Below are 57,671 nucleotides of genomic sequence, written 5' to 3' on the forward strand. Positions count from 1 at the left end.
GACCTGCTCGGCGAGGAGGTCGTGCCGGTGCTGCGCAAGGAGTTCGCCAAGAACCGGCCCGCGAACGTGCCGGACGCCCCGACCCACGCGTCCCTGCTGGCCGCCAAGGACACCGGCAACACCGCCACCACCGAGGACACCGCCGAGGAAGGAGTCCGCGCATGAAGCTCGTCGTCGTCTCCGCGGGGCTGAGCGTCCCGTCCTCCACCCGGCTGCTCGGCGACCGGCTGGCCGCTGTCGCCGCCCCCGCCGCCACCGCGCCCGAACCGCAGCGGGCCGACGTCCAGGTGATCGAGCTGCGCGACATCGCCGTGGAGATCGCGCACAACTTCACCAACGGATTCCCCGAGAAGGATCTGGCCGACGCCTTCGACGCGGTGGCGGCGGCCGACGGGCTGATCGTCGTCACGCCGGTGTTCTCCGCCTCGTACAGCGGACTGTTCAAGTCGTTCTTCGACGCGCTGAGCGTGCACGACGAGGGCGCGCTGGCCGGGAAGCCGGTGCTGATCGCCGCGACCGGCGGCACCGCCCGGCACTCCCTCGTCCTGGACCACGCCCTGCGCCCGCTCTTCGCCTACCTCAAGGCCGTCGTCGTCCCGACCGGCGTCTACGCCGCCTCCGAGGACTGGGGCGCCGGCGGCCTCGACCGCCGGATCGAACGGGCCGCGGGCGAACTGGCGGCCCTGATGTCAGGGCTGACCACCGCCGGCCCCCAGCCCCGGCGCGACTCCTTCGAGGAAGTCACCCCCTTCGAGGAGCGCCTCGCCGCGCTGCACCACCTTCCCGAGCCGGCCGAGGCGCACCGCGCCTCGGGGACGTGACTCGAGAGGCTTCTTCGTCATGGACCCGCACTCGCTCCCGCACGACGGGGTACGGCAACCGGACGGCGTCATCGCCCTCACCCTGACCACCACGCTGGTGCTGGGACGGGACAGGACGGCGCCGCTGCCCGTGTGTTTCCGCTACGACCGGCAGCAGCCCTTCGCGGTGCTCCTGGAACTGCCCGAGCCGGGCGGCCTGGGCAGCGCCCGATGGGTCTTCTCACGGGACCTTCTCCAGTCGGGTCTGCACAGGCCCTCTGGGGAAGGTGACGTGCGTGTCTGGCCACCGTGCTGCTGCAACGACAGGCCGGACGTACGCATGATGTTGCGCGACGGCTCGGCCTCCGCCCTGCTGGACGTCCCTGTCCAGCCACTGCGTGAGTGGCTGGTCTCCACCTGGGAGGCGGTTCCGCCCGGGGACGAGAACGCGCTGATCGACTGGGACTCCGTCACGGAGGCACTGCTCGGGGAAGGCTGATCGCTCATCGGCCATAGTGATGACTGACATCCTGAGCCATCGTCATCAGTGAGGAAGGGCGGCGGGAGCCCGACCGTTGTGTCCAGCGACGAAAGAAGGTGTCCATGTCCACAACACGCGCGTCCGGTACGTCGTCCCCCGCCACGACGGCGAAGTCCTCCCACGGCGTGCCGGGCGGCCTGGTCGCGCTCCTGGCCGTCGCTTCCGGCATGACGGTGGCCAACCTCTACTACGCCCAGCCGTTGCTGTCCTCGCTCAGCAGCGTCTTCGGCATCAGCACCGCGACCGCGGGCACGCTCATCACCCTCACCCAGGTCGGCTATGTCCTCGGCATGCTCTTCCTGGTCCCGCTCGGCGACCGGTTGGAGAAGCGCAACCTCGTGACCGTCCTGCTGACGGTCACGACGGCCGCCTCTCTCGTGGCAGGTCTCGCGACCAGCTTCCCCATGCTGCTCATCGCCTCGCTGATCAGTGGCGCCACGTCCGTCGTCGCCCAGATCCTGGTCCCCTTCGCGGCCAATCTGGCCGCCGATCACGCCCGCGGGCGGGTCGTCGGCCGGGTGATGAGCGGGCTGCTCACCGGCATCCTGCTCTCCCGCACCATGAGCAGCCTGGTCTCCGAGGCCGCCGGCTGGCGTGCCGTCTTCGTCGGATCCGCCGTCCTGACCGCCGTCCTCGCCGTGGCCCTGCGCGTGGCTCTGCCGCAGCACGCCCCCACCACGTCGCTGCCGTACCACCAGGTCCTGCGCTCCACCGCCCGCCTGGTACGAACGCACCCGGCACTGGTGCGACGCGGTCTCTACCAGGCGGCGATGTTCGGCTCCTTCAGCGCCTTCTGGACCACTGTCTCGTTCGTGCTGACCGGCCCGGGCTTCCACTACTCGCAGGTCGGGGTGGGCATCTTCGCTCTCGTCGGAGCAGCCGGAGCCGCCGTCGCACCGCTCGCCGGCCGGTGGGCCGACCGAGGACTCGTCCGCACGATGACCGGTGCCGCCTTCCTGGTCACCGCCCTGGCCTTCGCCCTCGCGGGGCTGGGCGCGCACCACATCGTCCTGATCGCTCTGGCCGCCGTCGTGATCGACATGGCCGTCCAGACGTCGCTCGTTCTCGGACAGCACACGGTGTACCAGCTCGACCCGGCCGCCCGCGCCCGGCTCAACAGCGTCTTCATCGCGACCTTCTTCATCGGCGGCGCGGCCGGTTCCCAGCTCGGGTCCGTCGTGTACCACGCGGGCGGCTGGACAGGCCTCACCGTCCTGGGAGCCGCTCTTCCTCTGACGGCGCTCATCTACTGGGCCTTCGAGCGGCGCGGCGGTGCAGGCGACGCGAGGTGACGTGCCTCACCTGACCGCAGTCTCCGGCCGTGCCATGCCGGGTGGGCTCGATCGTGCACAACCGAGCCCTGCCCTGCTTGTCACAGGACTACGGATTGCGCTGTCCAAAGCCGTTGAACCTCGGGTGCGTCACAGGCGTCGAGCCACCGGTGCGCGGCCGAGACCGGGAACTGCCGTGTCCTCGGGGAGCGCCTCGGCGCGCTTTCCCGAGGACACGGCAGCGTCCTGCTCCTGCAGGGACGGCACAGATCCGTCGCCTGGAGCGGCGCGGGTGGGACCGTCGCGCTGAAGCCGCTGGACCCAGGTGCGGCCCGGATCGAGCAGGACGGAAGGCAGACCCCAGCTCCGGCCGGGCGACATGTTCGTCCACTACCTCGACGGGCCGGTGCGGATCGACCTGTGTTTCCCGAGCCGGCGTTGCGGCTGCGTGACTCGTGGCCCGCGTCAGGGCGTCCCGCTTCGGGAGCGGCACGTCGCCGGCGAGTTCCAGTCGTCCGTGCGCATCGGACTCCGGACGCCGCGGAGGACATTCCCGGCCACTCGGGAACCGATGGCCGCAACCTCGTCGATCCGCTCGAATCCCCGGCCGACGGGCGGCTCCGGCGACCGGACGCTCCGGCGCAGGTGGATGAGCGGGCACCGCTGCTGCGCATCCATGCCTTCCTCGAAAGTGCGTCACGGTCGTTTTATCCATCGTTGCACCTATTTCTGCCCAGCAGCGCACCGATATCGTGCGCGGTCGAGCCGACCCCGGTGCACAGGGGTGCAACGCTCGTGAGCTCCCCGGTCCTACCGTGACAGAGGGCGGCGCCCGGCCGGACTCCGTGTCCCGCCGGTCCGCTCCGCTGGAGAAACCGCCATGAGACGCAGCCCTGGAACCGTTCTGCCCCCACCATCAAGCCGATTCGACCGGTTCTGGAACCGGCCGCGGTCGCATCGACCGAAGCCGCCGCCAAGCGCCGTGTTTCTGCCAGGACCCGCCGACCGGACGCAGGACGGTGGACCAGGTGCGCTCCGCGGACACTCTCTTACGGCAGCCTCCCTCGAATCCCCCCATCAAGGAGCACACCCCATGGTCACCCACCCGACCGCACTGCTCGTCCACGGCGCCTTCGCCGACGCCACCAGTTGGTCCGCTGTCATCGGTGAACTGCAGAGCCACGGCATTCCCGTGCTGGCTCCGCCCAATCCACTGCGCGGCCTGGCGTCCGACGCCGCTTACATCGCCTCGGTGGCGGCCCAGGTCGACGGCCCCGTCGTCCTGGTCGGCCACTCCTACGGCGGCGCGGTCATCTCCGTGGCCGGGACCGAGGACAACGTGGTGGGCCTCGTCTACATCGCGGCCTACGTGCCCGCGGAGGGTGAGAGCCTCGATGAACTGCAGGGACGGTTTCCCCAGTCGTCGTTGGTGAGCAACCTCGAAGAAAGGACGTACCCGCGGGAGGACGGAGAGTCCGTCGTCGAACTCACCATCGCCGAGGAAGCGTTCCCGGCCGTCTTCGCGGCCGACGTGCCGCCTGCCGTCGCCAAGGTCCTCGCGGCAGCCCAGCGTCCGTTGGCAGCTGTGGCGTTCGGGGAAAAGGCTTCCGCTGCGGCGTGGAGGGTCAAGCCGTCCTGGATTCTGGTGGCCGGCGCCGACGAGGCCATCAACCCGGAGGTGGAACGCTTCGGCGCCAGGCGCGCCGGGTCGACGGTCATCGAGGTCGACGGCGCCTCGCACGCCGTGGCCGTCTCCCAGCCCTGCGAAGTGGCCGAACTCATCCGCGACGCCGTGCGCGCGACGACCTGACCGCCCACTGCTCGGCGGCCGGATCCGTGGCAGACGCAAGACGTCGGACGGACCACGCACCAGGCCCTACCGACCCGGGCGGTGAGGCGTTCGCATCCGCAGCCCGAGCCACCCCTGGGCTGCCGAGCTCGCACGGAAGACCGTCGACGACGTGAGAGGGGCCGCGAGGGCGCATCACCGCGGGCGCGAACAAGGGGGGTGAGCCGGCCCGCACCATGCTCCGGCCGTGCTGCGGGCCGAGCACTCGGTCGCGGTGGAGCACCCTCGGCAGGTCGCCGTCGCCGACATACGCGGAGCCGTCGTGAAAGGCGACACCGACAGGACAGGACGGCGCTCGTGGACGTCACCGCGTTGCCTTTGGTGGACTTCTCACCGGGCTGGGCCGTCCGCCACCCGGTCGGCCGGCCTTCCGCGTCGCGGCCGTCGCTCGCACCACGACGTTCGAGATATACAACGTCGGCGCGGCGGCCGCACTGGTCCGGAACGACCTGGGCGTCTGCCTCATGCCCCAGTCGATCGCCGATCGGTTTCCCGATCTCGTCAGTTCCCGTTACGACGGCACGCGCCGAGCCGGAACGTCAGGTCGTACGTCCGTCCGGTGAGCCGACCCCGGCGGTAGCCTCGCTGTGGCATCACGTCGTCCGAGCCCGTCAGGAGGCGGCCGGACTGTCCTGCAGAATCGCCAGGAGTGGTTCGGTGCGGACCGTCATGGGGGCCGCACCTCCGGGATTCAGATAGAGCATGTGGCCGACGGGGAGCCGGTCCACGAGGTCCGCGCACGGGACCACCTCGTAGGCCAGCATGCCGGCCGTCTCCAGGTGCGGCTGTGCGGTGAAGACGGGGACGACCGCGGTGCCGTCCGGCGTCGCGGCCGTCACCAGACCGCCGTCGGATCGGGCGAGTACGGCCAGTTCGGCTTCGGCGAGAGCGCGCGTCACCTCTTCCGCCCGGGCGTATCCGGTGGCGGCTCGCTGGACGGCGTCGTCCACGGGATCCGTGGGCGGGTCCCAGCCGAGCGCCGCCGGGGAAGGGCGGTAGTCGTCGTTGGGTTGCCACGCCACGATCTCCCCCGACGTATCGGAGCGCCACTGACCGAGCACGGCCCACGCCGGGGGAGATCCCTCTCTCCAGGCGGGGTCGACGAGTCCGAACCAGTGGTCGGGAGCGTGGCGTGCGGCCTCGCGGACGTCTTCTGGAGGTTCGGGCATCACGTGCTCGTCCTGCGCGGTCGTCGAGGCCCGTGTGTCGTCACTCATGGCATCACCTTGATCTGCGGACGATCCGGCGGCGGTCAGCCGAGGGAGTCCGGTGTCGCGCCGGGGCGCGGCCCCCAGGCCGAGACGTCCTGCCGCAACAGGTCGAGGGCCTTGGCCTCGGTGTCCTCGTCTTCGTCCTCGCCGGACGCCTCCTCCGGGTCGTCGTGCCGGGAGGCTGCCGGATCGGAGTCGTCGGGGTTGTCGTCCCCGGCGCCGCACCGAATCTCCTCGGCGACTCCGGGGAAGATCTCGGGCGTCCGGGGCGGGCGCTGAGCGGGACGCCATGTGGTGAAGCCGGTGTCGCCGGTGCCGAGGGCGTCGGCCGTCGGCGAGCCGGTGGCCTGTTCGGCCCGCTGTGCGGCGTCGCCTTCTCCTCCGTCCCATACGCTCGGGTCGGAGACCGTGTAGCGCGTGGTGGCCGTTCCCTCCGCGGTGTCGGCTGCGGTGCCCCGGCCCCCCAGGGACAGCAGCAGGGGTGCGAACCCGGCGCCGGCTGCGTTCCAGGCGGACACGTCCTCCGGTTCCTCGTCCTGGTTGACCATGGCGACGCGGTCGTCGGGCAGATGAGCGACGACCGGCGCGGCCCCGGCCGTCGACATGCCATGCGCTTCACCCCCGGTGTCGCCGGTGGCCTCCGCCTCGGGTCCCTGGGACGCGGGCTCCCGGCGGAGCGTTGCCGCCTCCGGCTCGGCCCCGCGGGCAGCCGGTGTGGCCCAGGCGCTCCCGGAGGCGCCGAGCAGTGCTGAGGCACCGGTCGCGTCGGGCCGCTCACCACTCCGCCGGCCGGGAGCGGCAGGTGTCCCCGTCATGGGGGCCAGAAGGACAGGGGGTGCCACGAGGGGGGTGCTCGGCTGTCCGGCCGTGTGGGCGCCTTCGGCCGGCAAGGCCGCGTCAGGCTCCGTCAGGCCCGATCCACCCGATGGGGCTCCCGCCACCGGGACGCCTTCCTCGGCGTCCGGCGTCCACTCCTGTGTCCACGGCACCGCACCCTCGCCGCCCAACAGACCGGCGGAGTCCGGACGTTCAGCACCCCCGCTGCCCGCCCCGGTCCCGGCGCCCATCCCCGGAGACATCGGCATCATCGGCATACCCGGCACACCCACACCAGCGGCATCACCGGACGCAGCGGTCGAAGGCAGCGTGGCGCCGGACGGTGCGGACGCCGCGGACCCGCCGGGGGACACACTCTCCCCGGGCGCGAATGCCTCCGGACCGCTCAGGCCCGCCCCGCCCGCCTGCGCACCGGCCACCGGCTCGAAGTCGTCCACCGAACCCGCAGAGCCACCGCCAGCCCACGGCACCACACCGTCACCGCCGAGCAGCCCCGCAGCATCCGGACGCTCAGCACCCCCCGCACCCACGCCGGCACCAGCACCCGCACCCGGAGCCATCGGCATCATCGGCATACCCGGCACACCCACACCGGCAGCCTCCCCAGACACCACACCCGACGGAACCGTAGAACCACCAGGCACCGACACCCCAGAGCCACCAGCAGACACGCCCTCACCAGGGGCGAAAGCCTCCGGCCCCGTCAACCCCACCCCACCAGCAGCCACACCGGCCACCGGCTCGAAGTCGTCCACCGAACCCGCAGAGCCACCGCCAGCCCACGGCACCACACCGTCACCGCCGAGCAGCCCCGCAGCATCCGGACGCTCAGCACCCCCCGCACCCACGCCGGCACCAGCACCCGCACCCGGAGCCATCGGCATCATCGGCATACCCGGCACACCCGCACCGGTGGTCGAGCCGGTGGGGGTCGCCCCGAGGACTGGGCTGGAGATCAGATCGGACGCGGGCATGGCGGAGACACCTGCGGTTCCCGGAGCACTGCTCAGTTCGGTGGGCAGACCCGTCCCCCCGGTGCCGGGAAGCCCCACGGCGCCGGCCTCCGGCAGAGCGCTCGACGTGCTGCCGGGGAACTCCGGTGACGCGGCCCCGCCGGTCCACGCCTCGGGCGACTGCGCCAGGACCTGGCTCGTGTTCGAGGAGCCGTTCGTGCCGCTGCCCGTCGAAGGCATCGCTGCCAGCGAGGTCACAGGCATCGCACTCGGCGTGTACCCCGTCCCGCTCCCACTGGTGGCCGTGGACGGATTGATGATGCTGTCCAGGGTCGGGTTCAGCGTTCCCGCGTAAGGGTTGATGCCGGCGCTCGTGCCCGTCGGGTCCAGCTCCGGTGCGGACGCGCCGCCGCTGAACGGATTCACCGTCCCGGCAGTACCGGTCCCGGTCCCGGTCGGATCCAGCTCCGGGAACGAGATGCCGCTCCCACTGCCCGTACCGCTACCGGTCGGATCCAGCTCCGGTGCGGACGCGCCGCCGCTGAACGGATTCACCGTCCCGGCAGTACCGGTCCCGGTCCCGGTCGGATCCGGCTCCGGGAACGAGATGCCGCTCCCACTGCCCGTACCGCTACCGGTCGGATCCAGCTCCGGCGCCGACGCACCGCCACCGAACGGATTCACCGTCCCGGCAGTACCGGTGCCGTCTCCGCTGCCGGTGTTGGTGTCCAGGCTCTCCAGCTTCGGGGGGTTGGCGCCGCCGCCTCCGCCGCCGCCGGTGTTCAGCTTCGGGGGGTTCGCGCCACCACCGGTGCCGCCGAACTTGTTGGGGTCCAGTGAGCTCTTGGTGTTCCCGTCGTTGCCGTTGCCCGTGCTGGGGTCCCTGGTCGGGGGGGTGACCGGCTTCGGCTGGACCCGGCTGAGGTTCTGGCTCACCTGCGCGTAGTTGGTCGCGAGCTTCTTCAGCTCCGCCCGCATGTCGTCCGTCATCATCTGGACGAGTTCGGGCTTCTGACTGATCGGCATCAGCCCGTTCGCCATGGGTTTCACTCCCAGGCGGGCGGCCTCGTTCGCGTACCACGCGTCGATGGCGTGGATGTTCGCCTGGGCGACCAGCAGTGCGTTGGCGCTCCAGACCAGGTTCTGCCCGACGGACGAGCCGGTGCTTCCCCCGTTGAGGGCGTCGGCGTTGTTGGCGACCTGCTTGGAAAAGGTGGACATCGTGTCCATGAAGGCGTCCGCGGCGGCGCCCTGCCACGGCGCCCCGTCACCGCCCGCGAGAGCCTTGGACTGGTCCGCGAGGCTCTTGGCGACCATCGCCATGACCTCCTGCACGTACTGGAAGTCGTTCGCCGCCTTGACCAGGGTTTTGGGGTCCGACACGGCCGACGCCCGCGTGTCGCCGCCGGCACCCGGGGTCAGGTTCGACCCGCCGGTGATGGCGGCCATGATCTGCTTCCAGTCCCACGAGTCGTAGTCGGCCGTGGACCCCTGAACGCTCGGGTCGGCGTAAATGCCGGTGTCGTCCTGGTGGAACCCACCCTGGTTGTAGTCGGGCATCAGTCCGCGCTCTCGTCTGAGGCTTCGGTCTCCGGGCCGCCTCGGGACCGCGGGAGGACCGCGTGTCGTTGTCCTGCGACGGTCACACCCCTGCCGGTGCACTGGGGAGGGGATGCCCCGGCAGGGATGGCCGCGTCCGGCTCGGCTCTACGTCTTGGACGAGTTGGACGAGCCGCTGGAACTGTTGTTGCTTCCGCTCCCGGTGCTGCCGGTGCTGCCGGTGCTGCCGGTGCTGCCGGTGCTGCCGGTGCTGCCGGTGCCGCCGGTACCACCGGTACCGGTCTGGACCGTGCCGCCGCTGTCCTCGGCGAGTCGTGCGAAGTCCGCCGTGGCGTCGCTCAGCAGGGTCTGCAGCTCACTCGACTTGATCTTCGAGAGATCTTCCGTGTTGGCGTAGTTCTTGCTGAGCAGCTTGGCGCCCTTGGCGATGTCCGCCAGCCCCTCCGCCAGGTCGGAGAGCACCTTGTAGTAGCGCTCCTGGAGACCGCCGCCCCCGTTGGGGCCCGAGGTCTGGGAGCGCAGTTGGTAGGCGTCGTAGAAGGCACCCGGCTGCACCGTGGTGCCGGAGCCGGCGGCCATACGGGCACGTGCCGCGGTCACCGTCGGGACGAGGGCCTCGATGTTCCTCGCGAAGACATCGAGGGACGCGGTGTCAACGGTCTCGGACCCATCCTTGCTCCCGGAGCCCTTCGGGACCGGAGGCGGGTCCGGGAGTCCGGCCTTCTCGGGCTCGGACACGACGGCCGGACGGTGCACGCTCGTCGGGTCCCAGGCCTTCGGCGGGTCGGGGTCCGGCGCGGGAGCGGCCTTGGGGGTCACCGGCATGGCGCCCATGTCAGGACCACATCTTCTGCCCGTACTGGCGGGCGCCCTCGTAAAGGGCAAAGCACTCGCTGAGCACGCGCCTCGCCTCCGTGGCCTCCGCCTCCATGTTGGCCGTGGCGGTGTTCCACTGGGCCAGGTGCTTGTCGAACTCCTCCTTGACGGAGCTCTCCCACGCGTCCAGGGCGGTGTTGTTGCCGTCACGGAAGGCGGCGTTCAGCGTGTTGATCTCGAGCTGCACGTAGTCGAGCTGCTCAACCACGGCCCTCATGGCCTGGAAGTTGATGCCGTAGGTCGCCATTTGTCTTCTTCTCCTTTACCAGCGGCGCACTGTGTGGGCTCAGAAGCCCTGCAGCGGGACAGGGGCGGCCATCACGCCCTGGACCTGCGCGGTCTTGTTCGTCGTCTCCTCGTGCGTCGCCCCCTGGAAGTTGCCGGTGGCGACGATGCGCTGGTGCATCTGGTCCAGGACGGCGCCGACGACCTTGTAGTTCGCCAACCAGGAATCGAGGGCGCTCTTGAAGTGCATGGCGGCCTCTCCGCTCCAGCCCGCCTCCGCCTCGTCCGCGAGCCGCGTCATCTGGGTGTAGGACAAACGGTGGCTCTCCGCGGTCTGCAGATGCGTCTTCGCGGACTGATTCATGCCCTCCAGTGTGATCTGCTCGTAATCGAGAATGGCCATGTCGCCCTCCTAGGGGGTCGGTCGTCGTACCACGGGTCTTCTCCGCTCCGTGTGGTCATCCTGCCGTCTCGCTCCGCCCGCCCGACAGCGCCGGCCGGCCGCCCTGCCCGCTGAGACACGGCTCCTGCCCCTGTGTCCCCGCAGGCTCGTCATGCCACCGCCACGACATCGGCGCGCTCCAGGTCGATGCCGTCCAGCAGGACGGTGAGTGCGGCCGGATCGATCACCGGACCGTCCGCCGCATCGGCGATCCGGTCGGCGACCCAGTGGGCGCCGAAGGCCCCGTTGGACGGCGCCACGCGGGCGAAGTGATCGGTCAGGACCGCGTCGACGCCCTCGCCGACCTCAAAGCCGTTGACGGCGAGCCGGCGAAGGGCCAGACGAGCGAGCTCCTTTGCCGTGTAGGCGGGGAAGTCCAGCCGGTCGGCGAAGTGCTCCGACAGCCGCGGTCCCGCCGGCAGCCCGAGGAAGTCGCCCAACGTGTCCGCGGCCGTGGAGAGCACCAGGACCACGCCGGGATGGCGGGGCAGCGTCTCGCAGAGGGCGTTGACCACCTCGGTCCGCTCCTCCGCGGGGCGCCGCACGAAGAAGGAGTCGAGTTCCAGCAGGAGCAGCCCGCCGGCCGCCTCGTCGAGCAGGTGGGAGACGTACGCTTCGGCCTGGCCGGGCCAGCGGGCCGGCATGACCGACATCTGCGCCCGGTGGAGCGTGCCGGTGGGCAGGAGGTTCAGCTCGGCGAGGGCACGGGCGTACAGGACCGCCACCGCGTCGCGGCCGCTGCCCTCGGTCCCCGCGAACACCAGGTTGGCCGCTGCGGCCGGTACCGTGCCCGCCCGGCGAGCGGCGGTGAGCGCGTCCAGCCGGGCGGTCAGGGCCTTGCGCACATCGCCCAGTCCGACCAGTGCCGCCAGGCGCGCGGCGCTGACGCTCTTCGGTGCCGGATCCGCCGCGGCGGGGTCGGTGCCCGGGTCCGGCGTGTCCTCGGGTGCCGTCGGATCCGGTGCCGGCAGCGACTCGACGTCCTCCTCGGTCAGCCGGCTCAGCTCCGAGTCCCTGCCCGGCGGGGCCGCCGCCAGCCGCGACGCCTGCTTGCTGATCATGGTTTCGAACAGCTGGCGTGCCACGCGGCCGTTGCCGAACGTGGGCCCCTTGGGGATCCGGTCGAAGTACCGGCTGACCGCCTCCGAGGCCTCGTCGGTCAGCTCGTAGTAGTGCTTGCCGCACAATCCCCGCACGATGGTGACGAGTTCGTCCACCGTGTAGTTCGGGAACTCCACCGTGCGGGAGAAACGGGAGGCCATTCCCGGGTTGGAGGACAGGAACTGGTCCATCTGCGCGGAGTATCCGGCGACGATGACCACGATCTCGTCGCGGTGGTCCTCCATCAGTTTCATCAGGGTCTCGACGGCTTCCTGGCCGAAGTCCGGTCCGGTTCCCTTCGACTGGTTGGTCAGCGTGTACGCCTCGTCGATGAACAGCACACCGCCGAGGGCCCGGTTGAAGACTTCCGTGGTCTTGATGGCGGTGCCGCCGATGATCTGCGCGACGAGATCCGCACGCGACACCTCCACGATGTGGCCCTTGCTCAGGATGCCCAGCTCCGCGAGGACCGCTCCGTAGAGCCGGGCGACGGTGGTCTTGCCGGTGCCCGGGGGGCCGGCGAACACCAGGTGCCGGCTCATGGGGGGCATGGGCAGGCCCATCTCCTCGCGGCGCCGGGTCATCTTGTTCAGGTTGATGAGGCCGGTGACCTCCTGCTTGACGCTCTCCAGGCCCACCAGTGCGTCCAGTTCGGCCAGGGGTCCGGTACCGGTGTGACGGGCGGTGGGCGGGGCGGAACCGGCCGGGCCGCCCTCGGCGACCGGTCCGCCGTCTGCGCGCACGGGCGCCGGGAGGTCCTGTTCCGCGGGGACGTGCACCGGCCCGTCCGGACCGACGACGTCGATGACGTCGAGGTGGGGATTGGGACGCATGCGGTGGAGGGGCTGTCCGCCGTTGTCCCGGATCTCGCACGCCTGGATGCGTACCAGCTCCTCGGTGTTGACGCGGATGCCGTCCCCCGCGTTGTCGAACACCAGGCAGTGGCCGAGGTCGGCCCGGGAGGTCGCCTGGAGGTGCAGGCCGTGCCCGCGGGCGCCGTGCACCCTGCTGCCGACGGCGGTGATCCGGCCTCCGCCGGCCACCCGCACGCCGTCGGTGTCGGACCCGGCGACCTCACTGTCCTTCAGTTCGAGGACCGCGTCGGCGCCCACCGTGATCCCGCAGTCGCGCGTCACGCAGGCGTCCGCCACCGCCGTGGCTCCGGCCAGCAGCAGGCCCGGTCCGCCCGAGGCGCTCAGGCCGGTTTCCCGCAGCCGGGCGGTGGCGCCGTCGCCGAGTTCCACCGCGGCGCCCTGCCCCGTGGAGGTGATGTCCGAGGCCCGGAGGACCACTTCGGCACGGGAGGTCGCCAGCACACCGGTGGCCGCGGACACCGACAGGCGTTCACCGTCCATGGCGGACCCGCCGGTCACCATCAGACCCCGCTCGCCGCCGTGCACCGACAGTGAGCGGGCCATGAGCCGGCTGCCGTCGTCCACCAGGACACCGATGGAGACGTCCTTCAGCTCGGTGTCCTCGACGCTGGGCGACGACGCCTCGATGACTCTCAGGCCGCTGCGCGCCGCACCGGACAGCACGCACCCGCGCAGAACGGGGGCGGCCCCGCCCGCCACCAGCACCGAGTCACCGCCGGAGCCGGTGAACGAGCAGTCGGACAGCGTCGTCTCACCTCCGCTGGTCAGATAGGCGTCGAGGCCCGAGCTGCCGGACACGGTGACTCTCAGGCCCGACAGCCGGCCGTTCTGCTCGGCCACCAGGGCCGGCTGGACGCTGCCGGTGATGCGGGAGTCCTCCACGACGGCCTGCGCCTGTCCGTTCACGCAGACGCCGTTGCCGCCCGTCTCGTCGATGTGGCAGCCGCGTACGGTGAGCCGTCCGCGCTCGGTCACGACGACGGCCGAAGAGGCCGTGCCCCGCACGGTCGTGCCCTCGAGCACGTTGGCCGTGGCGGACGTGACCACGATGCCTGCGCCGCCGGGATTGTGGACCCGGCAGGAACGGGCGATCAGCGTGCCTTGGTGCCACGCCAGGACGCCTGCCCAGGCCTCTCCTTCGATCGCGCACTCCTCCAGGGCGGCCTCGCCGCGGCGCACCTCGACGACGGGGGTCTGGTCGTTGCCGCCGAGCAGGACGAGGCCCGTGAGGCGGGCCGCCTCCGCGTCGACAACGACCGCGCCGGCGTCACCGCCGTCGATCCGGACGCCGGGGGACGCGGCCGCGAGCGTGACCGCACGGTCGACCACCAGGGACTCCCGGTACGTGCCCGGGGAGATGGTGATCAGCGTGCCGTCGGACGCGGCGGACAAGGCCGCGGCGATCGTACGGAAGCGGGCGGAACCGTCCTGGGAGACCAGCAAGAGCTGCCGGCTCATGGCGTTGTCCTCTTTCCGGGAGTGTGGCCTGGGCCGCCGGTCGGGTCCGGAACGGCGGGGGGAGTCGCGAGGATCAGCCCGGGTGGCTCGCCGAACCGGTCGGCGGCGGAGGCCGGCAGGTCGGGGGCCGTCTCGGCGCCGGATGCCTGCCAGGTCTCCTCGGCCCGGCGCAGCCCGGCCAGGGCGATGTCGTCCAGCGGGGTGCGCTCGGTGTCGACCCGGCCGTCGGCTGCGATCTCCGAGGCGGGCAGTTCACGCAGCAGCACGGCCGGACGCTCACCGTCGCGGACATCCAGCACCTTGAAGCTCGTGCCGGGCAGGAAGATGACTCGGTGGGGCGATTCCGGTTCCAGCAGAGCGGTGCGGCGGGCCGTCATCGACCAGATCAGGAAGGTGGTGTCGCCCGGCAGATCGGGTGCCGCGGTGCTCAGGGCCCAGCAGAACGCCCACTCGGTGTGCAGTCTGCGGCTCGCGTAAGTGGCTCGCCCGGCATCGCCGAGGCTCGCGCGCATCATGGTCGCGCCCCGGTAGGAAGGCAGTCGGCGCAGACCGGCGGTGACACAGCGGGCGAGCGGGACGTGCGGACCGACAGTGGCCTCACGTACGGCGTGGTGCAGCGGCCTGCCGTCACCGCGCAGGTAGAGCCGCACCGCCACGAGGTCGGTGATGACGTCGTCGGTGGACGTCTGCCCGGTGCCGCGCAGCCCCGGCGCCTGGGACAGCACCCGCGCCACCGCGCCGACCCCGTCGCCGTGTTCGTGGCGGAAGGCGGTGCGCAGCCACTCACGCTCCCTGGCGAGGCCCTTGGGCGGCGGCAGTGCGCAGGCGGCCTGGGCCGGGGTCGGCTGTGGACGGGGCCCGGTCGCGGCAGCTTCCTCGGCCACGGCCGGCCCACGGTCCGCCCGCGGTGCCGGACCCTGGGGCGGGGTCGGTGCCGCACCGGCCGTCGCGGGGGCGGCGCCGGGGTCCGTCACCGTCACGGTCCCCGGGGGCGCGGCGGCTGCGGCGACGGGGACGGCGGGCCGGTTGCGGACCGGTGCCCGGTCCGCCGAGCCGGGGGCGGAGACCAGCCGGAGCGAGGGCAGCACGGGCGGACCCGGCGGGGTGGCTCCCCGGGCCGGCGCGGCGTCGCCGTCGTGTCCGGTGCCGGGTCGCGCCGGCTCGGGCGCCGTGGCGGGGGCCGACGGCGGCGGGAAGGGGGCGGCGGCCGGTACAGCCGGTTCCGGTGTCTCCGCGACGTCCGCCGGGACCGTCGCGGAGAGCGTCGGAGAGGTGGCGTCCCGGTCGGACGGCCGGCCCTCCTCCGCCGGGGCGGGCAGGGGCGCCTCGACCGAGGGAGCGCTGACCACGGAGGCCGGCGCGGGCGGGAGCCCGCGGACCGCGTTCGCCTCCGACGGCACGACCGGTGCGGTCACTCCCGGGGCGGGCCGTCCCGGCGGCACCGCCGCGGGGAGGGCGGGGCGCGACGCGACCACCTGGGCGGCGGGAAGGAGCCGGGCGAGTCCCCGGCTCTCCGGATCGAGACGGTTCAGCAGGTTCTCGGCGAGTTCCCGCATGCGTCCGGCGGCCTTGGCGACAGTGCCGAAGACGACGCCGAGCCGGCGGGGATCGACCGCCGCGGAGCGGATCGCGTCGGCCTCGCCCGGTTCGGCGGGCTCGCCCGGCGGACGCATCCACAGGCCGCTGGGCACCACCTCTACGACCGCGTCGTCGGCGTAGCGGTACACGCCCGGCGAGATCTCCGTGAGCCCTTCGGCCACCGCGCGATGGCTGAGGATCCGGGGTGCCTCCGGTCGCCCGCCGGTCATCCGGGCCGGCAGGTAGCGCAGTTCGCGCGCGTACGGGGTCCAGCCGAGTTGTCCGTCGGTATCGAGCGCGTGGACCTGCGGGTCTTCCCACGCGGACTGGCCCGTCGGCATGCCGTTGTAGAGGACCACAGGGCAGTCCAGGCGCTCCGCGAGCAACTGCCCGGGCGTTCCGTCCGGGGGCACATCGACAGGGCCGTACGGCACGAAGCGCACTTGGGAACGCGCGCCGGGGAGCACCGACTGCCAGAAGCGCGCCACGTCGTCGAGCGACAAGGGCGGCGCCCCGGGACAGCCGAGGACGACCGTGAGCAGTTCCCTCCTGTACGCCAGCCGGGTCTCCAGCCGCGCCTGGTGCGTGGCCGGCGGGGCCGTCCCGTCGTCGGGACGCAGCCAGACGCCGCTCGGCAGCGGATCGACGACGGCGTCGGGGCTGGTGCGCCACGGCCGGTCGGCGACGGAGAACTCCCAGACGGCCGCCGGGAAGCGACGGGACAGCGGAGCGGCAGGGAGGTTCGGCCCCAGGCGCACCCAGCCCGATCCCGTGTCGCCCGGTACGTAGAGCAGGCCGCCGGCCACCGGCACGACCGCGCCGTCGGCGACCACCACGGTCCGCTCCAGCCGGTCGGCGAGCCACTGCCCTGCCGACCGGATGCCGCGTGGCGTGCCACGGCCGGCGATCAGGCGGAAGCCGCCCGCCCTGCGCCGCAGCATCCTGGCGAGCCGGTGCCACGTGCCTTCGGTGGCCTCCGCCGGCAGGTCGAGCACCACCACATGGTGGTCGGGGTCCCGCGGCAGGCGCCGGGCGAAGGCCAGGGCCTTCCCGTCCAGGGCTCCCTTGTGGTGGACCAGCAGAGCGTGGCCCGCCTGATGGCTCTCCAGGTCCGGGCTCTCGGCGGTGTGGCGGAAGTTGAGTCCCAGCGCCAATTCACCCACCTCCCGACGGCGTGCCGGACGGAGCCGGCGGTGTGGGCCGCGGCATGGGGACGGGTGTGAGGGCACCCTGCCCGGAGAGGACCGGTCCGGTGGCGAGCAGATCGAGCACCTCCGGCGGCGCGACCCGGACCTGGGAGTCCGCGTAGCCGAGTGCGGACAGAGCGGAATCGTCCCCCAGGGGGTACTTCACACCCAGCTCGGTCACGAGGAAGAGCCGGCGGCTCTCACCTTGACGGGGCAGTGGCAGGGGCTGCAGGAGCAGCCCGGCGCCCACCGGGAGCGAGACCCGCCCGACGGCCGCCGTGGGCTTCGCCTGCAGGGAGACGGTGGTGTGCGTCTTGGTCCCGGTCACCGACTGGCGCAGACACACCGTCCGGCGGTCGAGCTGCGCCACGGGGCCGGAGAGGAAGTCGGGCAGACGATGCAGCAGCGAGCGGTCCTCGGAACCCGGGGCCGCGGCGATGTCGGCCTGACTGACGTGCCGTGGCGCGAGACCCTTGGCATCGGTCGCCATCAGGGCGTACTCCGTGTGGTTCAGCGGCGCCAGTCCGTCCGTCCGCAGGACGTAGTACTGGGCCGTCGCGGCACCGTCGGCGGCGGTGGTGAACACCTGGCCGACCTTGCTCTCGCGGCCCGCGATACGAGGCCCGGGCTCACCGCGGTCGGGCACCGACGCGGCGGCGACGGTCGGGCCGTCGGGCAGCGCGGTCAGCCAGGACTGCGGGGCCTGGACCGGTTCCTGGCCGTCCAGCTCCAGGGTGACCAGGGCGGAGCGACCGCCGAGTCGGTACCGGGTGCCGTTCCACAGCACGTAGTCCGTCCCGGCCTCGTCACGCAGCAGGATGCGCCGGTCGGTGGCAGCGGCCCCGCTCGGCTGCTTGCCGTCAGGGGCGAAGTCGATCGTCTCCCCGGTGCCCCGTCCGGGAGCCAGGCACCGGGCCCAGGGACCGGTCAAGAGCGCCGAAGCCCTGGGCACCGAGTCGGGGCCGCCCGCTATGCCGATCTCGGCACCGCGCCGCACTCCGGAGAGGGAGTTGCGCGACACGCTGCGTACGCCGGTGTCGCCGCCCGCCGCGGAAGCGCCGAGCAGCGCCGAGGCGTAGTTGGCGACCGGGTGCAGCACGCCGTTCAGGTAGAGGAAGCGGCTGCCGGTGTCCTTCTCGACCACGATGGTGCCCTGTTTGGCCCAGGAGGTGTTCCCACCGGGCTTGATCAGGCCGTACACGGCGAAGCCGGCACAGACCAGCAGGGCGAGCACGACTCCGATGACCGCGCCCACGACACTGCGCCGGGCCGGTGGGTCGCCCGGGGCCGGCTCACCGGTCACCAGGGCGGCGGCCAGGCGTCCGGTGGCGAACTGGTACGCGTGTACGTGATCACGACGGCTTTGCACGAGTCGCCCCTCAGCCGGCCAGGGACCGGAAGAACCAGTAGACGTCCATGAACTGCAGCAGCAGTGGCACGAGGGCTATCGCCGTGGTCATCTCCATGATGTCGGCCACGTGTCCCCAGATGGGGAGCAGCCGCAGCGTGGGCAGCCGACGGGCGCCGAGCAGGAGCAGTCCGGCCGCGGCCAGGAGGATGACGAGGAGGAAGGTGCGCGCGACCGCTCCGCCGTGGACCAGGAGCCAGACCACCGCGAGGGTCAGTCCCAGCGTGCCGGCCAGCGCGAGCGACACGCGTTGCCATGTCTCGGTCATGCCGCGGGAGCGCAGGGTCACGGCGGAGGCCAGGGCGAGGGCCAGGAACCAGTCGAACCATCCGGAGCGGCGCGTCAGCAGCACCAGGTCCAGGGCGTAGTACAGGGCAGCGGCCACCGTGAACACGGTGAGGTAGGTGTCGGCCGCGGCCACACGGCGTTCCACGTCCGGCTGGGCGCCGGGTTCGAGATCCTCCTGGAGTTCGTCCGCGTTGCGCGGCAGCTGGGGCACGCGCAGGCCGGCCATCCGCAGCGCCAGGCGAGGCGCGATGGCGCTGAGGACGAACATCGTCACCGCGAGCACCGTCAGGGTGACGGTCGCGTCCCAGTCGAAGCTCAGCGCCAGGAAGGACCCGAGTTCCGCCGCGAGTGCGAGGACGAGCAGCACACCGAACACCCGAGGGGGCATGTTGCCGGCGATCAGCAACAGGGCGGCGGCGCCGACCGCACAGGCGGCTGCGAGGAGCACGTCGTGCCGGTCGGGACCGGACAGTGCGGTGACGCCCCGGTAGGCGGTCAGTCCGGCCAGCGCCGCGTACGTCCACCCGGCGACGCCGCACACGAGAACGGCGGCGCGGTCGCCGGCGCCGGAGCGCGCCACGGCGACGGACCCGGCCAGCATGGCCAGTGCGGCCGTGCCGAGCTGGACCGTGAGCAGTGTGCCCTCGACGAAGACGAGGACGACGACGGCCGCCGTCAGGAGCGGCAAGCAGCTCAGCCCGACGAAGAGCCGCCGCGTGAGCTCGGTCCGCCATCGGTCGGTGCGCGAGCCGATGACGGTGGAGACGCCGTCGGCGAGGTCGTCGAAGACCATGGGCGGGAGGATGTCGTCGGCCGGACGCAGGTACAGCACGTCACCGTCCCGGAGTCCGAGGGTCTCCGGCGTGCCCTCGGGATCGAGCGGCTCCTCCCCGAGGCGTTGCAGCACGTAGCCGCCGGCGTCCGCTTCCCCGGCCCGGCCGACGCGTTCGGCCAGTACCGGCAGCAGGGAGCCCATCGTCACGGCGGGGGGCAGTCCCAGGTCGGCGCTCGTGTCGTCGCCGATCACGGTGACCCGGCAGATCGCCGAGCCGTCGAGTTCCGACCTGATGCTGGAGGTGGTCATGGCGCTCCTGTGCGAGCCGGCCGACAGGAAGGGGACGACTGGCGCTGTCGGCCGGGCGTCAGAGTGGTCATTCCGCACCCACCAGTCCGGTCTGGATCAGGCTGATGCCGCGTCTGGTCACCAACTGCGCGCGGCCCGGGACCAGGGTGCGGGGCCGCGCCTCGCCGATGAACTTGCCCTCCTCCTTGGGATAGGAGAGCAGCAGCGCGGGGTTGCCCAGTTCCCAGAGCCTGCGCAGCAGCGGGTCCATCATGGCGCGCATCGCTCCCGAACTGGTACGGGAGACCACCATGTGCATGCCGATGGCGCCGCCCTGCGCGAGCAGTGGCAGCAGGGGGGCGGTCGGGCTGTCCATCAGGCTGCCGACGAAGTAGTCGTAGTCGTCGATGAGGATGAACAGCCGGGGGCCTTCCCACCAGTCGCGGTTGGCGAGCTGCTCGGGAGACACGTCGACGCCGGGCACGCGCTTTCCCACGGAGACCACGGTGCTGCCGGCCAGCTCCTTGAGTCCCTGCGCGTCGACGGCGTACCCCACGCGGTACTCCTCGGGCACGGCGTTGAGCAGTTCCCGGTTCGGGTCGCCGAGGAGGATGCGTGCCTCTTCGGGCCGGAACCGGGTGGTGATCGCCCGGGCCATCAGACGCAGCAGGTTGGACTTCCCGGTCTCGCCGTCCCCGAACACGATCAGGTTGGGTGTGGCCTGGAAGTCGTGCCAGACGGGCTGCAGGCGCTGTTCGTCCCAGCCGAGACAGACGCGGAGATCGCCCTCGGGGTCCGGCAGCCGCTCCACGGGCAGGCGGCTGGGCAGCAGCCGGACGCCCGGAGCGGTGCGGCCGGTCCAGAAGGTGCCGATCTCCGCCGCGGCGAGCTTGGTGGCGGCGGTGAGGTCGGTGGTGCTGGACGAGCTGTCCAGTCGGGGCAGGGCCGAGAGGAAGTGGTAGCCGGAGCTGGTCAGTCCGCGTCCGGGTTGCTGGGGCACGCCGGCGGCACGCCGGGTGTCCACCTCCGACTCCATGGGGTCACCGAGCTTCAGTTCGAGTTTGGTGCCCAGCAGGTCGCGCAGCTTGGGACGGATCTCCGACCAGCGCACCGCGGAGACGATGACGTGGATGCCGAAGGACAGGCCGCGAGCGGCGAGTCCGGTGATGCGGTCCTCCAGTTCGTCGTAGTCCTGGCGCATCGTGCCCCAGTTGTCGACGACCAGGAAGACGTCGCCGTAGGGATCGTCGTGCGCGCCGGTGCGGCGCATCTGGCGGTAGGCCGCCATGGACTCCACGCCCAGTTCGGTGAAGGCCTGCTCCCGGCGTTCGAGGATCTGGGTCAGCTCCTCGACGGTGCGCGTCACCTTGTCGCGCTCCAGCCGGGTGGCCACCGACCCCACGTGCGGCAGTCCGGCGATGGAAACCAGGCCGCCGCCGCCGAGATCCAGGCAGTAGAACTGCAGTTCCTGCGGGGTGTGGGTCAGCGCGAGCGACATCATCAGCGTGCGCAGGAGCGCCGACTTGCCGGTCTGCGGTCCGCCGGTGACGCCGACATGTCCGCCGGCGCCCGACAGGTCCGCGATCAGCAGCTCACGGACCTGCTCGTGGGGCCGGTCCACCATGCCGATCGGCACCCGCAGGCTGCCGAGCAGCGAGGTTTCGGCGGCGGTCATGCCGCGCACCGGATCGGGCACGATGCCGGGCAGGAGCTGGTCGAGGCTGGAGGATTCCTCCAGCGGTGGCAGCCAGACCTGCCGGGCCGGTGGCCCCGCGTCGGTCAGCCGGTCGACGAGGACCTCCAGCAGGGTCTCGTCGCTCTCGGCAGACCGGACCGGCGCCGGATCGGGCTCCTCCACTGCCGGGGCGGCGGCGCCCTCGGCGGGCTCGGTCACCGCGGGGCGCTGGTCCAGGCCGAACGGGACGACCTCCAGGCTGGCCGTTTCCTCCGGCTGCGGGCCCTGGTCGAGCGCGGGACTCTCCGGGCAGGGGCCGGAGACGTAGGCCGCCTTGAAGCGGACCAGGTTGGTCGTGTCGATGCGGAGGTAGCCGTTGCCGGGCACGGGCGGCAGTTCGTAGGCCCCTGCGGCGCCGATCACACTGCGCGACTCCATCGAGGAGAAGGTGCGCAGGGCGATGCGGTACGACAGGTGTCCCTCCACGCTGTGGATGCGCCCCTCGTCCAGCCGCTGCGAGGCGAGCAGCAGGTGCACGCCGAGGCTCCGTCCCACGCGTCCGATTGTGACGAAGAGGTCCACGAACTCCGGCTTGCCGGCGAGGAGTTCGGAGAACTCGTCGACGATGACGAGCAGGGAGGGCAGCGGCGCCAGCTGTGCGCCGGCGAGCCTCGCCTTCTCGTACTCGTAGAGCGACGAGTAACCACTCTCCCTCAGCAGTTCCTGGCGCCGGATGAGCTCGCCGTCGATGGAGTCCTGCATGCGGTCGACCAGCGGCAGCTCGTCCGCCAGGTTGGTGATGACCGCGGAGGTGTGCGGCAGTCGGTCCATGTGGAGGAAGGTCGCGCCGCCCTTGAAGTCGACCAGGACGAAGTTGAGCACCTCGGAGGAGTGGGTGGCGGCGAGTCCGATCACCAGGGTGCGCAGCAGTTCGCTCTTGCCGGAACCGGTGGCTCCGATCATCATGCCGTGCGGCCCCATACCGGCCTGCGCGGACTCCTTGAGGTCCAGTTCGACGACCTCGCCGTCCTCGGTGACGCCGATCGGCACGCGCAGCCTGGCGCTCTGGTCGATCCGCCGGCGCCACTGCGCCGCCACGTCGTACGAGCGCGGGTCCCGGATGCCCAGGAGGGTGGTCAGCTCGAAATCGGACTCGAAGGGAGAGTCGGTGAGGTCGATGGTGCCGCTGGTGCGCAGGGGGGCCAGCCGGCGGGCCAGGTCCTCGGCCGCCACGCGGCTCAGGGTGTCCGCCTCGGCGTCGGCCGAGCCGTCGCCGACCGGGAACGACACGCGGCCGTCCTCGGTCGTCAGGCGAAGCACGCCGGGACCGCCGTGCATGGCCCCGGTGACGTCGAGCAGCACGACGTTGCGCAGACCGGACCCCAGCAACCGGGAGCCCGAGGGGATCGTGGTGCGGTGGGCGACGACCACGACCATCGGCTCGGCGGCGCTGGACGTCGCCTGCGCGTCGTGATCGGGCCGGTCGAGGACATCGGGACCGAGCAGGTCGGTGAGCTCGTCGTGGTCGGTCGCTATCAGGCGCAGCGGCCCTGCCTGGTCCCGCTCACGTGGGTGGGCGTTGTGCGGCAGCCACTTCACCCACTCCCACTCGGCCCTGCCGGTCTCGTCGGTGAACACCGCTATCCGCAGCTCGTCGGGCGAGTGCAGGGTGGCCATCTGGCCCAGCATCGCGCGCACCAGCCCCAGTGCCTGCCGGGCGTCTCCGGCGAACTCCACGCTGGTGAAGCTGCGCAGGGCCACCGGGATCGGCATGCCTGGCACCGTCTGGAAGGCCGCGGTGAACCGGCGCAGCGAGATGGCGGCGAGCGGGTCGAGGTCCTCGACGGGTTTGGTCTCCGGTGGGACCAGTTCCAGTGCGGCCCGGCGGGAGCCGAGCCCGATGCGCACCTTGGCGAAGTCATCGTGCGCCGAGCGCCGCTCCCAGACCCGGGGTGAACGCACGATCGACCAGAGCCGCTCCGGGGGCGGGTTGTCCCACAGTGCCGCCGCCATCTGGGCGGAAGCCGCCTGGCGGGCCTGGGTGCGGAGCTGGGCCAGGTAGCGCAGGTAGTCGCGGCGCTCGGCGCGCATGCGGCGCTTGCGGTCGAGTCCGGCCCGTCCGATCTGGCCGAGGCTCATGGACATCATGCCGATGCCCATCATTCCCGACATCAGGTACATCGAGGTCGAGCTGCCGATGGTGAACATCAGCGCCATCGCTCCGAACCCGATGCCCATCGGCAGCACGACCATGACGGATCCGAGGTCGGCAGCGGCCGGTTCACCGAGGATGGGCGGTTCGGCCAGCTCGATCCGCCCCTCGGGCACCTCGGGTCCTGACACACGCGGCGGGCGTTTCACAACCACGGTGTTCATCGAGTGCATCTCCAGCCGGCAACGAGCCCTTTGACAAGGGTGAACATAGGAAGGCGACCGTGGTCGTGGCCAGGCGAGGGGAGCGGGGCTGCCTGGACGCACACCGCGACTGCCCGAAGTCCCGATTCCGTGGTCAGAGGGACCACAGCACCTCGTCGCCGTAACGGATCGCCGCCTTCCCGTCGGAGCGCAGGACCAGGTGCGCCCCGTCGTGTCCGTCGGTGCGCGAGGACCACAGGGGACGCATGTCCCGCGTGTAGACGACCAGATTGCCGTCGGCCTGGAAGACGGCTCTGGCGCCCTCACCGGCCGTGCCTGTCCACCACAGGGGACGGTGGCTGCCGTCGTAGAGCACCAGGTTGCCGTCGGGCAGGAGGGCCAGTTCGGCGCGGCCGGTGGACCAGCTCTGGCCCCGTTCCAGCACACTCGTGCCGTTGACGACCGTCTCGGTGGGGCGCGGTGCCGCGGCCGGCCGGGGTGCGGGGGAAGCGGGTTCGGGGGTCGTCCGGCGGGTGGGTGTCGCGGAAGGCGTGGTGACGGTGTCGGCGGCGTGGTGTGACGGGGCGGGGCTCGGGGAGCCGGTCCGCCGGGGAGGCGCGGCGGGCGAGGACTGCACCGTGGTGCTCGGCGAGGGCTGAGCGTACGGCGTCTCCTTGCTGTCCGCGGAGTGCGCGGCCCGTGGCTCGCGTCCGGGCCCGGAGTCGTGCAGCAGGACGACCGGCACCACCAGCAGCAGGCAGCTGAGGCCGACGGCTGCGGCCAGGACGGGTCTCACTGGTCCGGTACGGCCGGAGGGCTCTTTCTGGAGGGACTCCTCGTCCTCGCCGTCCGTGGCCGGTGCGGAATCACGGGCCGGTGCCGCGCCCGGCTCACCGGCGGTGTCGAGCGGTGCCGACTGCCAGGGGACGTCGCCCTCCCACACGGTTCCGGTCCCCGGTTCCCGGGTGTCGCCGGGACGCACGGCGTCAGGGTCCTGTCGCGTCACGTGCACCCCTCTCCCGGTCTCGGCACACGGACCCGGTTCGCCTGCCTCGCCGAACCGGCACTCGGACGTGCGGAAGCGTAGGAGCGTCCGCGCCCGTGCAACCACCGCGGGCGCGGACGGTGCCCGGATGGGCGACCGCGCTGCACGTTCCGCCGCTTCGGGTCACAGGATGCCCATGCGGATGGCGTAGGCGACGGCGTGCGTGCGGTTGCGCACCCCGAAGCGCTTGACCACCGTGTGGATGACGCTCTTGATCAGACGTTCCGAGTAGCACAGCTCGCCGGCGATCTCGATGACGTCCTTGCCCTCGGCCAGCAGCCGCAGTACCTCCGCCTCCCGGAGCGCCAGCGGGACGGGGTCCGGGGACTCGCCCGGGCCGGGCGGGCCGGTCGTCAGCGGCGCCGGCTCACCGCGTGCGCTGTCCACCGCGGCGTTCACGATGTGGGAGAAGCTGCTGCGCGGACGGACGAGGAAGCCGGTCATGCCGTACGTGACCGCCTGCCGGACCTGTGCTTCGGTGATGCAGTCGGCCACCAGGACGATCCGCGCCCGCCCGCCGGTCTCCTTGCTGACGCGGTGCAGCACCGCGAGCGTCCGCGGCGTCGTGTCGCCGGTGATCACCACGGCCACGTCGGCCTCCGCGGTCCGCTCACGCGGCAGCACCCGCACCCGTCCACCGGACCTCATGAAGGCCGTGGTGCCGTCCAGGACGAGCGGATCGTCGGCCTCGACCACGACGGCCGGTGCCGGGTCGGCCACGCGAGCGGGACCGGCGGTGTGGTCGGGCACGAGGGCCCCTCCCACCGCCCGGTGGGGTGCGGGGCGGCGTGCGGGGCAGGTACGCGCGAGGGACGGAACGGGACTCCTCATGGCCCTCACCTGCCGTGGACGGTCGGGGCGCCGGTGCCGGGTTTCAGCTCCAGCACATGGCGCTCGGGAAGCACGTCCCACTGGGGCGCCGGATGCGGCCAGCCGGTCGACGCCACCACGGTCCTGCCGTCCTCGGTCGTCCGGTAGTGGAGGCCGAAGTACCCGGGGCCGCGGCGGCCGATGACCTCCGAGGCCGGGTCGTGCTCGGTGTACGCGTACAGGCCGTGCGGGGTGAGCAGCAGGCAGTTGAGGCTGGCGAGCCGGTCGGCCAGGGACCGTATGTCGTCAGCCGCCTGCATGAGCGCCTTGACCGGGCCCAGGCCGTCGTCCATGCGGCGGCGCACGGCCAGGTAGTAGCGCTCACTGTCGGTCTGTCCCTCGGCCGCGGCGAGCAGGTCCGCTCCGATCACCTCGTCGAGGGCTCCGGCCGGCGAGAAGTCGCCGTTGTGGGCGAAGGCCGAGGACTTGTCGCCGAAGGGGTGGGTGTTCGCCATGGTGACCGGGAATCCGGGGCTGGCCATGCGGACGTGCAGCAGGGCGGCGTCCGTGGTGGAGGTGTCGAGCAGCGAGCGCAACCGCAGCCCGTCGTGGGCGCGTTCGGGTTCCTTGACGACCTCGACCGTGTGGTTGGGCACCCGGACGGCCATGCCCCATCCGTCATCATGCTCGTCGGCCAGGGCCAGGAACGGCTGAAGGTCCTCGGCGAACAGGTCCCGGGTGGTGGTGGGTTGCGGTGACACGGCACCAATGAGTCGACACATATGGCTTCACCTTCATGAGGAACGTACGTAACCGCTCATACATGCACAATGCGGCCAGGAGACGGCATGCCTCTCCCCCGCGGCAACCGGTGCGGGACGGGTGCCGGACAGGTGGGCTGTCAGGGAGTGGCGACGGTTCCGGGGCCGGGCTCACGGCGGCGATTGCCGAGCCGCCGCTCCAGTCTGGTGGCGGTGTGGGCCAGCGCCAGGTTGACCACGACGTACACGAGAGCCACCACCAGGTAGCTCTGGATGACCGAGTGGTTGAACTCACCCAGCACCTTCGCCGCGTTCAGCAGTTCGAGGAAGCTGACCACGTACCCGAGCGTGCTGTCCTTGAGCAGCCTTACCAACTGGCCGACGAGGGCGGGCGCGGTCTGCCGCACGGCCTGCGGCAGCAGCACCAGGCGCAGGCACTGCCAGTGCCCGAACCCCAGGGCGTGCGCCGCCTCCGTCTGACCGGCGGGGAGGGCCCGGACACCGGACCGGAAGATCTCCGCGAACACCGCGGCGTTGGTCAGCACGATCGGCCAGACCAACTGCCAGAACAGGGGCAGCCGCAGACCCACCGCCGGCAGTCCGAGCAGGAAGGCGTAGATCAGCAGGAGGAGCGGAACAGCCCTCAGCACCTCGACGTACAGTGCCGCGAAGCGGCTGAGCAGGGAGTTGCCGGAAAGCCGGGCCAGCGCCAGGAGGGCCCCGAGCGGCAGCGCGATCAGGCCGCTGACCACGGTGACCTGGACCGTCGCCCACAGGCTGACGAGCAGGTAACGGATCACGGGCCACTGGGCGAAGAGCTGCCACTTGGCCGGGTCGAGCTGCCCGTGCGCCGCGAACTGGCGCACCGCGGCGGCAGCCAGGAGGGCGAACACCACCAGCGATGCCACGGTGGCCACGGCGATGCGGCGCCGTCCTCGCGGTCCGGGCGCGTCGAAGAGCCGGGTGTCGTCACCGTCCAGCCGGTCGAGGACCCGGGTGACGCGGGCCAGGACAGCGCGCGCCGGGCCGGGGCCGGGCGGAGTCGTGAAGCGCGCGTAGCGGATCCGGCCGTCGTCGGAGGCCGCCGGGCGGGCGGCCTTCTCTTCCCGCAGGGACGAGGTCATCGCAGTACCGCCAGCCGCCGGTCGAGGACGGCGGCCGTACGGCCGATCGCCAGGGTGATCAGGACATAGCAGACGGCCGCGGCGCCGAAGGTGACCAGGGGCTGGGCGTACTGCTGGTCGAGCAGCACGGTCTGGCCGGTCAGCTCCTGGGTCACTCCGACGGCCGCCGCCAGCGACGAGTTCAGCACGACGGCGATCAGCAGCGACGCCATGGGCTGCACGGTGCACCGGAGGGCCTGGGGGACGATGACACTGCCCAGCACCTGCCCGAACGTCATGCCGAGGGCGCGGGCCGCCTCGGTCTGGCCGACCGGTACGGCCCGGACGCCGGCGCGCACCGTCTCGCAGAGGAACGCCGCCCAGTACAGGGCCATCGCCGTCACCACGGTCCAGAAGAGCGAGTAGACCAGGCCGATCTCCGGCAGCCCGAACACGAACAGGGCAAGCAGGACCAGCAGGGGGACGCTGCGCACGGTGGACACGTACACCGCGGCGAACAGGCGCAGCGGTCGGACAGGGCTGATCCGGCACACCGCGAGCAGGAGTCCGATGGCTGCGGCGAGCACGAACGTGCAGGCACTGATCTGCAGGGACATCAACAGGCCGTGGCCGAAGACGTCCGGGTGGCTGGTGATGGCGTCCATGGCGTCAGCCGACCGGCGGCGGGGAGGGGACCGGTCCCGGCACCTGGGTGCCGACGGTGTTCTTCCACACCGCCGCCCAGGTGCCGTCCTGTTCGATCTTCTTCAGCCAGTCGTTGACGAACTCCTTGAAGTCCGGCCGGTCCAGCGGCAGTCCGATGCCGTAGGGCTGCTCACCGAACGTCTCGGAGAGGACCTTCACGTCCTGGTGGGTGCTGGCGTTGCCGGCCAGCACACCCTGGTCCAGGACGTACGCGTCGGCCCGGCCCTGCCGCAGCGCCTGCAGGCACTCGGTGTTGGTGTCGAAGAGCTGGATCTTGGCGGAGGGCACGCGCTCCTTGATGAACTGCGCCGCCGTGGACCCGGACTGCGTGGTGACGGTACGGCCCTTCAGGTCGTCCAGCGCCTTGATGTCCTTCTCGTCGTCGCGCACCTGGATGCCGAGGCCGTCGACGTAGTAGGGACCCGCGAAGTTCACGACCTCGGAGCGCTCGGGCGTGATGGTGTAGGTGGCGAAGACGGCGTCGACGGAGTGGTTCTTGAGCAGCGCCTCACGGGTGGCGGCGGTCACGTTGACCAGCTTGGTCCTGGGCTCACCGATGATGTACTTGGCCAGCAGGCGCGACATGGCCGCGTCGAACCCCTCAACCTTGCCGGTGGTGGGGTCGAGCTGCGAGAAGAGCGCCGCGGTCTGGGTGCCGCCGACCACCAGCGTGCCGTTCTTCCGGATCTCGGCGGCGGTGGAGCCCGGCGGCATCAGTGACGCATCCGCCGGCTGCTCCTTGTCGATCAACTGGTCGACGACGCCGGTCTTCGCCTTCTTGCCGGCGGCGACCGGTGCGCCCGGCACGCTCGTCGAGGAACCGGAGCAGGCGCTGGTGAGCAGGAGCGTGGCGAGTGCCGTGACGGCACCTGTCAGGGGGGCGGTGCGTCGACGTGTCCGTACGGTGCTGTTCACGAGGCTATCTCCGCAGGGGGATGGGGGACGGGGACCGGAGCATGGGGAGAGCTGGGGCGGGCGCGGGCGGTGCGGTGTCAGACACCGGGCAGCGTCGCCAGGAACGCTTCGGCGCGGGGATGCCCGGGGGCGGTGAAGAACTCCTCGGGAGGAGCCGTTCGCAGGATCCTGCCGCCGTCCATGAAGACCACACGGTCGGCGACCTGCCGTGCAAAGCCCATCTCGTGCGTGACGACGATCATCGTCATGCCGTCCAGGGCGAGCTGCGTCATGACGCCGAGGACCTCCCGGACCATCTCGGGGTCCAGGGCCGACGTGGGCTCGTCGAACAGGAGCAGCTTGGGTTCCATGGCCAGGGCCCTGGCGATGGCCACCCGCTGCTGCTGGCCGCCCGACAGGTGCCGGGGGTAGGCGTAGGCCTTGTCCGCGAGTCCGACCCGTTCCAGGAGGCCGTAAGCGCGCTCCCTGGCCTCCTCCAGGCGGATGCCGCGGACCTTGACCGGTGCGAGCATGAGGTTCTGCACCACCGTCAGGTGGGCGAACAGGTTGAACGACTGGAAGACCATGCCGACCTCGGCGCGGAGCCTGCGCAGTTCACTGCCCTCCTCGGGCAGTGGCGCTCCATCGACGACGATGCTCCCGGCCGTCGTGGAGTCAAGCCGGTTGATGCACCGGCACAGCGTCGACTTGCCGGATCCGGACGGCCCCACGATCGCCACCACCTCGCCGGCGAAGACGTCGAGATCGACGCTGTGGAGCACCTGGGTGGGTCCGTAGTGTTTGTCGAGGCCCCGGATTCGCACCAGGGGTGGGCGGTGATCGGGGGCGCCCACCTCGTGGGCGGCGTCGACGGGCACCGTACTGGTCACGAGAACTCCTGCGAGAAGGCGGGGAGCGGGAGACGAACGGCTGACGTGCTGCCGCTATTTGACCGAACGTCTGCTTCCGGTGTCCAACGAGGATTATTTCGCGTACGCATCAAAGTCCTTTATCGTTCGTACATGTTGGACGTTCACCAACTGAAGGTGCTGACGGAAGTCGCGCGCACCGGCTCCTACACCGCGGCGGCAAGCTCCCTGGGGTACACACAGCCCGCGGTCAGTTACCAGATGCGCCGACTCCAGCAGGCCGTGGGGACGCCCTTGGTGACACGGGTCGGCCGGGGACTCCAGCTCACCGAGACCGGCCGGGCCCTGGTGCAGCACGCGGACGCGATCTTCTCCATGCTGCGCGCCGTGGACCAGGAGATCTCCTCCCTGGTGGCGCGCGGTGGCGGCCTGGTGCGCATAGTGGCGTTCCAGAGCAGTTGCGTGACCATCGTGCCGGAGCTGATCGCCCGGCTGCGCCAGGGACATCCCGGGGTACGCGTGACGGTCGTGCAGGCCGAACCCGTCGAGGCACGCCACCTGATCAGGACGGGCGAGGCCGACCTCGGCCTGCTGTGCAACTGGGAGAACGAGGACCTGCCCGACGGCGAGGCCACCATGCGTCGGGTGGAACTGATGACGGACCGCCGTTGCGTGCTGATGACCGAGGACGATCCGCTCGCGGCCCAGGACACCGTCGACCTGGCGGAACTGGCCGGCCGGGACTGGGTCATGGAGAGCTTCCGCGACCGGTTCCTTGCCGCCTGCACCAATCTGGGGTTCGAGCCGCGCATCGCGGCGACCGTGGACGACGTGAGCGCCATCCAGGCCCTGGTGGCGTCCGGGCTGGGCATCAGCCTGATCAGCGAGATGGCGCTGTCCGCCCATCTCGCCCCGGGTTTGGTCCACCGCCCTCTGCGGCGCTGGCCACGGCGTCGCACCTACGCCCTGCTGTGGCCGGACATGGCGGCCGTACCGGCAGTGGCAACGGTGCTGCAGGAGATACGGACGATAGCGTGCGCGTTGCACGACCGGGTCGGCGGACCGCCGCACTGACGTGGCCGTACACGGATGGGACCGGCGGTGCGCAGGCGTGGCGAACACCGTGATCCCCGAGCGAGCCCCGCTACCGGCAGCCCGCACTGTCCGTGGCGACTTCCCTCAGAGCTCGTTCAGGATCTTGCAGGTGCCCCGGTCGGGCTGACCGTTGCGACGATCTGGCACCATCGTCGGTCCGTCGAAGTACGTGGTGGCCACGGCGCCGGACCGCTACCTGGGTCTTGTCCGGGTGGTGACGGTGAACCGGCCGCGCTGATTCTGGTGCCCGGTCACGGCGTTTACGTGACCGGGCCCCGACGACGGCTCGCACGGCCGCGGCGGCCACCGCTCCAGCCGCCGCCGGCAGGTCTGGCCCGACCTCCTTCTCGTGCCAGGGCGGCAGCAGCGGCGCGATCAGCACGCACAGGGCACCGTCCACCGTCCACGGCCGGGTGGTCACACCCCGTCCGAACGGACGAGTCGTCACACCGGACACGGCCGGACAGGCCCGTTCAGCAAGATCGTGTCACGGGCTCGTACCAGATGCGCCGAGTAACCCAAGTACCCGCCACCGGGGCACGCTTCTGCCAGGCGGACGACTCCTTCGGCGAACCAGCCGACCGCTACCGGGCCTGCGAGGCTCAGCGCACGTCTTCCGGCTGTCCGGTGTCCCGCGGCGTCGACGGGTCGACCGGCGTCGGAACGGACAGGCTGCGGTTCCGGGGCAGCGGGCGGCTCGTGCCCGGGCTCAGGCTGCGGCTGCGCGTCCCGATCCGGGGCACGGTGGAGTGCCGGCGCGTCGTCTGCGCCCGGAAGGCCTCTTCGCCCCGGTCGCCGTCGGCGGGCAGGGGCGTGAGCCGGGCCACGATCGTGGCGGCCGTGTCCGCCGCCGGGGTGGCGGGACCGCCCGGCGGGGCCTCCGTGGTCCGCAGCACGATGTCGCCCACCACCCACCTGGTGCCCGCCGGACCACTGACCCGCAGAACGCCGACCGCCCTGATCCGGTGTCCCGGCGCCCCGCGCGACGCACCCGCCATCGGCGTGCCGAAGCGGAGCATCTCGCGGCGCGGGGCGCTCTGGGTGTGGGTGAGACCGGCGGACGTACGCTGCCCGGCCACCGGGACGGTCGGACCCAGGCGGTCCGTGGCGGCGCCGTCCAGCGGAGCGCTGAACCCGAAGCCCAAGCCCTCGGTGGCCGACAGGTCACCCTGGGAGACGGCACCGTCGGTGGCGATCTCCACCCGGTCGATGGCGGTGTCGAGGCTCTCCGCCTCCACGCGCGGCGCGTGGAGCGACAGGCGGACCGTGGTACCTTCCGCGCCCGGTCCGCCCAGGAACGCGGCGGACGCGGCAGGGCGCAGCAGCGTGACACGCCCGGTGCGGGCCAGTTGGGTCAGGCGGACGAGTATGCCTTCCGCCGAGGTGGAGGTCGGCAGCCGGCCGGGCTCGTCCAGCGACGGGTCGACCGCGCGCAGTGCCTGCGCCAACTGCGGCAGGGCGGCCATGTCGTAGACCGTGAACGGTCGCCGCGGCAGCCACGCCGGGCCGGCCAGCGCGTCGCGCAGTGCGGCGGGCACCTCCATGTCGATGACGGTCTCGCCGGGCCGTTCCTCCGGGGGCTGGGAGGGGTCCGCGGTGAGGAGGGCCGGCTCGACCAGGGGCCGCGGCGTCTCCGGTCCGGCGGGGGTCTCGGAGCCGTTGAACCGCAGCACGGCACGGACGTTGATCGCGTCGGAGACCTGCTGCACCGCCCGGGGCAGCAGACCGGTGAGCCCCTCCAGCGGGACACGCGCTGCCTCGGGCAGACGCCGTACCAGGCCGTCGGTCAGGCCGGTCAGGCCGTCGAGCACCGCTCGCAGCGAGGCCCCGCCGGGCAGCGCGCTGACCGGGACGGCCGAGACGGTCGCCTCGATGCGGTAGTCGACATGGAACTCCGTGACGTCCAGCATGCTGCGCTGCCAGGCCCTGCGCTCCCTCGTCGACAGCGCCGCGTCGGCGGTGCCCGACTGCCTCGACGCCGTCACGGTGGGACGGAAGCGGTGGCCGTTGCGCTGGACCAGCGGCGAGAAGTCGAGCGTGTCGGTGATCGTGGTGGCACGGGTCTGCCGCGTGCTGCCCGGCACAGGCAGCGAGGTGCCGTCGCCGCTGGTGTGTCCGAGCACGTTGTCCAGCCCGGGGTTGCCGGCGGCGCGCCGGCCGCGGACGGCGTCCAGCGGCCCGGCCGGCCGCGCCCGCAGAGCGACCTCCACCAACATCGGCCCGAGCCACGAGTTGTGGACGAAGTGGAAGGCGGTGTGCCCGTCCGGCCCGGCGTTGACGAGGGTGCGCAGGCCCAGGGAGGTCGTGTGCTCGTTGACGCGTGACATGACGTGCCGGTACGTGGCGGTGCCAGGGACGGTCGAGCCGGGAGCGATCTGTTCCACCAGTCGGTGGACGGTGCGCTGGAAGGCCGACCGGCCGTCCTCGGGGCGGGCCGGGAGCATTTCGACCACGGAACCGAAGCCGATCCGGCCGCCGCTGCCCGTGAACCAGGCGGGCAGCGCGCGGTCCGCGGGCGCCGCCGCAGGCGGCTCGGCCGTCCCGTCGAGCAGGAACTCGGGGTGGTTGACGAGGTCGTTGTCGGACAGCAGGAACTCGACGCCGTCCGGCACCTCCACCACGCGGGTGTCCTCGAACCGCGGGCCGCCGGCCACCGTCCCGGCCACGACGTTGCGCCATCCGCCGCGCACGGTGACCTTGTAGACGGCGGTGGCCGCGAAACGGTGCGCCGGTACGTCGTTCTCGCTGGTGACCCGGAAGACGGCGGACGTGTCGTGCGTCGTGGTGCTGTCGGTGACACCGCGGCGGCGCGCGTAGTGGCCCGCCGGGGCGAACGGCCGTGCGGGGCTGCCGTAGTCGGCGGCCACCGTGACACCGGCCGCGTGCGCACGGGTGGTGCCGCGGGTGTCGGCCGCGGCGTCCACGGACTGGATCCACCGCTCGTAGTCCAGCACCCCGGGCCGGGGCAGGGCCCGTACGCCGGTCAGGTGCCCCTCGACCTCGACGGTGATGTCGGTGCCCAGCAGGACGCCGGAGGTGCCCGCGCCCTCGATGACATAGCTGTCGTTGAACAGCCGGTAGGCGTTGGCGACCAGGTGGTGCGGAGACAGTCCGGCCTCCACGACCTCCTGCGCCACCCCCTCGGGCGCTTCCACGCGTCCGCCGACGGCCAGTTCGCCCACCCGGCTCACCGCGGCGCCGGCTCGGTCCACGGCCGCCCTGACGGCCCGCCGGAGACTCGCCAGGGTGTCCGCCGCCCAGCGCGGGTACGGCACCGGACCGGCGCCCTCCTCCGCGGTCGCCTCCGGTACCGGTGCGGGCCACGCTCCGGGCATGGTGCGCAGTTCCACGCCGTCCTCCGCGTCCCCGGCACGGGCCGCCGGAGCGGCCTCGTCCGCCTCGGCGTGGTCCGGGCGGTGGGCCGCGAGCATCTCGTTCACCGCGTCGCGCAGAGCCCGGCTGCCGCCGGCCCGGTCCACCCAGGCGGTCTCCGGCAGCCGTACCGCCTCGGCGAAACGGGCCGCGTCGTCCTCGGCCTCCGGCCGCGGCCGGGCCGCGGCGGCGGGAACCCGCTCCGCGGGGGTGTCCAGGGTGCGGTAGGTGGGCACGGCCAGGGCGACCCGGCCCTGAGCCTCGACCGGCTCCATGGCCGTGTCGTGACTGGCGGACATGGTGGCGCGGTAGGTGACGGGGAGGGTGAACACCTGCACGCCGTCGGCGGTGGGGCTGAGCGCGTAGAACTCATGCCCGCTGCCCGCGCTGGAACCGGTGACGCGCGAGGACTGCCGACTGTAGGTGTACTCGGGGGTGAGGCCCTGCAGCCACAGGTTGCCGTGGCCGTCGAACGGGTTGGTGAGCGACGCCTGCACGGTGCCGCTCAGCGCGAGCGGCACCCGCGTCACCTGCTCGTCGCCGACCAGCGTGGAGCCGGAGTAGTTGAGCGTCTGCACGTCGGACAGGTGCAGGTCGTGGGTGACGCCGCCCTGCTCCTGGTCCTGCGGGTAGCGGCGCTCGGCGGCGATCCGGAAGGAGACGCGCCGGACTCCGGTGACGGTCGGCAGCTCGAACCAGACGGGGTGGCCGCCGTTCGTCATCTCGTCGAGACCGGCGCGCAGTCCCATGGCCGAGCGGAGCTGGTCCAGCTTGCGCTGGTTGTTCAGCCGTTGCAGGTGGGTGGCCCCGCTGACCGGCCCGTGGTACCAGGTGTCGGCGCGTCCCCGGCGTGGTGGCAGGAATCCGTGGTCGGCGAGCCACGTCTCGAGCGCGTCGAAGAGCGGGCCGGTGCCGTCGACGGCGAGCGGGGTGGTGGAGACGCCGAGGTCTCGCAGGTGCAGGACCTCCGGGGGCAGGTGCCGTGTGGTGCTCGGGGTCCCGGACACGGTCGCCGCGGACGGTACTCGCAGGATCAGTGGATAGCGGGTGCCGCGGGCCAGCGGGGAGCCCTCGGCCGGGGTCTGCTCCTGCCCGTCGGGGCGGACCAGGGTGACCTCGTAGACCGCGTCGGCGTGCACCCGCAGCAGCGGTTTGGCGGTGCGCAGCGAGCGGGAGGTGCGGGCACTTCCGCCGCCGGTCAGGGCGTGGGTGACCTGCTGCTGGACGGCGGCCTGGCCGGTCAGTGTGAGGCCGGCAGGTTCGGTCCCGCCGGCCTGCTCCCGGCTCCCCAGCGCGAAGCCGCCGCTGACGGAGAGGCCGACGCCGACCGCGTTGGTGACCGCGGCCGTGCTGGTCAGGCGCACCGAACGCAGGACGTGTGACTCCAGCACCGAGTTGATGGTCGTCGGCCCGGCGAGCGCCTCGTCGCCGGTGCGCTGGGCCACCTCCGCGTGCAGCCGCAGCATGCCGATGACCCTGCCGTCCTCGGCATACAGGGTCGGTGAGCTGTGGTGACCGCCGTACATCAAGGGGAGGTTGCCGCGTACGGCGCCCTCGTCGAGGAAGCCGCGCAACTGGTCGAGGGAGGACTCGGACAGGCCGGCGAGGTCGTGCTCGAAGGACCGCAGCACGTCGGCGAGGAGGCGGTCGGCGTGCGGCACGGTCTCCGTGGCGAACAGCGGCACCTGGTCGAGCAGGGTGCGCATGGGCGCCGGGGTGTGCTGCGGGCCGGTGGCGTCCTGGGTCTCCGGGGCGGGCTCCTCGTCGATCAGGTGCTTGGGGAACCACACCGTCAGGGGGGCCGGTGCGGGTTCGGCGGGCGTGTGCCACTGGTTCGGGGCCGGGCCCTCGGTGAGCGCCCGGGTGAGCGAGACGGTGGTCCGCACCTGGGCGTGCAGGGTGTACTCGACAGGCCACGAGCGTTCCCGGCTGCGCAGCAGGACCATCGGCTGCACCGTCGCGCCGACGCTGACCGAGGTGGTGCTCTGGTTGTGGGTGTACGTGAGCTGCGGGGTGACCGTCAGCCGGCGGAACCACCCGGTGTGCGCGAACGGCACGGTGTGGGCGTGGCCGAGGGTGGCCGAGCGGAGGTCGCCGGCCGAGTCGGTGTTGCCCGCCTCGCTGATGCCGAACATCCAGCGCTGGATGTTGACCGGCGGGCCGTCCGGCATCTCCTCGATGCCCGCCGGAGCGCGGCGTGGCTCGGACAGCCCGAACCGCAGGCTGACCTGGTAGGTGTCGCCCCGGTAAGGGGCCCGCAGGGGCAGGCCGGCCTCGCTGAACAGCCGCGCCCACTCACTGCTGAGGTAGGCCGAGGTCAGCGTGGTGCGGACCGCCTGCCGGAAGTCCGGGTCGGCTCCCCTGCCGTCCTCGACGTGCTGGAAGACCTGCTCACGGAGCCAGTCGACGGTCTCCTCGGGAACGGCGGCGACGTGGACCAGGCCCTGGGCGCCGTCGCGTTCGGTGCCGAAGGAGGTGACGGACCTGCCGAGTGCCGGGCGGACGGCTTCGTCCGCCTGCGGGTTGAGCCGGTCCAGGTCACGGGCCGCGGCGAGTGCGTCGTCCCCGGTCCGCGTCGCGACCACGGGGTTGCCCGGCGCGGCCGCGTCGGGCTCGGGCCCGTACAGGCGGTCCAGCAGCGGGGCGAGCGCGGCGTCGTTCTCCCGGACCCAGCTCGCGCCGTTGTTGCGGGGCCTGCCGGTGTACGGGTCGTGGCCGTGGTTGGCCCCCAGGTGGGCGTTGCTGGTCTGCGCGAAGTACTCCTCGGCGCCGGTGGACGCGTAGTTGTCGACCGCACGACCCGCGGTGTCCCGGCGGGGCCCGTCGGCCCATTCGGCGTCCGGTCCGAGGGCGAGACGGGCCTCGTAGGCGGCCTGCACGCTCGCGCGGTCGGCGTCGCCCAGTCCGAAGAAGTAGACCATGTGGGCGAGTTCGTGCAGGACGCTGGAGTAGCCGTCCGGGTGGGCCGCCGCTCCGGTGACACCGGGGTCCTCGCCCAGCAGGTTCTCCTCCGCGACGACCACGATGCCCGCGGCGACGTCGGTCAGGCCACGGGCCGCGGCGACCGGACGCGGGCGCGCGTCGGTGTCGTGGGTGCGCAGGTCCCGCAGGTTCTCGAAGCCGGGCACCTCGGTCACGGGCGTGCCGCGCGGTACGAGCAGGACACGGACGCCGGAGGACCGGACGTTCTCGGCTACGACGGGGTCGTGGAGCACCCGGGTGAGCTGCCGCAGGAGTTCGTTGCGGGCCGCGACGGGCCGGTCCGGCACGGCACCGGGCGCGGTGACGACTATCGCGGCGGCGACCTCGGCGGCCGGCCCGGCGGGCGGCGGGGTGTAGAGGTCGGCGGCGGGACCGGCCGACGCGTCCGGCGAGACATCCACCACGGGCGGAGCTCCGTAGGAGGCTCCAGGGGCGTCCGCGGCCGTGATGGCGGGGGCCTGGGCGGGAGCGGTGGCCTCGGCGGCCACCGCGTGCGCGGTGGGCGCCGGGGCGTCGGTGACGGCGTCGTTCACCGCATGGACGTCGGCGCGGGCGGGCGCGTCGGTGTCGGCGGGCGTAACGGCGCGGGAAGACGCGACCACGTCGGCGGGGGCGGCCGTGTCGGCCGGCGTACCGACGCGAGCGGGGGCGTCCGTACCGACACGAGCGGGGGCGTCCGTACCGGTGCGAGCGGGAGCGGCCGTGTCGGTGCGGGCGGGTGAGCCGGGCCGGGTGGTATCCGTGTCCGTGGGGACGGCGGCGCCGTCCCCGGCCTCTCTGAGCAGCGAGATCAGCGCGGCCTCGGCCTCCCGCACCATCCGGCCCGGCGTCTGCCCCGCCGGGGCGGGGTCGCCGCCGTCGGCCGGATGCTGCAGCGTGGTCAGGGCCAGCCGGGCGTCGCGCACGCTGTCGTCGGTGGTCCGTTCCCCGAGCCGTTCCGCCGCGTCCCACGCCTGGCGCAGCGCCACTCTCCGCCCGATGTCGAAGCCGAGATCCGCCAGGCGGTCCGAGACCGCGGCGTCGACTGCGACGTCCAGGGAACGTCCCCGGTGCCAGGAGGTCCGGTACAGGGCCCCCAGCTCGGCGGCGTCGAGGCCCGACTTGTCGGCGGCGGTGCGTGCGGTGTCGGTGAGCAGCCCCGCGGACCATGCCTGTTCCGAGGTCAGGTCGCCCACGCCCGGGGCGTCGGGGTCGCGCGGGTCGAAGGCGTGGACCCGGCCGGAGGGTTCCGCCCAGCGGGTGACGGTGCGGCCGTCCTCGTCGACCGTGTCGAGGCGCACCGGGATGTCCAGGTCGTGCGCGACGGCGCGGATCATATGGTCCATGGACTGCTCGGCGAGGGCGGCGAGCCGCGGCACGCCCGCGGGGGGCACCGGCTCGGTACCGGGGGTGGCCTGCCGGCGGAACCGGTCGACGTCGGCGACGATGCTCCAGACCGTGTCCTCGGCTCCTTCCGCACGCGGCGGCTCCTGACGCCCGTCGAGCAGGCCCTCGTACCGGCCCAGGCTCTCGGGCGTCACGACGTGCACGCCCGCCGCCCACGCCTTCTGGAGGTCGGCGCGCAGGGTCTCGACCGCCCAGCGCAGGGTCGCCCGGCGCGCGCGGGCGGCCAGGTCCGTCCGGTCGATGCGGAGCACCAGCGCCTGCGGGTGGGCCGCGTGCTGGGCCCGTGCCTGACGGACCACCCACTGGTACAGGCGGGAGGGGGTGACGTCCGGCACCTCGGCCGCCGTCTCCAGGAGGGCGACGAGGTCGAGCGTCCGCGCCTGGTCCAGTTTCGCCCAGGCGGTCGCCTCCAGGGCCGGCGGGACCGTCTGCTCCAGCCGCGCGCGCAGCTCCTCGACCTCCGCCTCGAACATCTCGACGTACACGTCACCGGTGAAGGGGTCGCTGCGCACGACGGAGCCCTCGCGGGTGGCGGAGCGCAGCAGATGGTGGTTGTGCCGCTCGGCCTCCAGCCGGTAGCGGGCGCGCAGCCGCACCAGGTGCACCGGCCCGAGCTGCTTGATGTGCTGCTCACGCCGGTAGTTCTCGGCGGCCGCGCCGGCCACGTTGCTGCTGGTGTTCCACGACGCCGAGGCGCTGCCCGACGCGGTGTTCGGCGGATGGCTCCGGCCGTCGGGGGTCTGCGCCGGGTTGTGCTGGTTCATCACTCCGGAGCCGGACAGCCCCGCGTTGGCGTTCGGGCGCCAGCGGTCGTTGGAGGCGTTGACGGTGGTGCCGCTCTGGTGCTTGATGTAGCGGCCGGTGCCGGTGCCGTGGACCGGGCCGATGACCTCCAGGTCGTAGAGGTCACCGGTCAGGAAGAGACGGGCCCGCCTGGAGGAGCGGCCCGGCACGAACACGGTCTCGGCGAGCAGCAGCCGTCGGCCCGCCGCGGCGGGAAGCAGCTGGTTGGCCATGTGGCCGCGGCTCATCAACTGGGGGACGGTGGGGCTGGTACGGGTCCGGGTGCCGTCCGCCGTGGGACGGAAGAGGGCCCTCATCAGCCTGAGCGCGACGGGCAGGGCGTCGTCCAGCAGCGTGCCGGCGACATAGGCGTCACCGGGCAGCTCGGGCAGCGGCCGCAGGTCGCGGGGGCCCTGCGGTCCGTACTGCGGGCTCAGTTCGGCGAGGCCGCGCGGCACCTGGAGGGTGAGCGTATGGGCGACGGTGGCGCTGCTGGAGGTCGCGGGGACACCGGCCCAGCGGCGGTACAGCCCGCCCAGCCAGTTGTTCAGCGCCTGACCGTCGGTGTGGTACGCCTGGGCCGACACGCTCAGCCGTCCCTGCGTCCTGAACAGGTAGGTGCCGTTGTAGGCGTACGTCGTCTGCTCCGCGGTCGCCGTCTCGGCCCGGGTGACGCCCCGGTGGGCACCCTGCCCGACGCCGACGCCCGCGTTGCCGGAGGCGTTCGCCCCACCGGCGCCCAGCTTGCCCGCGGTGAAGCTCTGGCCGACGTCCCGAGAGGTGCTGGTGCTGGTGCTCGCGTAGCCGTGTCCGTACTTCTCCAGGCCGGTGTAGGGCTTGAAGTCGTGAGCCTCGGGAGTGGTGTCCAGGGTGGCGCGCAGCGTGATCTCCACGACATCGCTCAGCAACCAGCCCATCGGGTTGACCAGGTAGAACCTGTGTCCGTTCGGGGAGAGCAGGTCCTCCCACATGGCGGTGTCGCGGCCCTCGGCCAGCAGCGACTGCAGGATGTTGACGCCGCTCTGCAGGCGGCCGATCCTGCGTCCGCCACCGGTCCACAGCTCGGGCTGGGCCGCCAGCAGACCGGGGGCGACCGCATCCACCTGCTCGCGCACGATGTCGTACGTCGAGCGTCCGCCGTCGTAGGACACCGCGTGCACCGCGCTGTGGCCAAGCGTGTTGCCCGCGCCGTCCCGCCGGGTCAGGTACTCGGGGAGGGATACGTCGGGGAACGCGCCCGCCGGGTCCGACAGGCGGACCCCGAACCGTGCCGCGAACGCCGTCCGGGTCTTCTCGTCGAGCACCGGCAGGGCACCGTTGTCGTGCAGTTTGACCAGGACGTCCGCCAGTGCGGACCGGCTCAGCGACAGCCGGGCCAGGTGGTCGGCGGCCTGCTCGGCGGCCTCCGTGCGGGGCCGCTGCCCGGGCTCCGGTGTCTCCAGCGACCAGCGCGAGAGTACGCCGGCCACGGCATTGCCGCTGAGCCGCAGTTCCCCGGAGTGCCAGCGGTTCATGACGTCCACGAGCCGCTCGTCCGGCAGGGGGACATCGCCCGCGGCGTACTTCTCCAGCGCGTCGGCCTCGGCGAGCACGTACATGACGGTGCGGCCGGTGACGTCCTGGCGGTGGGACCGGTAGCTGTTCGGCAGCAGCTTGGCCGTCTTCTCCAGGCGGCTGCGGACCTCGAACCTGGTCTCGGCACGGAAGACGTAGCCCCGGCCGAACGCGAGCCGGATCATCTCCTCCGCCCCGGTACGTCCCTGGCTTGACGAGCGGTTCCACTGCCAGCCGCGGGTGGCGCCCACCTCACCGCTGACCGAGGCGACCCCCGCCGAGCCGCCCACGGTGACACCGGCCTGCGCCCAGGAGACGCCATTGGAGGAGCTGTCGGTGCCGTTGGTCTGGCTCATCCACAGACTGATGTCACCGAGCACGAAGTCGTCGAGGAAGCCCGCGAACGCGGACGGTCCCAGCACGGCGCGGATGTCGACCGCCGCGTTGGTGTCCCGCAGGCCGGGGTCGAAGAACTGGTCGTTGGAGTAGCGCCCGTAGGCCATCTCCTTGAAGTGGCTGCGGACCTGGATGGTGCTGGTGAACGACGTGAGTTCCTGGTCCGCGTGGCCCTGCGGGCCGGTCAGGTCGCCCAGTACCGCGACGGCGGCGTCCCGCAGGCCGGTGGCGTCGACGTGGTAGACGACCGCGCGGTCCAGCACCGAGGCCGGGGTCGGGCCCTGCGGTCGGGCAGCGGTCCGCTCGGCGCTGCCCAGCGGCGGCAGGTAGGCGAGGACGCGCCGGCCCGGGAGCCTGAGCGGCTGGGGGTTCCGGGCTCCGCGCCGCACCCGGCCCTGCAGCCCGCTGTGTTCCAGCTCCAGGGTGACGGTGAGGTCGACGGGCAGCGCGTGCTTGTGGACGACGCCGTTGTACTCCAGCAACTCGGGCCGGTTGTTGAGGAACGAGACGGTCTCCGTGGCGCCGACCGTGCGCTTGACGTCGAACCCGATCACGGCGCCCTTGAGCTGGTTGAACAGGGCCTTGGCCCGCAGGCTGAGCGCGATCTGTCGGCTGCCGCCGGTGGACTGGCCGCCGGTCTCCATGCCCATCGCCAGGTTGACGACCGCCTTGGTCCGGGTCGGGCCGAGGAACTCGGGTGCCTGCCCGGGGGTGGGCCGGGCCCGGACGGTGATCCGTACGGCGTCCAGGTCGATGTCCACGCCGAGCAGGCCCTGCGGCCGGACCAGGGTCAGGACGACACCGGTCTGGTGGAGCTGGTCGAAGTGGGACTCCAGGCCGCGCCGGGAGATGTACTTGTCGAACAGTTCCTCGTTCTGCAGGAGGCTGTTGACCCGGTTGCCGTGCCGCCACCAGCGGGCACGGGCCAGCGGTGCCGACGCGTCGGCGGGCAGGAAGCCGAGCCGGCGCAGCTCCTGCCCCAGGAGGTCGCGCAGTTCCTGGACCGTCTCGTCGTCGAACTCGACCAGTCCGGTGCCGATGCCGCGGCCCTCGGCGACGTGCGGGGGGACGTTCACGTGCTCGCTGTCGTCCCGGCGCGGTTCCGTGCCGCGGACGAGGCCGGGCCGGTAGGGGACGGTCAGCCCGGCCTCCCCCTGAGCGACGCTCGCCACCGGCCCTGTGCTCACCGTCCGCCGGGCCTCGCCGGTCTCCTCGGTGGTCCGCCCGGTCTCCACCAGGGCCTCCGGGTCCACCGGGAAGCCGTAGCGGAACGCCTCCGGCTCCGGCGTCCGCAGCAGGGCCTGGCCGTGGACCTCCGGCGTCCGGACCGAACCGGCGCCGCGCACCGCCACGTCCGCGCTGTGCGTCAGCTCCAGCCGGTAGGCGGAGCTGAGGCCGGTGTCCCGGGGCACGACCACCCACAGGCCGGTGCGGCCGGCGCTGATGCCGTCCGAGGTGGACCAGGTCATCCCGAGGGAGGCGCTGACGCCGACGCCCAGTTCCGCGCGGGCCGGAACGGGCAGCAGATTGATCTCGGCCGTGGGGAAGGTGAGCGTGTGGGACTGACCGAGCGTGTGGCCTCCGCTGGTCCCGTCGATCGCGGTCCTGACGTTCTCGATGGGGGCCTTGTCGGTGGTGGTGCCGACCCGCACGCCCCGCGAGGTGCGCTCGGTGTGCAGGTGGACGGTGGCGATCGGCTTGCCGTAACGGCTGTGGAGGGTGAACGCGTACCCCTTGCCGCCGCCCGTGGCCGCGTCGAGGTGGCTCTCCAGGTTCCACAGTTTCTGCAGCAGTTCCTCGCGCTGGACACTGCCGACCGGCAGGTCGAGGTTCTGCTGCCGGGCCGCCGCGACGATCCGGTCGAAGAGCGTGGGCAGGCCGGTGAGTCCGGACGCGTAGTAGACGGCGGGGACCCTCCGTTCCAGGCCCTGGGTCCCGGTGGCGGTGACCTGTTGTTCGGGGGCCTTGCCGAGGTAGTACTCCGGGACGTACAGCAGCAGCCTGCGGTCGTCCGGGGCGACGACCCGGACGGGCTCGATCGTGTCCCAGGCGCGGAGCGCGTCGGTGCGCAGCCGCACCGACCAGTCGGCCTGGTAGGCGAGCATGACTGAATCCGACTTGGCGGTCTCCACATGCCCGCCCTCCGCGTCACCTACCCAGCTCGTCGAGCGTGAGGAGGCGTTGGCCGTGCCGGAGACGCCCACGCCGACCCGGGCGACCTGGGGAACGCCCGGAGTGAGGCCGATACCGAAGGACAGGGAGATGCCACCGCGGGTCGCGCTCGTCGATCCGGCGTGGGTGCGGACGAAGGCGCCGGTGAGGTAGGAGGAGTTGATGCCCTCGTTGGCACGGAACCGGTCCCGGCCCGGTGTGCGTTCGGGCACGAGGGAGCGGGGTCCGGTGACCGGGGCGGCGTCCGCGCCGCTGTTCTCCGGTTCCTCCTGGATGGTGGGCAGCGTGGAGGGCCGGTCGTACGAAGGGGCCGGTGCGCGCAGGTGCCGGGGGTCGCGGGGGTCCAGCGTGATCAGGGCCTCCGCCTCACCCAGGGGGACGAGCAGACCGTCGTCCGCGGCGTCGTCGCCGCCCGCCACCAGATAGCGGTAGTTGCTCAGCAGCCGGTGCGGGAGCAGGTTCCACACCTGCTCGGGCACGGCTGCCCCGGCCTCCGCGGCCATCGCCCGGAGCGTCCGGATGACCGCCGGCAGGTGCGGCAGGCCGGCCCGCGGGATGCCGATGGTGCGCGCGGCGGGGTCCACGTCCACGGGCCGTCCGAGCCCGGTGTCGTCCGGATTCGGTGCGGCGGCCTCCTGCCCGTCCTGCGAGGGCCGGCGGCCGGTCCCTTCCTCGGGGGCGGTCACGGGGCCGGAGGAGGCTGCCGCGGCCGGCGCGTCCTGCGTGCTCCCGGTCTCGTCCGTCCCGGGCACCAGGGCGACGGTGCCGCCGGCGGCGGTCACCGGTACGCCGTCCTCGTGCTCGCCGTCGAACACCCGCAACCGCTGGGGGCCGGCTCCGTCCACCGCCGGTCCGGTGAGGGTGCCGGCGCCGGGGCCGAGATCCACCCCGTGCGGGCCGGCGATCGCGGGTGAACGCGTGAGCGAGGCGAGGGCGTGGGCGATCCGGTCGCCGCCGGGCATGGTGAGGACGGGCACGCGTCCCGGAGCGGCCGCCGCCAGCAGACCGGCCAGTGCCTCCGTCGCCACCGTGCGGCCGTTCACCGTCAGCCCGCCGTCCGGACCGGACGCGCCGAAGACGAGCACGGAGTCGGGCGGCACCAGGTCCGGCAGCCGGTCCAGGGCCGCCTCGTCCAGGCCCAGGTCCGCCGGCCGCTCCGCGGACAGCCACAGGGCCAGGGGGCGGTCGCCGAACCACGCGGTGCGGACCCCCTCCAGGAGTTCCTCCACCGGGACCGCGGCGGCGGACGCGGTGCCGTCGGTCCCCGTCGGGTCCTGCCGCTGCGCCGGCGGGAGCGGCACGGTCCGGCGCGCCCCGTCATCCCACCATCCCGCGTGGTTCCCGTGCCGGTCGGACACGCGGACGACGAGCGCGGAGCCCGGCGCGCCGCGCGGCACGCGCGCGGGCCCGTCCTGCCGGGCCGCGGGCGTCGCCCCGCCGCGAGCGGCGTCCGCCTCGTCCGGCGCCCGGCGTGCCGCGGGCGCCGTGTCCGCCTGCGCCGGCCAGGCCGGCGGGGCTGCCGCGGGTCCTGCTCCCAGGTGAGCGTAGGGCGCCCAGACCTCGGCGATCTGCCGCAGGTGGTCCTCCGTCACCCGGAAGTCGGGCAGGGGCGCGTTGCCGACCGTGCCCATGAGGCTCGACCGGCCCTGCGGCAGCCGCTGCTCCACGCGACCGCCCGGGGTCAGCAGCACCCGCAGGTCGGCGTAGTCGTCGCGCACACCGAGGCCGTGGAGCACCTCGTGCACGAACGCCGCCGGGTGGGCGGAGGCGTACCACACGTTCTGGGTCATGGCCTCGCCCCTTGGCCGGCCGGCCCGCACGGTGACGACCTGGTGGGCGGAGGCGGCGTCGTCGGTGAACTCCACACGCACGCTCAGCATCGGCCCTTGCGCCGCGCGGCCCGGCACCCGGTCCGGCTGCTGGGCGGGCAGGCGGTGGCCCGGCGCGTTCACGACGTCGTGCACCGCCTCGGTCACGGTGTGGCGCAGGTGGTCCAGCTCGGCCTCCGTCACCCCGTCCGGCACCAGGTGCAGCCGTCTGGTGAGTTGCAGCGCCTCCCCCGCGCGTGCGCCCCGGTCGGTCAGGACCCAGGCGTAACCGACGTCCGTCCGCTCGCCCGACGCGACGGGCCGGCGCACCAGGGGACGGCCGCCGTCCGCGTCCGGGACGAAGACGAACGCCTCGGTGGGCCGCGGCTCCCAGCCCCGCGGGGCGCCGTACGGCAGCCATCGGTCGGTGCGCACCTCCCCACGGCCGACCGGCTCGCCGGCGACCTCACCCGGGGCCCACTCCACCTGCTGGGTCTGCGCGTTCCAGCGGCCCGTCCGACGGGTCTCGTAGTCGTACACCCGGACGACCGCCCGCGGGGCGATGCCGATCGTGAACGCGACCGCCTCCTCGTGCGGCAGATCGGCCTGCCGGCTCATCCTCGCCGCGGTGGCGTTGACGTCAACGCCCGTCGGGTCGGGGTTGCGGGACGCGACGATCTCATAGCGGTACCGCTGCCGCAGGTGGCGCAGTTCGGGGGTCCGGCTCGTGAAGGTGAAGGGGGACCTGGGCGGAGCGTCGTCGGCCCAGTCCAGCACCCGCATCAGGGCGGTGTCGTTCGCGCGGAAGCCCTCCCTGAACACGTCCTCCGGGCGGCTCGCCGAGTAGTGCCACAGCGTCTCGCCGGGGTCGCTCTCCACCACGAAGCGGCGGTCGGCGGGGTGCACCCAGTCGTGATGCACGGCCGGTGCCGTGTCGGCCGCCGGTGCCGTCCCGGTCCGCGGGGCGGCCGTGGCGGGCTCGGTGGCCGCCGCGGTCTCCGGCACGGACTGCGCGGCGGACTGTGACGCGGCGGACTCCGGTGTGGTGCTCTCCGGCCCGGGGGCGGCCGAGGGCTCCGGGGCCGTCTGCGGTTCGGACAGGTCGGGGAAGAGGTGCGGCAGGGCCTGCTCCAGCCCGCCGGCGAGGTGGACCCCGGAGAGGGGCAGCATGGCGTAGAGGCCGCCCGGGACCGGGATGCGCAGCTCCCGGCGGGCGCCCTTGACCGGCCGGACCACGACCGTGACGTCGAACTTGTAGTGGCGGTACGGGCGAGTCGCCTCGCGGTTGGTCTCACGGGTCTCGCCCGCCTCGAAGCCCTGCTTGTCCTCGGTGCTCCGGGCGTACACGTCCACCGTCGCCCGCTCGTACAGGCGGTGCCCGTCGGCCATGCCACCGGCCTCCGGACCCACCGAGACCACGGCGCCGCGGGACCTGCTCTCCTCGCTCTTGGGGCTGAAGTGGTCCTGCTGGTAGCGGCGGGCCTTGAACGCGACACCCTCCGCCGGCCCCACGACCCGCGCCGCGGTCAGTTCGAACCCGACGGTGACGGTGCGGTCGCCGACCGGCACCTCGTAGCGGTGCTCCAGCAGACGCGCCACGTTGGCCCGCAGCATCGGCGTCGAGGTGTGGTGGTCGTAGCGCATGCCGGCCATGTCGAGCGGGTCCAGACCCGGCACCTCCCAGGCGCGCTCGCGCGTGAGGTCAGGCTCGCGCACGGGCTGGTACGCCGCCGCCTTCGCCCACCGCTGAACGACCCGGGCGGCGGGCACGTCCCACGGGTGGAGGAAGTCGGTCAGCGCCGCGGGAAGCTGCGGCACGGACCGGGCCGGGGCCGCCCAACGAGGCGTCACGGCGGCCGCGTCCGGCACCACCACCGGCGGCACCGGCCGGTCGGCGGGGACCGTCAGGTGGCTCGGTACGAGCAGTCGCACCTCGGCGGGGACCGTGCGGCCCTCCCCGAGACCGTCGTCGTACCACACGCCCGTGCGGGCCGGGGGCACCGGCTGGGGGGCCTCGCCCCGTACCAGGCCCGCCACCCACCGGGCCGACTGGCGTACGGCGTCCACGGGGGCCGCCAGCGCCATGGGGGGCCTGGTGGCCGTGCGCAGTTCGATGCGGACGGCGAGCCGGTGCTCGAACTCCTCGCCGCGGTCGGTGTTGTTGGTGTTGGCACGGGCGATGTCCAGCACCTGGCGGGCGGCCTCGTGCTCACGCGCGCTGCTCATCGCCATGACGGCCTCCGCCTCGAACCCGGCGTGGGCGTCGTGGTTGCCGAACCGTGTGCGGACACCCACCCCCGCGTCGGCGGCGAGGGAGCGCTCGTGGCCGGTGACGTCCTCGGTGATGCCCTCCGAGCGCAGGGTGAACTTGATCTCCGGCCGGGACCGGTGGGAGTGCGGCTCGGCGACCTCGGCCGTCACCCTGACCCACACGTACCGCGTGGACCCGAACGGGCCGTCGACCGGGAACCAGCGGGCCACACCGGTGCCGGTGAGAGCCGTGTACTGGGACTGCAGGGCGTCCGAGGAGAACGTGGAGCGCAGTGCCCGCACCAGTTGGTCGCGTGCCGCACCGCGCCGGCCCAGGACGCCCTGGCTCTCCAGCCTGGTCGTGATCTCCCTCAGGACGTCGTCCGCCCGGAGCACTTCGGGATGCACGGCACCCGGCAGCGGCCGGCCGAGCAGGTGCGCGCGGGCCGGACCGCCGTCGGCCGCCCGCTCGGCCACGGCCTGCCCGTCGGCCGGGGCCTGCGGCACAGCGGCCTCGGCGGCCCGGGCCGGCTGCCCGGCGGGGTCGGCCGCCGGGGTACCGGTCACATCCGCGTCACTCGCCGGCGCCTGCCGCTGGGCGCCGTCGGCGGGCGGGCGCTCCGCGGCGGCGCCGGCCGGGTCCTCCGGTGCCGTCCGGGGCGCCGAGGCGGGGGCACCCGCCTCCGCGGCCGGTGGCAGCAGGTCGGCCATGCGCCGATCGGGGACGAGCAGGTCCAGTCCCCGCTCGACGCGCAGGTACCGGACGGACTCCTGCTGACGGCTGCCCCTGGCCCGCGTCACGGTCACCTCGAAGACGGGTGAGGTGCGGACGAGGTGCGGCGTGCCCTTGTAGGTGGCCCGGCTGATCTCCACCACACCCGCCAGACGCCCCCGGCCGCCTCCCCAGCCGGCCTTCGCCTGGACCTGGGCCAGTGCGACGACCCGGGCTCCGCTGCCGCCGTGCTCCTGACCGCCGGACTGGTGGGTCACGACGTCGCCGTGGGCCCCCTCGTCGTGGTGCCCCTCGTCGTGGTGCTCCCCGCCGGCCTGCGGAACCGCCGCGAGTACGGCGGAGCCGTCGTGCTGGTCGCCGCTGCCGCCGCCGGCGAGCGCGCCGACGCCGATCTGCGGGCCGGCGCTCAGGGAGAGACCGAGATGCCAGGACGTGCTGTCGTCCCGCTTGTACTTGTCGGCCGCCTGCGCGTACTGCTCGATCTCCGTCTCGCCCCGGGTCTGCCCGAGGTCCACCGGCGCATAGGCCCGCAGCCGCAGCCGCACCGAGTAGCGCCAGCCGTCGCGCGCGGGCAGGACGGCCTCGTACCCGTCGGGTCCGGTCAGGGCGCCGAGGCGCGCGGCGAGTGCCGCCGGCTGGGTCAGCTCCCCCAGCTCCTCGGGCCAGTTGGCCGGGTCGCTCAGCCACCGCGCCGGGAGCCCGGCCAGTCGCGCGTAGCCGTCCGCCGCCAGTCGGGTCAGCTCCGGTACGACGAGGAAGGCCGGGTAGATGCCCGCGGTGCCGCCGTGCGCGAAGTCCACCTGCCGTGCGCCCGCGGCGGGCCAGTCGCGCCGGAACGAGACCCGGCCGGTCGCGGCGACGGCGGCGGCGTCCAGGGGTTTCTCGGGGCCGTTCTCGTTGGGGGCGTGCTGCTCCGGGACAACGACCTGGGTGAGGAGCTCGCCGGGGCGGTCCAGCCACCAGGTCTCGGCGGGCCGGTCCCGCTGCGGCACGACGGGCCGCACGGACAGTTCGTACACGGTGTCGTAGACGTGCTCGTGGACCGGGCCCTCGGTCTCGGTACGGCGGTAGCCGGTGTGGGCCGCCGTGAAGTCCTCGTCGCGGGACCGCTCGAAGGCACCGCGGAGAGTGATGCCGCCGACGCGTATCCGCTTGCCCTCGCCGACGGGGATCAGGACACCGCCGCCGCCCCCGGCGGCCACGCTCCACTCGCTGCCCTGCTTGCCCGTGACCGTCTCGGTGCGGGCGGCCCGGGCGTTGACGAGCATCGGGTAACTGGAGCCGTCCAGCCGGTCGCCCAGGATCGCCTTGGCCGTCAGCCGGTAGCGCCGGCCGCCCATGGTCACCGTGTGCGAGACACCTGCCAGCACGGACGGCAGGTCGGCCTCCAGCGCCGGCCTGCCGAAGTGCAGGCCGAGTTCGGCCTCCAGCGCCGCCCACTCGGCGTCCGCCGGCCCGCCGAGTCCGGCCCGCCGCGCCGCCCGCTGCACGGGGCCGGGCCCGGCGGGCTCGGCGTACTGCCTCAGCGCCCACAACAGGTGCTCCAGGACCAGCTGGGAGCCCGGCATGGCCAGGGCCATGGCGAAGCCCTGCCCGCGCCGGGCCGCGAGGGCGGGCGGTTCGTCGGAGTGCGGCGTGCGCACACGGCCGGGGGCCATCCGCTCGGGCAGCGCGCCGGCCCGCAGGGGCTCGGTGCCGGACTCCCGCAGCAGGGCCATCACGTGCGGATGCGTGGTCACCGGGCTCGGTCGCACGGACGGGGAGTCGGGCAGCAGCCCCGGGGTACGGACCGCGCCGAGCGTGCGCTGTTCGAAGGCCGCCGCGCCCCGGCCGTCCCGCCAGGCCACGCCCAGCTCCGCCTCGACCACCTCGGACACCGGCTCGACGCGGCGTCGGCCCTCTGTCCGCACGTCCACGGAGACGCGCAGGCGGGACCGGTACCGTGCCTGGTCCTCGCGGGCGTTGAGGACGGTGTGGTTGAGGTTCTGCGAGGTGACGGTCAGTCCGCTGCCGGCCCCTCGGTCGAAGCTGACGCCGAGCAGCGGGAGCAGCCCCCGCACCGCCGGCAGCGCCGAACCTTCGGTGACCGGCATGGAGAAGCCATAGGTGTTGTAGCCGAAGGAGATTCCCGCGGAACCGCTGCCGCTGCGTCCCGTGCCCCGTGCCACGCCGCGCCCGAGGTCGTCACGGACCTGGACGTTCTCGGTCACGCCGGCGAACTGGAGGCTGTCGATCTCGGCCCGGACCGTGATCCGGGCCCCGAACGACCGGCCGGGGAACAGCGGCACCTCGATCCGGCCGGAGGTGTCCCCGGTCGTCAGCCACCAGCGGCTGCGGGTGCGGCCGGTCCGCTCGTTCAGCAGCTCGCGGGCCTGGGTCATGACACGTGCGGCGGTCACGGCGTCCAGGCCGGAGCGCCGCAGGCTGCCGTGGAGCGCCGCGACGACCGGGGTCATGTCGATGGCGTTGAGCACGGGCCGGTCGGTTCCGTCCCGGACGGTGCCTTCCCGCCGGTTCTCGGCGGGCACCGTCAGGTCGGGACGCGGCGTGCCGGGACCGGCGTACTCGGCGGGGAACTCCACCCGCAGTCCGCGCGGGACGGTGACGTCGGGGGTGCGCTCGGCACCGTCGACGAAGACCCGCACGCGCAGGCCGGCGGTGAACGGCCGGTTGGCGCCGATGAACAGGGTGCGGCCCGCGATGACGTTGCGGCGCAGTACGTCGGTCGACTTGGCGGAGGACTCGGCACGCAACTGCGGCAGGCCGAGCAGCATCGCGGAGGCCACGGCGGAGGCGGTGGTGAAGCCGACCAGCGTGGCCGCGTCGACGCCCATGTTCTGTTCGCGGACGTGTTCCCGGCTCCCCGCGGTGGTGGCGAAGCGCACCCCGTACTCGCGGACGCCGTCGGCCCCCTGCCGCTGGTCCGCCGGCACCAGGTCGACTAGCACCGGCCGCAGCCACACGAGCCGGCCCCGGGCTGCCAGGGTCACCCCGTGCGCGAGCAGTTCCTCCCAGGCGTGCCGTCCCGTGGTGCCCAGCAGGGTACGCAGCGCGGCCGTCACCTCGGGAGCGAGCACCCTCTCGCTCGCGGGCAGCCCGTCGGCGACGCGCCGTGCCCAGTCCCCGGCCGCCGCGGCGTCGAAGTCGCCGGTGCCGGTCACCGAGGCGTGGCCGAGCACCCCGTGGTCCACGTACCAGGGGTGCTCCGGCACGGCCTCGGCCTCGGCCGGATCGGCCTGCACGGGGTCCTGACCGGTCTGCGCGGTGTCGTGACCGGACGGTGCGGTGTCCTGAGCGGCCTGCGCGGTGCCTTGACCGGCCTGCGCCGTGTCGTCACCGGCCGGTTCGGGGTCCCGGTGTGCGGGCGTGGTCGCTCGTTGTCCGGTCAGGACGTCACGGGCATCCGGTGCGGTGTCCGGCAGCGTCTCGGCGACCGTGGCCGTCGGCACCGGTTCGCCGGGGCCGTCGTCGCGCCGGGTGTCCGCCGGCGCCGGCACGGACATCGGCGCGGGCGCCGGGGAGCCGGGGCGGGCCGCCGCGGGCTCCGCCGCCGGCCAGGTCCCCGTCGCGGCACCGCCCGGCAGCCGGGGACGCGCCCTCAGCTCCGCGTCACTGACCGGCTCGACGACGGGCAGCTCCCCCAGCGCGTCGACGGCGACCAGCGCCTTCGCCAGGCGTTCGCGTGCGGCCTCCGCCCGACGGACGGCCGCGGCGGACGCGCCCGTACTGCGGTGGGCGTTCGCCGCGTCCAACGCGGCCTCGGCACGGGTGAGTTCGAGGACGGCGTCGGCGTACTCCTGCCTGATCAGCGCCTCCTCCGGCGTGTGCCGGGCCGGGCCTGCCGCTTCCTCCCGCACCTCCTCCTGAGCGTCCTGGCGTCCCTTGCCCTTGGCCTGCGCGGAGGGCGACCGGTCGGCGGGGACGTCCGTGCCGAGGCCGAGCAAGGCGTCCAGCGCGTCGGTCGGCACGTAGAAGACGGCCGCCTCGTCGCTCACGGTCACGTCGACCGCGCGCGGCCGGCCGGTGACCGGCCGGTGGACGATGTGCCAGGTGATGGACGTCGCCTCCACCCGGGAGAAGCGGCGGCCGCCCGACCGGTCGTCCTCGTCCACGGCGGCGAGGGCGCTGCGGGTGCCCGCGACCCGGGCGCCGGACCCGGTGGCGCCCGAGGTCCCCCGCAGGGAGCGCTGCGCCTCCTGGGCGAAGGTGCCGGGCAGCGGGTCCCCGGTCTCCCGCAGGCCGTGGACGTCCGCGCTGATCTCCAGGCTGCCGCGCGCGTCGTTGCTGGTGCCCGGCACGGTGACGGGCTCGCGCAGGGTGCCCCGCGCGGCGAGGTCGAGGAACCACCGGCTCAGGTGCGGCGGACTGAAGATCGCCGCGATCTTGGACTGGAGCACGAACGGGCCGCCCTGCCAGGAGTTGGCGGCCGGTGACATGCCGGTGAGCCGTCCGCGCCCGGTGAACAGGTCCTCGGCGGCTGCGCGCAGGGCGTTCAGGTCTCCGACGGTGCCGACGAAGCCGTCCCGCAGCAGGTCCGGGGTGAGCGGCAGTCCCTCGCGCGTGTACTCGACGGGCGCCTCGTGCCGCACCATGGCGGCCGGCCGGGGGCCGGCCGGGTCCGGCTGAGGCCGGGTCACTTCCTCGGGGTGGCCCAGGCGCAGGGAGCCGGGCAGCACCTCGGTGCCGAGCGGGTGCCGGTCGTGCCGGCCGACCAGGGGCAGTCCCAGGCCGATCGCCGGTGAGGCCCCGCTCAGGGCCCAGTGCACATCGAGCCGGGCGGTGACCTCGACGTCGAACTCGGTCGTCCACGGCCGTACCGCGTGCCGCAGGGAGGTGCTGTCCTGCCGGCCGGTTCTCAGCTGACCGCCCGGCGAGGAGGTCTGGCCGGTGAGGGGGGAGGACCCCGAGGCGGCTCGCTGCGGCGCGTCGGAGTCGATCACCGCCGGATACTCGATGTGCCCGAGGCCGGCGTCCGCGTCGCCGGTGCGTTCGACGGCCCGCAGGTTGCGGCCGTCCAGGACGTGGCCGCCGGGTTCCTGGCCCAGTGCCCGGGGGTTGAGCAGTCTGGCGGTGAGGGTGAGCCGGGCCGTGGTCGTCCGGAACTGGTCACGGTGGGGCACGAGGAGGGGCAGCCCCGTCAGCATGGTCTCCAGCAGGGCCTTGGTGCCCTGGTGGGCGGCCGTTTTCCACAGTTCCGCCTCGACCGCGTCGGCGTGTTCCCGGGACAGGAGCTCGCGCACCCTGGGCAGCAGCCGGCTGACGAACGGCCGGAGGTCCGGTACGGCGAGCAGTGCGGCCTGGTCGAAGCCGTCACCGCGCAGCACGTTCGACGGGGCCATGGGCAGCGGGTCTGCCGGGGCCCGGCCGGCCGGCTGCTCCGCCGGGGCCGGCCGGAGTCCCCGCGTGACGGCGGCCTCCCGCTGCATCAGCGCCAGTCCGGGCGCGCGCACCGGTTCGCCGTGGACCTCCCGCGTCGCGGCACGCCGCGAGCCGAGGCGGCCGAGGAGACCGACCCGGTGCTCGGCCCGGATGCGCACGGTGACATGGAAGGTGACGGGTGCGTCGGCCCACACGTGCGGCCCGGTCGTGACGTCGGTCCGGTCGCTGAGCCCGCTCGCCGCGCGGTCCCCCGGCAGCCCGCTGTGGCGGGGGCGGCTGAACTCCGGTCCGGCACGGTTGAGGTCCGCGACGTTCACCTCCAGCGGGTCCGCGCCGGCCGGGTCGGACCCGAGGGTCAGCGACGTGCCGAGACCCGCGTAGAGGGACAGGCTGTCGTCGGTCTCCGTGTGCCGGACCACGGCGGTGCCCAGGGTGTGGTCGTACCGGTAGGCGTGCTCGCTCTCCCCGAGTGCGGTGAGCGGCCCGGGTACGGCCCGTACGGACACCTCGGCCCACTGCCGCAGCCCCAGGGAACTGGTGCCGACGGGGCGGGTCCACAGCGGGTACGCGGCCCCGGTGAAGTCCCGCACGCGGGGTGCCAGCCCCTCCACCGCCGTTTCCAGCGCCGCTTCCTCCAGCGGGTCGAGAGCGGGCACGCCGGCCCGGCGCAGCAGGTCCGTGACGTGCGCGGTGAGGTGGTCGGTCCGCACCAGGTGCAGGATGTCCTGCGGCAGCCGTTCCTCCGGGGGGGTCCAGGTGCGGGCCGGGCCGTCCTCTCCGGTGCGCGGCGTCCGGTGGGCACCGCCCTGCCCGTCGGGGCGGCTCTCCAGGGCCAGGGTGCGGACGAGGCGGCCGGTGCCGTCGTCCTCCATGACCAGGTCCTCCGGGACGAGCAGCGCGGTCCGGACCGGGACGGGGTCCAGGACGGCCGGGCCGGCGGCCGGGTCGCCGACCCGTTCCGCGGTGACCTCGACGTGCACGGGTCCGCCGAACTCGGACAGCCATAGCGATCCGCCGCCGGAGGCCCCGCCCGCGACGAACCCGCCCGACTCGGTGAGGGAGCCGCTCCAGCTCACGCCGGGGGCGAACCGGCCGCCCGCGCCGTCCGTGGCCTCGCCCGGGCCGGTGAGCAAGCCGCCGAGCGGGAGTTCGAGGCCCGCGGCGAGCTTCCACTGCCGGGTCGCCGAACTGGTCAGGTCGAAGTACGTGCCGTGGTAGACGTCCATCTGTCCGCGGTGGGACCGGACATGGCGGAAGCCCTCGGGGTCGAGGGTGGCACGCAGGGTGACCTTGACCCGTTCCGTCCCGTTCGTACTGGTCCGGGTCAGCGTCACCGAGTGCCCGGGACCCGTCATCCGGTGCATGACCCGGGCCAGTCCGCTCTCGCTGAGCAGCTCGTCCAGGGCCAGCTGGTTGCGTACCTGGTGCGCCGCCGGTGCGGCGCCGGGCCGCGCGGGAAGGGTCTCGGTCCGGGGCGCGGGGACGTCCCCCCACGGGTCACTCACGGCGAGGAAGCCGGGGAAGTGGTGGTGGACCAGCCGCAGGGTGCGCGCCCGTACCCGCTCGGCGTCGCTCCGGTCCATGTGGCCGACGCGGCTCGCGGGCGGCAGCCAGTCGCGGAACGCCGCGGGCAGCCGCAGTCCGCGTCCCGGTGCGGTCCTCGCCACGGCCTCCGGGTCGGTGGCGGTACGGCTCACCGCGGAGGCCGTCGGGCCCTCAGGACGTGCCCCCAGCCGGTCCGCGTCCGTGGCGAGCATGCGCACCCGGGCGGTGAGCCAGGTCTCCGGGCCGCCGCGTCCGCCGAGGCCGCGGGTCTCGACGTTGACGTCGAACTCGACCACGGTGGTGGGCTCGTCCGTGAACCGCAGCCGGTGCAGTTCGACGCTGCCGGCCTGCTGCCCGGGGCGGGAGAAGTGCACGGACCTGACGTAGCCCAGGGACGGCAGCGGCAGCGGGAGGCCGGCGGCGGTCGCCGCGAGCGCCAGGGCGTCGGACACGCCGGTGGTGGAGGCGTCCCACTGGGTGGACGGTGCGCCCACCTCGGCGACATGCACGTCCTCGATGTCGGCACGGGACGGTCCGTCGAGGTCCGCGACGACCCTCGGGTTGTGGAAGGAGGCCCGCACCCGTACCGCGTCGGGCCGTCCGGTGACCGAGGACACCGGCACCGAGCGGTACCCGCCGGCGGTGGCCTGCGGCAGACCGGCCAGCAGCGTCCGCACCCGGGCGAAGGCGTCGAGCCGCTCGAAGGCGGGGGAGAACGGGTCGTCGTGCGAGGGGTCGACCGCGGCGAACACCGCTGCGCGGTAGTCGGCCGCGCCGGTGACCGACTCCAGCCACGAGAAGCGGGGCAGCGTGACGGGCTCGCCGACAACGGCCGGGCGCGGGGCGCGCTCCTCCCGCACCGCCGCCGGGTCGTGCGGGGCGCGGCGCAGGGCGGCGGTGCCGCCGTCCGCCGCGCCGGCCTGCTCCCGCAGCAGGGCGGAGGTGGCGTACTGCACGCCCTCCGGACGCGGCAGTTCGCGCAGCGCCTCGCGGGGGTGGCGGACCAGCAGGGAGTCCTCGACGACGGTCCGCCACCGCTGCGCGGTCCGGCCGCGGCGCTGGACCACGAGGTCGATCCCCACGTCGTGGCGGAAGACCACGGACCGGTCGGCGGACGGCCGCACGGTCCGGGTGGTCCCGACGGTGGAGGAGACCGTGGAGTCCGAGGTCCGGCCGGACCCGACGAGCAGGGCCCTCAGCGCGGCGCCGGCCTGTGCCACGGGCGGCACCAGAGCGAGGACCTGGGAGAACGGCAGGGCGATCGCCGCGTCGAGGCCGTGGCGGACCGTGCGCCGGGAGGAGGCCGTCTCCCGCCAGTCCAGCGGGCGCCGGCCGTGGTCGAGTACGCGTACGGCGTCCCCGGCGGCCGGGCCGGCGAGGGGTGCCCCGCGCGGGTCGGTGAGCTGGGTCCAGTCCCCCAGCCGCAGCCGTACGGTGACGGCGGCCCGGCCGTCGGGAAGCCCCAGGGTCAGCACGACGCGGTCGGCGACGGCCTGGCGCAGGAACTCGGCGCTGCCGAGGGTGTCGACGTACTCCGCCAGTGCCCGTGCGGCGGGCTCCCGTGACGCCTCTTCCAGCAGCGCCCCGATCCCCTCGCGGACCGCCGCGGGCAGCCGGTCGTCGGCGAACGCGAACGTCTCGTCGCCCACGCCGTGCCGGAACCCGGGGGAGGTGGCGTGGGCGGGCGGCGCGAAGAGCAACTCCGCGTCGCGGCGGTCGCGGGCCTGCTGGAGGTCCTCGGCGGCGGGCCCGGTCCCCTCGGCCTCCCGCTCCTCCTGGGGCGCCGGGCCGGTGGCCGGGGCCGCCTCGGCCACCGGCCCGGGGTCGAGCAGGGCACCCAGGCCGCGCACCACTGCGGGACGCGGCTCCAGGACGGCGCGGGCCAGTTCTCCGGCCTCCGAGGACGGCGGGGTGTCGGCCAGCCGCAGCACGTCCTCCTCGCCCTCGGGGCCGGCGGCGGCTGCGGCCTCCTCGTCCGGGACGTCGACCAGTTCACCGTCGCGGAACGTGGTGCGGGTCCGTCGGGGCAGCGCGGTCAGCCAGCCCGCCCGGCCGTGGAACGGTGTGATGTGCACCCCGCCGGAGGTGCTGATGCCGACGATGCCGGTGGGGCCGGTGACCGTGAGCCCCAGGCTGTCGGCGAGGGACTGGATGTAGGGCGTCTCGACGAGGGAGCCGGGGCGGCCGGCGTAACAGATGACGGTGACCACGGCGCTGTCCGCACGCCGCACCGCGCCGCTCCAGAACGCCCGGAACGCGGTGTGGCGGCGCAGCAGGGCGCCGGTCTCCTCGCCGGTGAACTCCACCGCGCGGCCGTCGCGGGTGTGCAGGCGGACGGTGGCCCTGCCTTCGGGGCCGTGGGCGACGAGGTAGTGCCTCGGGGCGCCGTCCGTCCAGGGGTTGGTCCCGGTGAGGCCCGGGTCCGTGTCCCCGGCCCGGCCCGCGCTGAAGGAGGTGGTCCCGGGAAGGGCGCGGA

Annotated in this window: 23 protein-coding genes and 2 pseudogenes (1 of these 25 running past the window's edge); 7 read left to right on the forward strand and 18 right to left on the reverse strand. The window is 73.3% G+C overall.

The features are described from left to right. The 5 genes and pseudogenes from IE260_RS34095 to IE260_RS34115 form a co-directional block, all read left to right on the forward strand. A pseudogene (locus tag IE260_RS34095) lies at nucleotides 1-165 on the forward strand (5,10-methylene tetrahydromethanopterin reductase); the annotation flags it as partial. Then, complete coding sequence (locus IE260_RS34100; protein WP_189879016.1) at nucleotides 162-821, forward strand: FMN reductase; 660 nt, start codon at nucleotides 162-164, stop codon at nucleotides 819-821. The pseudogene IE260_RS34095 and the gene IE260_RS34100, both read left to right, overlap by 4 nt. A gap of 19 nt (nucleotides 822-840) precedes the next feature. Continuing rightward, the gene (locus IE260_RS34105) at nucleotides 841-1,299 is read left to right on the forward strand and encodes an SsgA family sporulation/cell division regulator (RefSeq protein ID WP_189879017.1); all 459 of its coding nucleotides are present in this window, start codon (nucleotides 841-843) and stop codon (nucleotides 1,297-1,299) included. 167 nt (nucleotides 1,300-1,466) lie between these two features. Beyond that, nucleotides 1,467-2,633, forward strand: a complete 1,167-nt coding sequence (locus IE260_RS34110; RefSeq protein WP_373303444.1) for an MFS transporter — start codon at nucleotides 1,467-1,469, stop codon at nucleotides 2,631-2,633. Nucleotides 2,634-3,705: 1,072 nt separating this feature from the next. Beyond that, the gene (locus IE260_RS34115; protein ID WP_189879021.1) at nucleotides 3,706-4,422 is read left to right on the forward strand and encodes an alpha/beta fold hydrolase; all 717 of its coding nucleotides are present in this window, start codon (nucleotides 3,706-3,708) and stop codon (nucleotides 4,420-4,422) included. A 650-nt stretch (nucleotides 4,423-5,072) separates the two neighbouring features. On the opposite strand, the gene IE260_RS34120 is transcribed toward IE260_RS34115, so the two are convergent. The 17 genes from IE260_RS34120 to IE260_RS34200 all read right to left on the reverse strand — a co-directional run bounded on the left by IE260_RS34120 (nucleotide 5,073) and on the right by IE260_RS34200 (nucleotide 29,725). After that, the gene (locus IE260_RS34120) at nucleotides 5,073-5,678 is read right to left on the reverse strand and encodes a type VII secretion system-associated protein (RefSeq protein ID WP_189879023.1); all 606 of its coding nucleotides are present in this window, start codon (nucleotides 5,676-5,678) and stop codon (nucleotides 5,073-5,075) included. Between the two features lie 35 nt (nucleotides 5,679-5,713). After that, nucleotides 5,714-9,022, reverse strand: coding sequence for a hypothetical protein (locus tag IE260_RS34125; protein ID WP_189879025.1), 3,309 nt, complete (start codon nucleotides 9,020-9,022; stop codon nucleotides 5,714-5,716). A 147-nt stretch (nucleotides 9,023-9,169) separates the two neighbouring features. Then, nucleotides 9,170-9,856, reverse strand: coding sequence for a hypothetical protein (locus IE260_RS34130; RefSeq protein ID WP_189879028.1), 687 nt, complete (start codon nucleotides 9,854-9,856; stop codon nucleotides 9,170-9,172). A 1-nt stretch (nucleotide 9,857) separates the two neighbouring features. Beyond that, on the reverse strand, nucleotides 9,858-10,145 hold the full coding sequence (locus tag IE260_RS34135) for a WXG100 family type VII secretion target (protein WP_189879030.1): 288 nt from the start codon (nucleotides 10,143-10,145) through the stop codon (nucleotides 9,858-9,860). Between the two features lie 39 nt (nucleotides 10,146-10,184). Next, nucleotides 10,185-10,526 (reverse strand): WXG100 family type VII secretion target, encoded by a 342-nt coding sequence (locus IE260_RS34140; RefSeq protein ID WP_189879031.1) that lies wholly within the window; start codon nucleotides 10,524-10,526, stop codon nucleotides 10,185-10,187. 149 nt (nucleotides 10,527-10,675) lie between these two features. Then, complete coding sequence (locus IE260_RS34145; RefSeq protein WP_189879033.1) at nucleotides 10,676-13,999, reverse strand: right-handed parallel beta-helix repeat-containing protein; 3,324 nt, start codon at nucleotides 13,997-13,999, stop codon at nucleotides 10,676-10,678. Beyond that, entirely contained in the window at nucleotides 13,996-16,731 is a 2,736-nt protein-coding gene (locus tag IE260_RS34150; protein WP_189879035.1) for a hypothetical protein, read from the reverse strand. The genes IE260_RS34145 and IE260_RS34150 overlap by 4 nt, the downstream gene beginning before the upstream one ends. A 1-nt stretch (nucleotide 16,732) precedes the next feature. Next, entirely contained in the window at nucleotides 16,733-18,133 is a 1,401-nt protein-coding gene (eccB, locus tag IE260_RS34155) for a type VII secretion protein EccB (RefSeq protein ID WP_189879037.1), read from the reverse strand. A 10-nt stretch (nucleotides 18,134-18,143) separates the two neighbouring features. Continuing rightward, nucleotides 18,144-19,544, reverse strand: a complete 1,401-nt coding sequence (gene eccD, locus IE260_RS34160) for a type VII secretion integral membrane protein EccD (protein WP_189879039.1) — start codon at nucleotides 19,542-19,544, stop codon at nucleotides 18,144-18,146. Between the two features lie 67 nt (nucleotides 19,545-19,611). Beyond that, nucleotides 19,612-23,526, reverse strand: a complete 3,915-nt coding sequence (gene eccCa / locus IE260_RS34165; protein ID WP_417847139.1) for a type VII secretion protein EccCa — start codon at nucleotides 23,524-23,526, stop codon at nucleotides 19,612-19,614. Nucleotides 23,527-23,707: 181 nt separating this feature from the next. Then, on the reverse strand, nucleotides 23,708-24,559 hold the full coding sequence (locus IE260_RS34170; RefSeq protein WP_189879043.1) for a hypothetical protein: 852 nt from the start codon (nucleotides 24,557-24,559) through the stop codon (nucleotides 23,708-23,710). A 162-nt stretch (nucleotides 24,560-24,721) separates the two neighbouring features. Beyond that, the gene (locus IE260_RS34175; RefSeq protein WP_189879045.1) at nucleotides 24,722-25,348 is read right to left on the reverse strand and encodes a helix-turn-helix transcriptional regulator; all 627 of its coding nucleotides are present in this window, start codon (nucleotides 25,346-25,348) and stop codon (nucleotides 24,722-24,724) included. A gap of 86 nt (nucleotides 25,349-25,434) precedes the next feature. Then, nucleotides 25,435-26,190, reverse strand: coding sequence for a class II glutamine amidotransferase (locus tag IE260_RS34180; protein ID WP_268254958.1), 756 nt, complete (start codon nucleotides 26,188-26,190; stop codon nucleotides 25,435-25,437). A 119-nt stretch (nucleotides 26,191-26,309) separates the two neighbouring features. Next, a complete protein-coding gene (locus tag IE260_RS34185; protein WP_189879049.1) occupies nucleotides 26,310-27,293 on the reverse strand; it encodes an amino acid ABC transporter permease in 984 nt (327 codons plus the stop codon). Then, on the reverse strand, nucleotides 27,290-27,937 hold the full coding sequence (locus IE260_RS34190) for an amino acid ABC transporter permease (protein WP_189879051.1): 648 nt from the start codon (nucleotides 27,935-27,937) through the stop codon (nucleotides 27,290-27,292). The genes IE260_RS34185 and IE260_RS34190 overlap by 4 nt, the downstream gene beginning before the upstream one ends. A gap of 4 nt (nucleotides 27,938-27,941) precedes the next feature. After that, complete coding sequence (locus IE260_RS34195) at nucleotides 27,942-28,892, reverse strand: glutamate ABC transporter substrate-binding protein (protein WP_189879053.1); 951 nt, start codon at nucleotides 28,890-28,892, stop codon at nucleotides 27,942-27,944. Between the two features lie 77 nt (nucleotides 28,893-28,969). Continuing rightward, nucleotides 28,970-29,725, reverse strand: a complete 756-nt coding sequence (locus IE260_RS34200) for an amino acid ABC transporter ATP-binding protein (RefSeq protein ID WP_308434720.1) — start codon at nucleotides 29,723-29,725, stop codon at nucleotides 28,970-28,972. Nucleotides 29,726-29,893: 168 nt separating this feature from the next. Between IE260_RS34200 and IE260_RS34205 the strand changes: the two genes are divergently transcribed. After that, nucleotides 29,894-30,814 (forward strand): LysR family transcriptional regulator, encoded by a 921-nt coding sequence (locus tag IE260_RS34205; RefSeq protein ID WP_189879054.1) that lies wholly within the window; start codon nucleotides 29,894-29,896, stop codon nucleotides 30,812-30,814. 166 nt (nucleotides 30,815-30,980) lie between these two features. After that, nucleotides 30,981-31,070 (forward strand): annotated as a pseudogene (locus tag IE260_RS42125) (GNAT family N-acetyltransferase); the annotation flags it as partial. 367 nt (nucleotides 31,071-31,437) lie between these two features. Here IE260_RS42125 and IE260_RS34210 read toward each other — a convergent pair. Further along, on the reverse strand, nucleotides 31,438-57,671 hold the 3' end of the coding sequence (locus tag IE260_RS34210; RefSeq protein WP_189879056.1) for a hypothetical protein. It continues 32,560 nt past the right edge of the window; the window shows 26,234 of its 58,794 coding nt (coding positions 32,561-58,794); the start codon falls outside the window, past its right edge; the stop codon is at nucleotides 31,438-31,440.

It is taken from the genome of Streptomyces viridiviolaceus, from assembly GCF_014650995.1.
In the GTDB taxonomy this organism is placed as follows: Bacteria; Actinomycetota; Actinomycetes; order Streptomycetales; family Streptomycetaceae; genus Streptomyces; species Streptomyces viridiviolaceus.

Bases quoted from the DNA above. Each gene is read 5' to 3' on its own strand.
- eccD (WP_189879039.1), bottom strand. From the start codon at position 19,544: ATGACCACCTCCAGCATCAGGTCGGAACTCGACGGCTCGGCGATCTGC.
- IE260_RS34185 (WP_189879049.1), bottom strand. From the start codon at position 27,293: ATGACCTCGTCCCTGCGGGAAGAGAAGGCCGCCCGCCCGGCGGCCTCC.
- IE260_RS34190 (WP_189879051.1), bottom strand. From the start codon at position 27,937: ATGGACGCCATCACCAGCCACCCGGACGTCTTCGGCCACGGCCTGTTG.
- IE260_RS34135 (WP_189879030.1), bottom strand. From the start codon at position 10,145: ATGGCGACCTACGGCATCAACTTCCAGGCCATGAGGGCCGTGGTTGAG.
- IE260_RS34125 (WP_189879025.1), bottom strand. From the start codon at position 9,022: ATGCCCGACTACAACCAGGGTGGGTTCCACCAGGACGACACCGGCATT.
- IE260_RS34145 (WP_189879033.1), bottom strand. From the start codon at position 13,999: ATGAGCCGGCAGCTCTTGCTGGTCTCCCAGGACGGTTCCGCCCGCTTC.
- IE260_RS34130 (WP_189879028.1), bottom strand. From the start codon at position 9,856: ATGGGCGCCATGCCGGTGACCCCCAAGGCCGCTCCCGCGCCGGACCCC.
- IE260_RS34180 (WP_268254958.1), bottom strand. From the start codon at position 26,190: ATGTGTCGACTCATTGGTGCCGTGTCACCGCAACCCACCACCACCCGG.
- IE260_RS34140 (WP_189879031.1), bottom strand. From the start codon at position 10,526: ATGGCCATTCTCGATTACGAGCAGATCACACTGGAGGGCATGAATCAG.
- IE260_RS34205 (WP_189879054.1), top strand. From the start codon at position 29,894: ATGTTGGACGTTCACCAACTGAAGGTGCTGACGGAAGTCGCGCGCACC.
- IE260_RS34120 (WP_189879023.1), bottom strand. From the start codon at position 5,678: ATGAGTGACGACACACGGGCCTCGACGACCGCGCAGGACGAGCACGTG.
- IE260_RS34105 (WP_189879017.1), top strand. From the start codon at position 841: ATGGACCCGCACTCGCTCCCGCACGACGGGGTACGGCAACCGGACGGC.
- IE260_RS34115 (WP_189879021.1), top strand. From the start codon at position 3,706: ATGGTCACCCACCCGACCGCACTGCTCGTCCACGGCGCCTTCGCCGAC.
- IE260_RS34100 (WP_189879016.1), top strand. From the start codon at position 162: ATGAAGCTCGTCGTCGTCTCCGCGGGGCTGAGCGTCCCGTCCTCCACC.